Here is a 57,671-nt window from a genome sequence, read left to right on the forward strand (position 1 = left end):
GTTTCTGCTTCRCAGCTTACCTAAGGTAAGTCTGGAGGTCGGGTGGCTTTCGCTTGCCCATAATCCTATGAAGCAAGCATAGACCAGAATAGAAAAATAGCAGTACAGGAATAGCTCTCCTGTACTGCTACCAATACTCCCGTTCAAAGTGAGCTATTCCTCAGCGAGCTTGATGCTTATGGGACAGCCCCCATTCAGCTTCTTCCTATTTTTTAGCTGCCGCCCAAGCGTCCAGCTGTTTTTGTTTCTCTGCGATAATTTTGTCTATTCCCGCTGCTTTCAACTGTTTATTGAATTCAGGCAGCTTCGAAACAGGATCGACCGTTCCGGTCTCCAGTGCAATTTTGTACTGGTTTTGCACATTCGTTACTGCCGCAATTTCTGTTTTGACGGCATCTGCATTAAAAGTAAAGCCAAGCGCTTTTGATTTCACGGCGTTTCTATTAAACTCAGCCAGCTGATTCCAAAGCTCTGGATCATCGCCATTCCAAATGTGTGAAAGCGATTGGTTGCCAAACATCCAGCCCATTTGCAGGTTGTAGCCTGAGTTTGTTGCATCCACGCCTTGCGGGTAATCAATGACATTGTCGGAAACCTTCACGTAATGCTTGTTCTCAATCCCGTAATCCAGCAAGTTGATGAAGTCTTTATCGGTATACATCATATTCAGCAGCATCATCGCTCTCTCAGGGTCCTTCGAGTTTCTTGCGATACTCCACATAATGGAAGTAATATTATACGTCGCTGTTGCTGCAGGGCGGAAATGTACCGATACCATCTCTTTGCCTGTAGATCTTGATTCCTGCGTCTCAATACCCGGCTTCATATGGGAAATGAACGAGAAAGCCTTGCCGGATTTAACTAGGTTGTATTGCGTCTCAGTGCTTGTAGCTGCATCCTTGGCAATATAACCTGCTTGATTCCATCTTCTCACTGTATTCAGCATTTCGGCATATTCCGGCGTCTCATACATATTCACGACCTTCAGGTCGTTGTCATAGCCTGGAAGCACGCCAAAGCCTTCGCCCAAGTTATCAAAGTAGCTGAGAACATAAATATCGAGAATAGATGTTCCATACTTAACTGTCGGAATCATATCCGGTTCATTATCTTTAATTGTTTTGAATACAGCGTCCAAATCATCCAAAGATTTAATCGCGGCAGTATCAATGTTATATTTTTCAACCAAATCTTTGCGCATCGTGATGCCATAATCTGCTGCCAAATCTCTGATACTTGGTACTGCATATATTTTTCCATCGATTCTCGTCGCATTCAAGAACGCAGTATCAAGGGAGTCTAGCGCTTCCGTAACCCCTTGTCCATTCTCAGCCAAGTATCCATCAAGCTCAAGAAGCTGCCCTTTAGCTACATCTTGGCTGTAGGTTCCAAGTCCGCTTACGATCAAATCCACCTGTTCATTACCCGACATCATTAGTGTCTTCTGCTGAGCCCATGCGCCAAAGCCGATAGGTACCAGCTTTACTGTCGCATTGATTTTTGCTTTCGTCATTTTGTTGATTTCATCCTGAACCAGCTTTAAATCCTTAGGCTCGCCCCCGACTGGAAATACCATAACTAGCTCAACAGGCTTAAGCTCCCCGCTGCCGTTGCCGCTTTTTCCTTCTGCTGTTTTCCCGTCGTTGCCTGCATTAGTGCCCTTGTTGTCTCCATTGCCGCATGCACTGATCACCATTGCGAAAGCTAGTACGATTAAGAGAAGCGTTTTTGCCACAAACTTGTTTTTTCTCATTGCTGTGACCTCCCTATTTTTATTTGTGATCCGATTCTATCTATAAATGCATGATCCATGCCGTTATAGCGTCTATGAAAGCTTTATCCTTTAACAGCACCAATCGTCAGACCTTTAACAAAATACTTTTGGAAAAACGGATAGGCGATCAACAGTGGAATGACCCCAATTGCGGCCATTGCCATCCGCATTGGCGCAAGCGGAATATTCGCTCCAATATCTGCATTACGGCTGCCTGCCTGCGTAGAAGATTGTAAAAACTGTACGTCCAGCAATATTCGATTGAGAAGGTTTTGAAGGCTATAATAATGACTATCTGTAAGATAGATTAAGCCATTAAACCAGTCATTCCAATATAAAATGGTGTAAAATAATCCTACTGTAGCAAGCACCGGCGTCGAGAGYGGCAATACGATCCGGTAAAATATTTTCCATTCCCTTGCCCCATCGATATAGGCGGATTCAATAATCGCTGTCGGAATTGAGCTTGCAAAAAAGGTTCTCATCAATATGATAAAAAATCCGTTCATCAAAAGGCCCGGTATGATTAAGGCCAGCATCGTATTTTTTAAATCGAAATAGTTGGTGTAAAGCAAGTACGTCGGTACAAGACCTCCGTTAAACAACATCGTAAAAAATACATAAAATGCGAGCGTATTGCGAAACGGCATTTCTAAACGCGAAAGCGGATAAGCGACCATCGCAGTAAGCGTAAGTCCAAGCGTCGTACCAATTATAGTCGTTAAAACCGTAATGCTGTATGCCCTTATAATGTCAGAAGAGCTGTTCCACAAATAGTGGTATGCAGAGAAGCTTATTTTATCAGGGAAAAATGCATAACCGCTGCGAACAAGCTCCATATCATCGGTAAGGGAGGCGGAGAACAGCAGCCAGAACGGCATGATGCAGAAAAAAGTGAACACTAGCATAACGATGTTAATGATCCATTGATAGAGCTTCCCCGATGCTTGCATAATACATCTCCCTCTCTAGAACAACGCGTTGTCTTTGTTGTATTTTCGTACGACAGCATTCGATAAAATGACCAAAATGAAACCGACCAATGCTTGGTACAGACCTGCGGCCGAGGACATCCCGATGTCGCCGAGGTTAATCAATGCTCGATAAACATAGGTATCAATCGTATTCGTAACTGGCATCAGCGCGCCTGTGTTAAGCGGAACTTGGAAGAATAAGCCGAAATCGGAGTAGAATATTCGTCCAATGGCAAGCAAAGTCATAATCGTAATAACCGACGATACGAGCGGTAGCGTAATCTTCGTAATTTGCTGCCACCGGTTAGCTCCATCGATCGTTGCTGCCTCGTAATACTCGTTATCAATGCCGATGATCGCTGCCAAATAAATGATGCACAAATTGCCTACGCCTTTCCACACGCTTACGAGCGTCAAAATCCATGGCCAATACTTGGTCTCACTGTACCAAGAGATAGGATCAAGCCCCATCGTCGGAAGCAAGGTTTTGTTCATGAATCCGTTCTCAACATCGAGGAAGCCGAGCACCAGATAGCCGACAATAACCATCGAGATTAGAAAGGGAAGCAGGATTAGCGTCTGATACAGCCTTGATAAGAAACGTTTGCGAATTTCATTAAGCATTATCGCAAGCGCTAATGCAATCCCCGTATTCAGCAGGATAAAGGTAATATTATAAAGCAGCGTATTTCTTGTAATGATGTAAGCGTCCGTTGTTTTGAACAAATACTCAAAGTTTTTAAAGCCAATCCAGTCACTGCCCATAATTCCTTTGGCAAAATTGATGTCCTTAAATGCGATCACGATTCCGAACATCGGCAAATAGTTGTTAATCAGCAGGTACAATAGGCCGGGCAGCGCCATCAGCACGAGGGCACGGTATTTCTTAACCTTTCTCATCTCCGATGCGAATGCTGCTTTCTTCTTCGTCTTCAATGAGACCTGCTTCATATTGGAGGGTGACGTCTCAGGATTTGCTTGCACGGGTCTCAACCACCTTTGGCTTCGTTTAATATGTTGCTTAACTAATAGTAGCGCAAACAAAATAGAGCCACTACTAATAATCCGACATCCGACTTTCGAGTTTCCGACATCATAAACGGGAAAAGAAAAATGCCGTCAGAGGGTCTCTAATCCTCTAACGGCATCGTTTATTTGGACGGACAGCCTTTGCGATAATACTGGGGTGTCATCGATACTTCTTTCTTAAACAACGTAGAAAAATACGAAAAATTCGAGAAGCCAACCGCGAGTGCGACGTTGCTGATCGTAGTATCGGTTCTTGCGAGCAGCTCCTTTGCAAGATTGATTCTTTCTTTCAAAATATAATCGGATATCGAGAGCCCCGTCTCTTTCTTAAACAGTTTAACGATATAATCAGGGCTTAACCCAATATAATCGGCGATATATTGTCTGGACAGCTCCTCATCGATGTGAAGCGCAATGTAGCGCTTGATCTTCTCGACCACCGTCTCCGTCGAATCCAGCTTTTCCATATGGACGAGCGCCTTCTCAAGCACATCCCGCACCCAATTCTGAAGGTTCGTCACGCTTCGTGTCGCTGACAAAATACGCTCTGGCGTCAAATGATCCGAAAAGATTTCATCCGCGCGCAGCCCCTGCTCATGCAGCGTATGCAGAACCATTTGCAGAAAGCTTTGATAAAATTGCTGCAGCCTTTTGGCGCCTAAGCACTCAATTCGTTTCCATGAATCCAAAAACTGCTGCGATTCATCGAGTACCTTTTTCTTATTTCCTTGCTTAATGAGCTCCGACCATACATTCATGGGCGGCATTGGAATCTGCGATTCCTTCTTTATTGGATCATCGATGAACATCACACAGTCTGCCATATTAACTTGATTCTTTTTAAAAGCGATCAAGCCTTCCACCATATCGCGCACTTCATGGACTTGTGCCGATTTGCCTATATAGCAGGACACGTGACAATATAAATAATGATTGCTCATCTCAATAAAAGACTGACAGCGCCTTTTGATTTCTTTGCTAAAAAGCTTGCCATCTTCTGTTTGCATAACATCCTGTGCAAACACAATGAGCATGTAATCAGCGTTCATCCGGACGATTTGTGCACTAGCAGCACGCTGAATAACGACCTCCTCAAGGGCGTTGTGGAGCGCATACTCCATAATTTGCAGATCACGGGCGGTTAATGATTTCTCCCAATGCTCGATACTGATAAGAACCGGCAGAAATGTCATAGACCTCGTGTACGGAAGCTTCTGCTTGCCGATAACCTCCAACATTTTATCCTGATTAGACGGAATGGCTTGCTTCAGTACATCCTGCCAGAAACGCTCAGCCACCATCGTTGCCGATTCCCGCTCCTTCCTGATTTTCTCGATTAGCTTCGTCATCACAAGCTTCAATTCATCATGCGGAACGGGCTTCAACAAATACTCGAAGCTGCCAAGCTGAAGAGCTTTTTTCGCATATTGAAAATCAGCGTGACAGGTAAGGAAAACACATTCGGTTTGGGGATACTGTTCACGTACCCATTCAAAGAGCTCCAGTCCGCTGCCCTGCGGCATTTCTATATCACAAATCATCATATCAAATGGCTGAAGACTAAATTCCTCCTTCGCTTGCCGAAGATTATGTGCGAGAGTGACACTTATAATGCCGAGCTCTCTCCAGTTCACACTCGATTTAATGCCGTTTGCGATAAAGATCTCATCATCAACGATTAATAAACGGTACATATTCACGACCTCATTTCTTTCGTTAAAGGCATCGTTATTTCAACTGCTGCACCATCTTCGTTATAAAAAGCCATGCTCGCCTTGTCCCCGTATAACAGCCGCAATCTGCGTCTTACATTCCAAATGCCAATATGCTCGCCATCTTCATTCATTAAATTAATTTCCTGCTGCAGCTTCTGCAAGACCTCCTCGGAGAAACCGCGGCCTGTATCATGAATTTGAATTCGCAATCTCTCTTCTGGCATCAATTCGCATCTTCCAATCGTGATCGCAATATGAGTCGGCTCATCCGTGTTAATTGCGTGTTTTATCGTATTCTCGGCAAAGCTTTGGATAATTAACGGAGGAATGTAACATTCCCTCAGCTCGCCATCAACAGTGATGTCGTACGTAAAGCTTCCGGGAAAGCGGAAGGTCTGGATTTTCAAATAGTTTTCACTATGATTAAGCTCATCCTGCAGAAGCACGTAATCCGTCTGGCTGCGGAACATAAACCGGAAATAGCGGATCAAGGAGAGGGACAGCTCCTGTATTAATTCGTACTTCTTCTCTTGCGCCAAGTAATAGACGATGTTCAAGCTATTCAAAAAAAAGTGAGGGTTAATTTGCAGCTGCAGCTGTTTCAGCTCTGCTTTCTGATTAATCAATTGCTCCTCATATACGTCAATTTTCAATTGTTGAATATCGCAGACCATGCTGTTGAACGTTTCATTCATCATCTCAAATTCATTGGAGGTCGGTTTATTCGGTATTCTTGCCTCCATATAACCTTCTTTGATTTTGCGCATGGCGACAATAATTCGATTGATCGGCAGCAGGACCACTTTACGCAGAAAATACAAAGCAATCACTAGAATGAGAATCGAGCCTGTCGCAATAAGCACAATGATTCTTTGCAGATAAGGAAGCTTCTCCAAAATATTTTGCTCGGGTACGACAGCTACTAATCCAAATTCACCTTTGCCTGACTTTTCGCCCATGACGAGGTAATTGTTGTCTGCGCCGGAAAGCTGATACGTCTTAGAGATATAGGATAAATCGATTTTATTTTTTTCGAAAAAGTCCTCGTCCTGTAGCGGTCTATTGCTCTCATCAACAAGCAGCGACCTGCCTTCCGATCCGAGGTCTAGAAAGTCCAGCGGGTCCATAACTCCGTCCACATTTACCCCTGCCCCAATGTACAGGTTGCCAGCCTTAATCATATGCAGCAAATAGTTTTGTTCTTTCAAATTCAGCACAGACCATTTATCGTACTGATAGCTTTTCATCGCTTGTTCATCGTTCAGAAGCGCAACAATTCCTTCCTTGATGAAATCATTGTTGGTATAAGCAGAGCCCGTCAGTTTAGGCGCGAACAACAAATCCTGATTCAAGGGTGAATAAATAAAAAAATAGTCCAATGCTTTATAATAAGTCGCATTGTCTCTTAACTCTGTAAATAGCCAAATTCGCTGCAAATTGTATAAATCTACATCTGCTTCTGGGAGACTATCGAGAATATTCAATCCGGATTCTTCCGCAGTAAATTTGAGCATGTAGCTATCTATATCCTCAAGCGTCGTGTCAATCAAACCCATGTATAGATTAAGCATATTGCTGTTGGACTGCGCCACTTGATTACGAACGACATCAATGGAATACAAATTGTTATAAATAAGAAAGGAAACCATCGGAATCATAATAAGCATAAGCCCTGTTACCAGCTTAAATCGAAGCGAATTAAAGAGAGAACGATTAAGTAATTTCAAGATTTGCTAAGCCCCCATTTGCCTCTTAAATAAAAAATAGAGCTATATACAACTATTAGCCGGGGATTAATCCCCGGCCGCACGTTATCAAACTATTTTTTCTTGCCGTAGCGTTTCGTCCTATCATCCACGATAATCCCGCTCCAGTTTAAGCCATATGCAAAATCATAAGCGTTCCCCTCGGAATCAACATGTACTTCCATATCGTGTGCAACATCTTCCAGCTGCTCCTCAACGGTCTTCATATTCGCAGGCATCTGCATCGGCAGCAGCCCTGAAGGCTCTGCTTCACCGGTAATAATATCTAGAATCGCTTGATCCTGTACCCCAAATGCAGCAATGATTGCATCGGCCTCTGCTTCAAATTCTGCAACGATAGAAGGTTTCGATAATTGCAGCGACACAATGACAGGTTTGCCTTTCATAACCTCTTTCGTTCTCAGTACAGCCTCCAAGTCCGAAGCATTTGTGGTCGTTACCGTTTTCCCCTTATAGGAGCGGTTTAACACATCTCTATCATCACCGGCTATACTAATTTCCCTAGTATGCTCTGCGGTATACGAGGTGTATTGCAAGCTTATCGGAACATAACCGTTTCCACCTGCTTCAGCATCTGCCTTGCTGTATCCGCTGCCGGAATCTGCCCCCGTAATGAACACCATTGCAAAATCAGCTATCTCCGGGTCATCCGTTACCTCGAAATATTTCTGTATAACATCCATATTGACGGGATATCCATCAAATGCAGCAGTCGGGAATCCGATCCAATTGGTACCTGCTGGTCTGTAGCGTTTAGGAATATAGACCGTCTTCAGTTTCTGTATCGGGAGAACGGTTCCTTTGTTTTTAAGCAAAACGAGTGATTTGAGCTGCGCTTCGTAGCCTGCTGTCATAAATTCAGCATTGCCGACAATGCGAGTGGTTTGTTCTGGATCGCAATACGGGTTCTCGAATAAGCCGACGCGGAACATGTTCTTCAAGAGCCTTACCGCTGACTGCTCAAACCTTGCTCGCATATAAGCTTCACCGTGCTCTGCCACACCGATATGGTAAGCTTCAATGACAGGACCCGCATCATTATTTCCACCGAATTGATCTACTCCGGCCATAAGTGCTTTGTAATGACGCTCCGAAACGGTATAACCTTCCTCAACCCCCCATGCACGTCCTCCTGGAAACAATCGTGTAATATCAGTGCCTTCATCGTCCGTAATTCCCCAGTCCGTGCACACGACACCATCGTAGCCATATTTATCACGAAGCAGGTTACCGATGATGTGAGCGTTGTAAGCATTGCCGACATTCTCGCCATTCACCTGATCTTGATTATAGGAAATCGTATAATAAGGCATGATGGCCGATGCTTTCTCCGTCCCTCCTGAGAGCTTGAATGCGCCGTCCAAGAACGGGATCAGATGCTCCTCGAAGTTGTTGCCTGGATATACAGCAAATTTGCCGTATCCAAAATGAGCATCTCTGCCGCCTTCGCCCGAACCGCCGCCCGGCCAATGCTTGACCATCGCATTTACGCTTCCTGATCCCCAGCCGTCTGATGGAGACTCTTCTTCAAACGAGGTCTGAAATCCGTCGACATAGGCTTTTGCCAAATCGGCTGACAGTCTTGAATCCTCTCCGAACGTGCCGTCGAAGCGTGACCATCTTGGTTCGGTCGCGATATCGATTTGGGGAGAAAGAGCGGTTGCAATGCCAAGCGCCCTGTATTCCTTAGCAGCGATCTTCCCAAACTGATGAACAAGCTCAGGATCAAAAGCTGCTGCAAGCCCCAGCGTTTCGGGCCACATGGAAATTGCGCCTCCCGCCCCTGCATTATATTCCTTGCTCGCATCGGACCCATGGCGCGGATCGCTGCTGTTATTCGCCGGGATGCCCAAACCTGTACTTTCGGCCAAGGCTTGTACTTTATTGTTCCAATGAGCAGCAATCTCCGGACTTTCAACAAAAGTAAGGAGCACATGCCGCAGATGGTCTTGGGTTAAAAACTTTATTTGTTCATCGGACAAATCATGCGGCTTCGCACCGCTCTCCGAATAGGGCTTGCCATTATAAGAGGCGGTGAAAAAGCCATGTGAAGCTGGAACAGCCTGATGTGCGCTGTACAACATCAAACCGGCAATTTGCTCGATGGACATTTTTGTGGCTAAATCCTTTGCTCGCTCTTCTGCCGGCAAGCGCCAGTCCTCGTATTTATCCAGCTTCCCATCCTTATTGAGGTCTTTAAATGCAAAACCATCTTCCACTATAATATTTACGCCTGAATTAGCTGAATATCCGAGTGTTGGGCCACCTTCATTTTTTACATATGTAATCGTTTCCAATTTTGTTTCAGTCCAATTATCACTCATGTCATTACTGCCTCCTAGGACGATTATCATATTCAGACATTAACGTATTCCCTCTCACTAGCGGAAAAACCTTCCCACTGATGGAAAGGCTCCCTTTTATATTGTTATTCCGTTAAATGAATTGAAACTTTATTCAAATTCTACAACTTTGCCCGTTTCAGCCGACTTATAGATCGCCTCTAAAATTTGCGTGACCACATAAGCTTGCTCTGGTTTTACGAGAGGCTCGGTATCATTAATAATACTATCGAGCCATTGTCTTGCCTCTTTCACGCCATCATCCTCAGCCCCTGGACCGAAGTAAGCAATGCCCCCGCTAAAGGAAGGTTTCGTCTCTACAAGCTGTCCGTGTTTGGCGCTATTAAAGATGACATCGCTTTTCCCAAACGTTGAGCTAGCTTTCATTTCTGCTCCGCCTTCTGTCCCGCAAAGCGTAGTCATCGCCTCTTTAGCATCGGTTGTATTTAATATCCATGACGCCTCCAAGAAAATCGTAGCGCCGTTTTCCATTTTAATAAATCCAAAAGCCGAGTCTTCTACATCATATCTTTCCGGGTCCCATGCCCCCATCATATTGCCTTCGAACTTATCCGCCATTTTATGATAGACAGAACCACTCACCGACTTCGGCTTATAGTTATCCATGAACCATAATGCCAAGTCCAGCGCATGCGTGCCTAAATCGATTAACGGTCCGCCGCCCTGCTGCTCTTTATCCAAAAAGACACCCCATGTCGGCACTCCGCGTCTGCGCACGGCATGAGCTTTAGTCATATAAATGTCTCCTAAATCACCTTCGCGGCATGCCTTATGCAAAATTTGAGAGTCATTTCTAAATCTATTCTGATAGCCAATCGTCAGTTTCTTGCCTGTCCGCTTAGCCGCATCTACCATTTTTTTGGCTTCAATTGAGTTGATCGCCATTGGCTTCTCACACATGACATGTTTGCCCGCTTCTAGTGCATCAACTGTTATATAAGAATGCTGCAGGTTCGGTGTTAATACATGAACAACATCAATTGATTCGTCTTCGAGCAGCTTTTTGTAATCGACATAAACTTTAGCGCCCTCGCTTCCAAAATCCTGAGCTGCCTTTTGCGCTTTCTCTTCAATAACATCACAGAAGGCAACCATTTCACCCATATGTGAAAGCTTGGCTAACGATGGCATATGCTTCTGGTTTGCGATACCGCCGCAGCCGATGATACCGATTTTAAGTTTTCCTTTGTTCATTGAACATTCTCCTCCTTATGGGCTATACATATTGTTGAAGCACGGTTAGATCCTTGCGAATGCTGCCAAACTTGTCTTCCGACTCGCCCTCGTTCTCCACAAGCGCATAACGGACATGCCCCATTGCGCGGATTTGCTCGTACACAGCTGCAAAATCAAACCTGCCTGTGCCAAGGTCAACGAAGTCCCCAGGGCCAATATGCTTCTGATAGATTTGAAATGGTTCAAGCCCCTCTTCGCTGCCTTGCTGCATAGCTTCCATAATATTGAGCTGGCCGGATAGATTATTGCTTATATCCTTCTGGTGGACAATATCACAACGATCGCCAAGCTTCTCTAACACATGAATCGGATCTATGCCTGCACGTACGACCCATGCCATATCGATTTCAAATTTCACATAGGATGGATCTGTATTTTCCAAAATCAAGTCGAACAGCGTTTGATCACCGACCGCTTTAAACTCATGCGCGTGATTATGCAGATAGAACTGGAACCCGCCATCCTTCATTTTTTTGCCGACACTGTTCATTTGCTCCGCCGCTTTCAGCGTATCCTCACGATCTTTGATCCACACGGATGGGAGCACGATTCGTTGGCAACCGATACCCGCGTAATACTTCATAAGCGAATCCCAGTCATGCGAAATCAATTCTTGCCCTGGCATCGTGCCTTCATGAACCGCTACTGCATTTAGACCAAGCTCACGAAACTTATCTCGAACCGCTTCCATAGGAATTTCATCGATATATCGTGTAAAGGACTTCATATTGAATCCGATAAGCTCAATATTTACATACCCTGCAGCAGCAACCTTCTCCAGCGTTCCAAAGTAATCCTCACCAAGCTCCCTGTATACGGAAAAAATATTAATGCCTGCTTCAATAGTCATTCGGCGAAATACCCCCATCTCGATTGGTTGATTGTGTTCTTATTTATTATGATAGAATACCGGAGACTTTCTTTCTTTCACGTATCCGTCATTCTATTATTGAATTTCCGCACTGTGGCTGTCGGAATGAAAGATTTGCCGCCAACTTTTTGGATAAAAAAAAGGGACTGTCTCAAAAGTAGAATTACCTCCACTTAAAACAGACCCTGTTTTTTTTGATAGAGCTTAGGCAAAACGATGTCCTTCCCTCATCCTACTTATAGCTAGCGAACCTAATAGCCCTTATTTAGAACATTCATCGTGGCTTATAATTGTAACGAACTCTAGAATCGTTATTTCGAGAAAAGTTGCTCATAACCACTTATAAAGCATGCTATAACGTTAATAAGGTTCGTTAAAATTAAAGAAAGGACGTTTTCTGCGTAATAAGCATAATACAGTTCGTTAGTGAAATAATCTTGAGATGTTATCCGCTGGATGAGCCCGTTTATAGCCAACCGCATGTCATTCTTTAATAATAAAAAAAAGAAAGCCTCAATGAAACAGGCTTTCTCCACTCACTGATATATGCTGTTTACTGAACTTCCTCTACAAACCGGTTCGTCAGCGAACCCAGCTTCTCGATTTCGATCGTAACCGTATCGCCAGCCTTCAGCCATACCCGCTTCTCTTCCGGGTAGCCGAGTACAACACCCTCAGGCGTTCCAGTAAGAATAATATCGCCTGGCGACAATGTCATATGCTGTGAGACATAGCTTACGATTTCATCACAGCTAAAAACCATATCCGAAGTATTGGACTGCTGACGTACTTCACCGTTAACCGTGCAGCCAATGGACAGATTGTTAGGGTCTGCAATTTCATCTGCAGTGACCAAATAAGGACCGAGCGGGCTGAACTTGTCCAGTGATTTGCCAAGCAGCCACTGCTGCGTGCGCATTTGCAGATCCCTTGCGGACAAGTCGTTGACGCAGCAATAACCGAAAACATGCTCCAGCGCCTGCTCCTTCTCGACATACTTTGTTTTCTTGCCGATGACGATAACTAGTTCAGCTTCGTAATCAACCTGACTTGTCACCTTTGTTGGAAGCGGAATATCTTCTCCATGAGCAGCTACGGTGTTATCGAATTTGTTGAACAAAATCGGATACGCAGGAATTGGAGCGTTGGTCTCATGCGCGTGTTTGCGGTAGTTCAGTCCGATGCAAATAATTTTGCCCGGCTCGGTTACACATGGGCCGAATGTAATATCCTCTTCGCGAAATAGGGCAGCAGAATATTGTTCTGAAGCTGCGGAGACTTCCTCCACAAACTGGCTTAACGAACCAAGTGCATCCGAGCCACCTTCGATCACTTCCATAACTGCTGTCGGTACATTCGGCTTATTGTTGATTTTGAGTGCCTCAACGATATCCAAGACGCCACTCGCTAATTTAACTCCTAAATGAGAGCCATTTTCTTTTTGAATGACAAGCAATTTCATAGTTATCTTCCTCTCTTTTGTGGATGATTCATACTGCCGCGTCAGGCATTTTTGCCGAACACGACGCCTCCATCAATATAAAGCGGTGAGCCCATCATAAAGCTCGACTCATCGGATGCAAGAAACAGTGCCGCCTTCGCTACATCTTCCGGACGGCCTAATTCATTGCTGAGCTGCCGTGATTTTAGCGATGCGATGGCAGCCTCTGGGTCCTCGTAAGAGGTGCGTAAATAGTTTTCAACAAACGGCGTCATAATCGTACCCGGCAAAAGTGCATTCACACGAATATTGTACTTAGCATAATCGACCTGCATCGATTTGGTAAGTGCCAGTACCGCTCCTTTGGTTGCTGCATAAGACGCGCGGTTTGCAAGACCCATCTCTGCAATACAGGAAGACATGTTAATAATCGTGCCGCTCGCTCGTTCCATCATATGAGGCAAGACATACTTGGAAGGCAAGTAAACCCCGCGAATATTGACCCGGATCACGCGATCCCAGTCATCCGGCTCCACCTCATGAAGCGCCCCTACACCGCTAATGCCGGCATTATTAAACAGGACGTCAATTCGGCCGTGCGCGGCAAGCGTTTCGCTTACCATGGATTGAACGGAATCTGGATCAGTAACATCCGCATAAACAAACGAAGCCCGCCCCCCTAGGGAGTTGATCTCTTCTACCGTTTCATTTCCTTTATCTGCGTTCAGATCGTTAACCACAACAAACGCGCCTTCCTTGGCGAATAGCAGCGCCGAGCTTCTGCCAATGCCTGAACCTGAACCGGTAATGAGGACAATCTTATCCGCTAATCTCATATACTAAGCTCCCTTCTATATTCGAATTCATGCCCCAAAACTAACCACGTGACTCACAAAATGTTCCTATAAGCTAGGTCCGATACGGTTAATGCTGAATTCTTGATGACCCAGCGTTTCTGCCTTCGTCCATTTTCCATCCGCTACATCTATGATTTCTTGCCATATTTTCTCTCCTGCCGACTCCAAACTCAGCATGCCGCCCAGCATATCGCTGACGTCGACGTCCATATTATCTTCCATCCGCTCAAACATCCGTTTATTCCCTGTAATTTTGATAACTGGCACGACTGCTGCCCCCGTTGGCGTTCCTCTGCCCGTCGTAAAACAAACGATATGAACGCCCCCCGCTGCCATGCCCGATACACATTCGATATCATTGCCCGGCGAGTCCATGAAGTAGAGTCCGCCCTCCGGTATTTGTTCTGCGTATTCGATAACTCCTTTAATGGGTGCTTTCCCGCATTTGCTAATGCAGCCTAGTGATTTCTCTTCAATCGTAGAAAGACCGCCTTCAATATTGCCAGGACTCGGATTGCCGCCCCGCATGTCAGCGCCCATCCGCTCTACCTCTTTCTCGAAACGGCCGACAATATGATACAGCATATCCGCCGTTTCTGGCGTGGCACAGCGCTGTGCCAGCACATGCTCGGCGCCGATAATTTCGGTCGTCTCGCCGATAACGATTGTTCCGCCTGCTGCGATTAAAGAGTCCGCGGCTTCACCAAGTGCCGGATTCGACGACAAGCCGGAAGTGGCATCGGAGCCGCCGCATTTCACGGCTACCTTGAGCTTTGACAGCGGAACAGGCACTTTCGGCTGACGCTCAAGCTCCACCATCATTTGTTTGGCTAGTTCCGTTCCATGCTGGATCGCTTTCACTGAGCCGCCAACCGACTGGATATCAAATACTTCCACAAGTTTGCCGGTTTTACGAATATCCTCTGCAAGCGCGTAGGGATCCACTACCTCACACCCTAGACTGATGATGATCACTCCGCCTACATTTGGATTTTTCCCAGTTCCCGACAGCACCTCGAAAGTACGTTCCTTGTCCGCTCCGATCTGGCTGCATCCATGCTGATGAGGAATGGCCACAGTACCCGGTACTAGCTGCATGATTCGGTTGCAAACCTGATTGGAACAGATGACCGTTGGAATGATGAGCAGATGATTGCGGATGCCAATATCTCCGTTCGCTCTTTCGTACCCCATAAATGTGCTCATGCTTCCACCTTCCCGGCTATATCGCCTCTGCCGCGTATTCCTTCAATATTGTGGACATGAACATGCTGCCCCACCAAAATGGCCATGCTCGCTCGCCCGATGGTTTCGCCGTATTTCCGCACTTCCTGTCCTTCACTAAGCGCCTTAATCGCCAGCTTATGTCCGAATGGGATAACATCAAGTGCTTTAATTTCATGAATTTCCTCACCATCTCTGTAGCGAATGGTTTCTTCAGCTTCAACATCACGCAGCGCCATCACAACATGATCTCGGTCATCCATAATTAAAGCATCGACGCCATCTGTCATTTGTTGTTTCATTCAGCCACTCCTCCATCTTTTGTTCGTTTATGACTAATCGGTTTACTATCCAATTTTTAATCGTTATCCTCCATAATAATCGAGCATTTAAGATATGAAAATTGCGAGAAAACGCTTAAACATACCCTATTTTGACTATTATTCGGATAGCCATTACACTAGTACCGAACAGCATATTTTTATATCTTCCTCATCAAGGAGGTACCGCCAAAATGAAGCCGATTCGCAAGCAATTTGATGCTGCTGCTTCTTTTCCATTCGAATTCAGCTATCGTGCGGTAAAGGATTCGCATAATGAGCTGCCCAACCACCTGCATGATTGGCATGAAATCGTCTATGTCCATTCGGGAAAAGGCGTGTTTTTTATTGATGGCTCCTTCTATGCCATAGAACCCGGTGATTTATTTCTGCTCCCTGGCAACACCGTCCATCGTGCATTGCCGGATGAAGAAGCTCCGTTGACGGTGAGCGCCATTTATTTTCACGGACGTATCGTTCAATGGGACTCCTTAGGCGATACCTTTTCTTTTGTTCAATGCTTTGAGGAGGCTAACAAGCGGAAAAGCCAGAAGCTCAGTCTGGATACATCCGACCAGCACTTAATAGAAACGATGCTGGTTCATATTAACGATGAGTTGACGATGGATAAACCAGGGCGCCGCCATGCTGCCGTCCTTCATCTGCTCCAGCTGCTGCTTCTGCTGAATCGCCAAATACCCGCTCCAACAGCCGAACGGAAACATACGGGTGCGCCGGAGTGGATGAGGCTAACGCTTCGTACAATAGACGAACATCCTTTTGGTGACGTCAGCTTATCCACGCTAACCGCCAAAGCGGCAGTGAATCCATCACATTTCACGCGTGTCTTTAAGCTTCTTACTGGTATGACGCTAACTGAATATGTCACGGCAAAACGGATCAGTCACGCCAAGGAGCTCCTTCTATCCTCGGATGCGCCAATCCATGCGATAGCGAGCGAATGCGGGTTTGAGAGCCTGCCACATTTCCATCGCACATTCAAAAAACTAACTGGAACGACGCCAGCCGGCTACAAACGCAGCAGCCTATCGTCAGACTTTAAATAGGCGCAGCAGGGACTTCATGTTAAGCAGGTTAGCGGATGTATTGATAAATCATCGTACTGTTATCTAAATACAGCTTCAGCTCCTATTTGGTACGATGGGTTCAATTGTTGATAACGAATAGGAGGAAATAAAACATGACAAGTCCATCTAATTTCGGTAGTTTAACGAAAGAACAAATTGATTTTTATAATGAGCAGGGCTATCTTGTGCTTCCAAATCTGCTGTCGGAACAGGATTTAGCGCCCGCCAAAGAAGCGATGAATAAGAAAGTATCCATGATTGCAGATGAGTTAATGCATGCAGGACTTATTAGCGATAAACTGGAGCATCGGCCCTTCAAATATAGGCTCGCGGAGTTGTTTGCGGATTTAACCTCAGAGGAATTTCTGAACTACGGTAGAAGCTGGCGTGATAGACTGCCTGGCTACTTCGATTTAATGAGCAATCCAAAAATTTTGGACGCTGTGGAATCCTTAATCGGGGGAGAGCTTTTTTCCAATCCGGTCTACAACACAAGACCCAAAATTCCGAAAGTTGCTGCTGGAGCAGTGCCTTGGCATCAAGATAAATCATATTGGCCCGATGCCAATTCTAATCCTGTCATAACCGTTTGGATTCCTCTCGTCGATGCGAACGAAGTTAATGGCTGCTTGCATATCAAGCCTAAGACTCATCGCACGAAGCTATTGGAATGGCATAGCGAAAGCCATACAGGTACAGGCTACACGGCGTTGCATGAAAGCCAGCTGGGAAAAACAAAAACTGTCGTCTTGCCCGTTCCAGCTGGAAGCGCGATTCTTTTTAATGACCGTTGTCTGCATATGTCCACCCCCAATGAATCAGACGAGGTGCGCTGGAGCGTAGATTTGCGATATCAACCAACGGATCAAGATCCCATGCCATCCCATGGCGCAGGTTTTCTAGCAAGAAGCTATCTTCACCCTGAAAGAGTAGCCACTCTGGAAGATTGGCTTGCAGAAAAGCCCGAACACAACACATAAAATATATGGGAACTTAGCATTTGTTCAGCCAGAAGAGCGAGATATGCTCTTCTGGCTGTTTATTCTAGAAGCTGCCGAACTTCAGGAATGGCGAAAGCTTAGCCTTATTTTAAAACTGAGTAACTTGACCTGCACTAATTTTAATAGGCTTATCGTCCACGCTTATCCAGACGTCGAGCGCAGAAGGGTTATGAACAATGCTTCTGTCTACTGAGAATCTAAGTCTCTCGAGCGCCTGCATATAGGCTATAATCTCTGCATTCGTAGCATGCCAGATGGTATCGTTATCCTTTAGCAGCTCCCCCGCTTGATCAATAATCTCCCAGTTATCGTCATTGTCAAACTCATAGCTATGGCCCCAAACATAAAGCAAAGACATTCTACTAAACCATTCCTTAAAGTCTTTGAAAATTTCAACTTGTTCTAGCAATTGTTTATGATGACATGTTGGATGCCAACGAAGCGGATCAGCTGGCATATCGAATCTGCCATGGCTGTTCACCGTTCTAGCATATTCAATTCCAAGCGCTGGAAGCATCGCAACGACTTTGTCATTATAAGTTCCAAAAGGATAACTCATTCCACGTACCGGATATTGTACAAGACTCTCCAGCGTCCGCCGATCTTCCAAAATTTCATGTGCTACTTGATCTGGTGGAGAGATTTCTAGAAAAGGGTGACTAACCGTGTGCGCAGATACTTCATGGCCTTGAAAGAGCGTTCTAACCTCTTCCGCTGTAATATATCCCTCGCGCCCAAGAAAACCAGAGTTAAGATGAAAGGTACCTTTGAAGCCATACTGATTTAATTTCGATACGAGCTGCCGGTCTTGAGTGCGCCCATCATCATAGCTGAAGGTCATAGCCTTCGTTCGTCCTTCTGGAAATAACGTGTACTGAACTTTCATCACATTTCGTCCTCTCTTATTCTTTTTGCTCAGCTGGACTATACACACTGCTAAAAGAAAAACCCATCAGTTCGATGGGTCAAGCTTTGTGGATAATTACAGCATACTAGGCTTCAACTGCAAAGTAAGCGCTATATCCTCATTATTCCAGCTTGCACTAATAGTTGCAAGCTCTTTTGTACGTTCGATTTGCGGCTTGAAGCTATCAACTCCTTGTCCTATGCAAAGAGAGAAAAGAAATGCAGCCTCGTTCATTTTTTGAAAATCAATAACCTTCTTTTCACCGGTATGAAGTACAAGGTCGATGCCCAGCAAGTCACCCTTCCTAGTTACTTCCCAGCTCCAGTCTCTGGCTGCCTCACCTGCACTCTGATCATCAAAGGCTGCAAACCAGCTGCGCAGCGATACCAGCGTCTCCCCTATTCGAAGGCTAACACTGCCTTTCTCCACTACGGTGCTGACCTGATCCAAAGCGCCGCCAATTTCCAGACGGAATCGCAAATCTGACGCTTCGATTGAGCCATGAATCATATCCAAATTCGGGTGGGTATCACCGCCATTGACGACAAAATTCACTCCAAACAACAGATGGTTCTCCCGCTGCTCCCCATGAAAAATAGCAGAACAATAATCATAACCATCGTGCAGCGCACGCAGATGCAAGTAAGTCGCCTCGCCACCATTATCAACATAGGCGAGCAAAGTCCTTGTCTGGTTCCACATAATCTCTTTGTTGAAGCTGCCAAGTGTATAGGTCGGCGTCATATAAGTAGTTGCCCACTTCTCTTTACCGTTTCCATTGATCCCGAAGCATTCCCTTATCGTCCGCTGACCGAGCGCAAGGAAACCTTCTACATATTGCTCTGGACATACAGCGCCGCATTTATACCAATCTTCATAATAAGGAAGTTCATCCTCCATATAAAAAGCCAGCTTTCCTTTGGTTGCTAATTGTAGAAAAGCTTTGCTTTGAGGTGTAAGCAGCGTTTTGTAACAACGGCTGTGCGGACCGGACCACTGCCTTGTACCGGCATGAAAATGATCCGCTACACTTTTCCATGCGATGTTCAGCAAGTCGTTTCCAAGCTGCTTTGCATAATCATTGCTCGTTTCCGTTACAATAGCAGACAGCTCCAAAATAGCAACATAAGTGTACGTCGGACTATTATATTCTTGGAACGCCTGCCGAGGCATTGTATAGCTATGCAGCTTTTCCAGTCGTTCCAAACCGTATTTTGCATAATCCTGCCGCTCGAACCATTCACCAGCGATGAGCGTAACGAATGCGCCCATAATTGCAATGTTAGTGTAATGCGGTCCAACATTCCGAATGATAATCGCGTCACAGGCATTACAAATAGCTTGTTTCACCGACTGCCGCAGCGTCTCTGGCAGCCTTGCATCGTGCCTTGAAATGATCAGCACAAGCAGCTTGCCGCAAAAGTCAGCCCAGTTCCAATCAGGAGGGGACATTTGATCAAGCGGCTCCTCATAAAACCAAGACCAGATACCGAATGTATTGCGGCTCCGATCTGTATCCTGCAAGGAAACGATTTGCTCAATAATATCGAAAGCACGCTGCTCATAATGTTCTTTCCCYGTATCCAGCAGACCCAGCGCATAGCTGAGCGAGCTCCGTGTTGAATGGATAAAATCAGCCTGTTTAATGGTCGTATGATAGCCGGGACTACTGAAGGGTGACCTAAGTAAACGGTTTTCTGAATTGTACTGGGAGTCTAGGGAATCAATCAGCTCAATCAACTTGTTTCTGTTATCGAATGAATTATTGGAATTGTCCACTATGTTCATTTCATCCCTCACCTGTAATCAAGTTATCTTCGTTTGCTTGCTCAGAAGTCAGCAAGAGCATAAATTCTGTCAACAGCTGTAAAGTTAAGCCTTGCCCATAAAGTGTCGGATAGATCGGAATCTGATTATAAGCGTCATCGGATGGCATAATAGGTGTTCCGCCCGAGACACCTGCAACTTCACCATTAGAATTAATTAGCGACAACACTTCAGATAGCGTTCGCTCAGCCGGCTCCAGAAATGAGGCGTCAAGCATACCTGTGTTGACTCCTCTAAGAAAACCGCATGCAATTCCAGCACTTGCCGAGGTTTCTTTATACGTATCCGTGCGATCCAGCACCGTATGCCACAGCCCGTCTGCAGCCTGGCAAGAGCGTAGTGCAGCGGCAAGAGTGGAATATCGTTTGTTAAGCTCTGTTGGTATGGCTGCTAGCCCGCTGATTTCACTCACAATCTCGGGTATGCTCATAACGATCCATGCATTGGCGCGAGCCCAACGAACCGCTGATAAATGGTTGCCTGCCTCACAGTTCCAGCCGTGAAATAACAATCCCGAATTCGAATCCTGCAGCAGCTGCAAATGAAGCATGGTCTGCTCTAGTGCCTCTGTAGCCAACTGCTTATCACCCGTCGTTCTCGCCAGCCTAGCTAGAAATAAGACAGCCATAAATACCGTATCTGCCCAAACCTGTTCACGGAACTCGGCAGCCTCCGTAACGGTGTGCTCGAAAGCCCGCTCGCGTGTACGCGGCGCTTCATTCAGCATCCACTGTGCAATTTCCTGTGACTTGGCGAGCAGCCAAGCCTCTCCGGAGCGGCGATATAAGGAAGGAAATACGGCAAAAGGCGCCATTGCATTAATTACTTTCTGAGCATCGGCCTTATGCTTATTCTGCTCTACCCATTTTTCCACGTACTGGATCGCTTCTTCTTGCCCTGACTTCTCACCATAATCCAAAATTGAGATGATACCGACACCAGGAACCCAGTCCCACTGATTCATATCCATGCCCCAATTCCCCTGATGATCATCGGTCATATAACTGTAGATTTTGCTCATCGCCTCTGCAATCTGCCCTGTCATATCAGTTCTCCTCAGTGAATTGATCAATGTCGATGATGCCAATCCATAAGTGCTGCTCCTCATCTGCAAAAGTAAACGACACCTTTTTACTATCGGGACTGAACATGGGGTGGGGATGTCCGGGATGATCTCTCCATAGAGGCAGCTCGCACAGCAGCTTGGAGGTTCGCTTCTCCAAATTGATGAGGACGATTTTGCTTACCTTCATTCCCTCTTCAAACGTATCCGCAACGGCAAAACGCCCATCTGGACTCGGCGCTACATGCCAGTACCTGTAGTCGCCATTGATAAGTTCATGATCTTTGCCCGTTTTTTCAACCCGATATACTCCTGTTGGTTTTAGCCGGCTTTGCGGATACTTGACGAAATACAGATACTCCCCATCTGCTGCCCACATCTCGTGCCCCACATATTCCACATGCTCACCTGTATCCAGCCGCTGCTGGCGAAAAATATTACGTATCTCACGCGTCGTTGTATCCGCAACGTAGATACGATCTGCAATATGGTCTGTCCTGCCCTCATGGGCAAAAAAAACAAGCTGATCATAACGAGGATTAATCATCGAATGATTCGCAATAGGGTAGGGCTCTTTAAACCCCGGTGCAGCAACAACAGAGACCTCACCTGTGAGGACCTCAACAATCCCGACTACCCATTCCTCGCCGCGTTTCCAGTAAGTTCCTATTTTCTTTCCGTCATTTGTGATGGAGAGTGGACCATACACCTCAGTCCCAACCTCCATTCTGCATACGTTGCGAGACAGCATCGTATGCAGATTAAACTCATAAATCGCAGATCCGACATAATAATAGAAATAATCATTTGACGATACAACACCGCATCCCCAGCTGAGGTTTTCTATCAGTGTTTCAACCGCACCCGTCTCTATATCAAAAAGAACATAACGCCCTTTAAAGCTCTCATCTATGTCTGTACAGACCATAATATTGCGGCTGTCTGCCATCCAGGTTTGAGCTGTAAAATAGTTTTGGCCGGTATCCGTACCAGGGTTTCCAACAGCCTGAATAGCGATATTCGTTAAAGGATCCTTCAACTTGCGAATGATCATGCTGCACCCTTCCTCTCCTCTATAGTTCAAACCTCTCCATCTTCTTCTCTCCGCGCCCGATCTCTGAATTCCGTAGGCGTTAGCCCTGTTATTTTCTTGAATAATCTCACAAAGCTATTCACATTTGTATAGCCTACGCCCTCCGCAATATCGCGTATTTTCTCTTCCGTATCCTTCAGCAGCTGCTTGGCCTTGTTCATGCGCGTCTCCATCAAAAAATCGATAAAATTGCACTCCTGCTGTTCTTTAAACAGCTTGCTGAGATGAGATACGCTCAAATGAAATTCGCTCGCGAGCAAATTAAGCGACAGGTCGCTGCGCATATAATGTTTTTGAATATAGAGCATCACATTGTCAATGACATCATTTCGTTCCCTGTTGCTTCGCTTTTCCTTAATTCGTTCGATGAAGCTCGAGAGTGATTGGATCGTAAAGGCCTCAAGATGGTGCAGCTGCTCATACTGGTTCAACATTTCAACCATGTACTGCTCCGGCAAAATCCCCTCAGGGTCAACGCCAATTTCTACAGTGGCTGTCGCGGCCTTCATCAGGCATTGTACAATCAGCTGCATAATCATTTCCGGCGGCACGACATGCTCGGTGAACGATTCGAACCATCTGTGTACTTGCAGCTTCATCTTCTCTGTATCCGACACCTTAACCGAAGCGACAATCCCATCTGTCATGGCAAATAATCGGTAAAATTGCGGGGATTGCTCACTGAACACATCCTCTTTCGTAATAATCGAATTGCTCCCCATTACGAGCTTATAGCTCAGCGCCTCAAGCGATTGCTTATAGGAGCGATGAATTTCGTTGACCGTTTCAACAATATCTCCGATGCCAATCGTAATCGTGCGGTTAAAATACTCCTGAACGAAATCCTTCATTAAATCAGCTACTGCGACCGCCCGCATCATATGGCGCTGCGGATCATCTTGATCACCGAAGCTCATAATGACAGCGCATTTGCCAATGCTCACTTCCACTGCAATGCCGCGGCTCTCTGCATTCATCAGCTCCTCTGCTACATTGCAGAGCGCATAGGCATAAAGCTGCAAATCCCGCGGCGAAGCAATTTCATGCTTGTTGTCAAATTCAATGCTCATGACGACATAATGCTCTAGATACAAACTAATGCCAAGCATATCCATATAAGGCTGCAGCACTGCAATATTTTTGCGTTTCTCAGAAAGCAATTCAGTGAGCAGCTGCCATTTGATAAGCGGCTTGCTTTCAATTACCTGCTTATGCAGCTCTTCCCGATCTTGCAAAATATGTTGTACCGTCGATTCGAAATATTGAAATTCATCCGTGTATTTCCGTGTTGTTCCTTCCTTCGGATGAATTGTCAAATGCCGAGTCATCGCCTGAATAAAACGATTAACTGGCTTGAAAATCCAGCGGCCTACCATCGCTGCCGATGCCGTTGCCACCACAAACAATACAATGGCAAGAATAAGCAGGCCATTGCGAATGGCATAAAGCGGCTTTAGAAACTGCGCTTCCGGCACTACCCGAACAATATTCCATCCCGTATAGTCTGACTTCACATAAAAAACGGAGGATGCTGTCCGTTCAACCTGCTCAGAAAAATGGCCGCTCGTTTCCGAGGCATTCAATATCTGGTTAATATACGGAAATTCACTAATGTCCTTGCCCAGCTTGCTCTGGTCTGCATGCAGCACCACGACGCCTTCACTATCCATAATAAAGGTCTGTCCTTTATCCATCGCAGCCGTATTGCGAATCAAGCCGTACAGCAGATCCTCCTTAATATTTACGGCGATCGCACCTTCCCGCGTACCTGACGAATGAATAAGCGGATAAGAGCGTACCAGCGTTACAACATTGCGGTATACCGGATATTGCGAGTGATTAAGCTGTACCTTGCGAGTCGACATCCAATTGAAATATCCATCATACTGCTGAAATTCTGGAATCCATGAGAAATCCAGCTTATAATCCTGTTCAGTCAATACATTTCCTGAAACGAGCCGCTGCGTGCCATAGGAATAAAGATCGATGGAAAAGAGATAATCAATACTATTAATCGCATTCGTAATTAGAGTGGATACGCGGAAAGCATTGTTCTTGCTCTCCAAATCGGTCAGCTCATCATTGAAGAACCGTCCCACCTCAGACGTCTTCAGCAGCTGAATTGCCGATTTATCAATATGCTTAAGCGACAGCTCCAGCTTCTGATCCAGCTGTCCTAGCAGTTCCATGTTCGTACTGGTCAACTGCCGCTCCAGCTGTCGGTTGAATACGGAGTACGTCAAAAATGCAGAAGAAAAAACGAGGAAGAACAGCAGCATCGATAGTACTGCAACCGCTTTTACAAGCCGCCGATTTTGTACGAGCTTCATATCTGTTCCTCCTTCATTTTTGTCTTGTCGCGCAAATGCTTCGAATCTAAAAGAATCTAGAAGCTGGCTTTATTGTCTTCATACCACTTCTGGGCAATCTCTTCTGCTTTTTCACCACCAAGGCGTTTCCATTCCTTGCGAATCTGATCCAGTGCCCATTGACCTGTATATTTGTCTCCTTGGGTTACGGCATTAGCACGTGTTTCCCTAATGAAGGTATCCAGTGTTGAACGGATTTCATTAATTTCATCAAAGCTTGGCTGATATGGAATATCGCGGCGGAACTCATTTTTCAACGCAATATCGAGCGATTCCATATCAAGCTTAGCAATGCGCTGTGACAAATCATCGCTGGCCGCTTGAACAAGCAAATTCTCGGCTTTAAAACCGCTCTCGTCACGCAATACAGCGTATTCTCCTGCATAAATAACTTCTTTTGTAAATTTATCCGGATCAAGACGTTTCGCAACGTCACCTACCATTTCATGATGGACGCCTTCCTCTCCATTCACGAGTGTGAACCAGCCCTTCTCCAAAATCCAATCCAAATACTCCATAGCGGCCTTCGGATTTTTCATATCCTTATTGAAAGTGACATAAAATAGCGGCGAAGCCTCCTGATACGTACCATATTTGCCATGCGGAGTAGCAACCGCTTCCAATGGCTCAGGCTTGGCGTCCGGCACATTAATGAGTAGATCCTTCGTTATAATATCGGTATTACCGAGTCCCCATTGCCCCATATAGATTCCAGCTTTACCTGTTGTCCACAACTGGGTTGCACGCTGATTGTTGCTATCCGTTAAATATTCACGATCAACAAGTCCCAAATCATACAGCTGCTTCTCCAGTTCAATCGCTTCACCAAAACGGTCAAGGGTTGCACCATATACCATTTTCCCATCTTCCACATACCATTGATTGTTCATGGCCGCATATAGAGCAGAGTAAATATCGAATGTCGTATGACCGACTATTGGCGTGCTGTCTGGGTAGCGTTCTTTCATTGCTTTGGCTACAGCAACAAGCTCTTCCACTGTCGTCGGCCTCTCAAGCTTCAATTCGTCGAGCCAATCCTGTCTTATCCACATGCCATGGTTTACAATGCCGGTAATCGCACGTTTCGTCACTGCCGCATAAACTTCTCCATTGAAAGTAATATAGGGCAGCAAATCCGGATTTTCTTCCAAATATTTTTTGTAGGTCGTGCTGTATTTCTCAATATAATCACCGATCGGTTGAATAACTCCTTGGGTGACCAGCTTGCCAATATATGTCCGGTCATATTCCCACAGCAGGTCCGGCGCTTGTTTCGATGCAATCAATACGTTTAGCGCATCCTGTGCTTGGTTGCGCGGTACAGGTACGATCGTTACATCAATACCCGATTGCTCGCGAATCCATTTTACCCAGCGATTTTCTTCATAGGTACCCTCATCGCTTGACACTGCTCCTCTATCAAACGTGGAAATGCTGACCTTCTTAGGCATCCCATCATAGGGATCTTTCTCGCCTGTAGAGGACTCGTTGGCAGGTTTGTCAGTGGCCTTGTTCGTTGTATTCGTAGAACTGCTGTTTTCCCCACTGTTGGAACATGCCGTTGCCAAGAGTGCCATAATCATAATCAGCATAAGCAACATTTTTCCTTTTTGTATTCTCTTCTGTTTCATACTTGACCTCCTACAAAATAATTTTTTTATATCAAAATGTGCATTCTTGGCACCCTTGATATTCAGCTCAAGCCGTACATTATCCTTTAATTGAACCAAGCAGCACGCCTTTAATAAAATGCTTTTGCAAAAATGGGTACACACACAGAATCGGCACGATAGCAAACACGACTGCTGCAGCCCGAATGCCTTCCGGCGTAATCGAGATTTGCGACACACCTTCACCGCTTCCACGCAGCAGTTCTGGACTTACCAAATCGATCATCTGGTACAGCTTCACCATCAATGACACTTTATCCGTACTTCGAATGTAGATTAAGACATTCATATAGGAATTCCACCAGCCCACGGCATAAAACAATGTTAATGCAGCGATGACCGGTTTGGAGAGAGGCAATATAATTCGCCATAAAATAGTGAAATCACCGGCACCGTCAATCGCAGCGGATTCTTCCATCTCGTCAGGCAGCCCTTCCAGAAACGATTTCATAACGAACATATTGTAAGCGCTTATAAGTGCTGGCAGCCAAAGTGCCCAATACGTATTGGTAAGTCCAATGCTATTGATAAGCAGAAAATTAGGAATTAATCCACCGCTGAACAGCATCGTAAATAAAATAGCCATCAGCATGACATTTCTGCCTTTTAGTCTCGCTTTAGAGAGCGGATAGGCAGCAATGATCGTAAAAATCATATTCAACGCTGTTCCGATGACCGTAATGATGATGGTGTTCTTCATCGCTACGATTAATTGGCCGTCTTTCAGCAGCTTTAGATAGGCTTCCATATTGAAATCAACTGGCCACATGAAAATTTCCGCGGCATTGATTGCCCTGCTGCTGCTAAACGATACAGCAATAACGTTAATAAACGGAAATAACGCCATGTAAGCAAGCAGCGCCAGCAAGATGTAGTTAAGCCAGCGAAATATGACCGAAAAAACGCTATGTTTTCCAAGCTTCAGGTTGCATCACTCCTTTCATCCCTTACCACAATCCTCGTTCTCCCAGCGCCTTAATGATTCGGTTCACCGACACAATAAGAATGAGCGCAATCAGTGATTGGAATAAGCCTAATGCAGTTGTGTAACTATACTGCAGGTTGACAATCCCCCTTGTGTACACGAAGGTGCTGATAACCTCGGCCACACTCGTTACTGCCGGATTCCTCAGTGCATATATCTGCTCGAAACCAACGTCCATCATTTTTCCTACTTGCAAAATAAGAAGAATCGCAATTGTACTGCGAATGCCTGGCAGTGTCACATGCCAGATCTGTCTTATTTTATTGGCGCCGTCAATTTTGGCCGCTTCATACAACGTCGGATCGATCGAGGCCATCGCAGCTAAGTAAAGAATCGTCCCAAATCCGGCTTCTTTCCAAATACCAGACACAATGAACGTCACCGGCCACCATAGCTTATCTGCCATAAAATAGATCGGCTCTATTCCAAACGCCTGCAATAAATAATTCACTATGCCTGTAGATGGCGATAACAGTGCAATAATGATGCTTCCGAGGACAATCCACGAAATAAAATGAGGAATGTACAGCAAGTTTTGCAATGTTCGTTTATACCACTCCACCCGAACTTCATTAAGCATGATCGCGAGCAGAATCGGAGCAGGAAACGCAAAGAGCAAGCTGTACAGGTTAAGCAGCAGCGTATTTTTTAATACGATATAAAACTCGCGACTGGCAAACAACTTCTCAAACTGCTGGAATCCTACCCAAGAGCTTCCCCAAATCCCATCGGATAATCGATAATTTTTGAAAGCAATGATTTCCCCAGCCATCGGTGCATATTTAAATAGCAATAAATAGATGGCTACTGGCACTAGCAGCATATAAAGAAATCGATTGCGTTTTAATTCCTTCCGCATGGATCTTATCCATCTCGAGCCTGCTCCTGCTTTCGGCATTTTAGGCATGGGAGCTAGATCCGCTGACTGCGAATGTTGCTTCAAAGTAATCCCCCTTTCTTTTGGCATGTTATCATTCTGTTCAGCAACGCCTTGCCAACTTAACGTAACATGTACAGCCGAATGCGGAAATCTCCACTTTTTGTGCTGCTATTCCTTCACTCTGAAAGCGCACCTTCCATTTTTGTGATGCTATCCCTTTTTCATTATCTATCGGCTGAAAACCCTTTATTTACTTGACATCTTGGGTTTTCAGCATGCAAATCCGAAGTTAGAGCGCCAAGTTAGATAGGCACAGTCCAGATACAAGAGGAGGGCAATTCGTGCGATAAAATGGTCGAGGAGCCTGTAACCATTTTGATTCTGTCGTCAACACTTATTAGGAAACGCTTACAATTGGTTGTTATTAAAACACCAAAACTAACTTGTCTGAGCACCCGTAAGAACCTATTTGTTCTTACAGAGCCTGCCTGACCGCCTTAACGCATCCGAATGATCGTTATAAGCACATATGGGTTCTTACTGCTCCAAAACTAACTTGTCTGAGCTCCCGTAAAAACCTATAGGTTCTTACAAAGCCCGCCTGACCGACAATCTGCATCCGAATGGTCACTTTAAGCGCATATGTGTTCTTACAACTCCAAAACTAACTTGTCTGAGCTCCTGTAAGTACCTATAGGTTCTTACAAAGCCGGCCTACAGTCTGCATCCGAATGGTCACTGTAAGCGCATATGTGTTCTTACTGCTCCAAAACTAGCTTGTCTGAGCTACTGTAAGAATCTAGTGGTTCTTTCAGAGCCCGCCTGACCGCCTTAACGCATCCGAATGATAGCTGTAAGCACATATGGGTTCTTACAGCTCCAAAACTAACTTGTCTGAGCTCCTGTAAGAACCTATTTGTTCTTACACAGCCAGCCTGATCGACTGCCCACAACCGAAAGATTGCTGTAAGCACATATGGGTTCTTACTGCTCCAAAACTAGCTTGTCTGAGCTCCTGTAAGAACCTATTTGTTCTTACAAAGTTAAACCATACAGACTGCGGTTCGTCCCTATGGATATCAACCTTGATGTGCTTAGTGGCTGGTTAATCCAAGTTGTCATATTAACTAAGTCTCCCTAATAATAAAAAAAGATCACCCGTATTGGTGATCTTTTTGTTTCAACTATAAACGTTGCCCACATTTTATGATTTGAATAATTCGCACTTATTTATTAATCCTTTCTAATTGCATCAAGCTGAGACTGGCTCATGTGCAAGTCTCTAGCAACAGACAAAGCTGCATAATCTCCGACTTCTTCTCCAAGACCGGCAGGAACGATCTCGCAAATCGCTAAGGAATTCGGTAGAGCCTCCATCTGGAGCGCTTCCAGCATATAGGGTTCGATAAGCTGTCTTTGTCTTCCATAGATGCTCCCGATGATAACTTTTTGCGGATTAATAATATCAATGAGGATAGCTACTCCGCGTCCCAGATGACGTCCGACGTCTTGGAAAATACGGAGTGCCCATGGATCGCCTTTTAAAGCCGCTTCTGCTACATCTCTAGCAGAGATCTCATCGATGGAATCAGATGGATGATAGAAGGATGGGAATTCTCCACCGCTATCCATTCGTCCTGTCACTAAGGATTGAGCAGCACGGGCTATGCCTCCCCCACTGCAGAAGCCCTCAAAAGATCCTGCTTTGTTATATCCGATCGGTCCTTCATTCTCCAGTCGAATATGTCCCACTTCGCCCGCATTGTCATTCGTTCCTGAATATAAACGCCCATCCAGAATAAGTCCTGCTCCCATTCCAGTCCCGAAGGTAAGGAAGATCATATTGCGGGTTCCTCGGCCTGCACCCCATTGCCATTCGGCGAGGGCACATGCGTTGGCATCATTTTGCAATCCGACCGGTACATTAAAGTAATGCTCAATCGGACTAATGACGTCGACTTTATTCCAATGTGACAAATTAGGGGGAGATAGAATAAGCCCATATTGGCTATTTAGAGGTCCACCACAGCTGATACCTATCGCTTTTAATTGTTGTCTATCACCCGGATATTTTAAGAACAAAAGGGTTAATTCATCAATCATTTGTTGGATGGTCTCTTCTGGCGTAGGCGCAGTCAAAACGTATGCTTTATCGATAATTTGTATTTGATTTTCCGATAATCGTCCGATTGTGACCGCGCATTTGGTTCCGCCAATATCAATTCCAGCATAAGTGATCATCCTCCAAAAAACACCTCCTCAAGCATGATGCACAAGGTATGATAGATAGGAAGATGCCGCTCTTGAACATCCGGTGTTTCGTAATAGGGGACTGTGATCGTAACATCACATAGCACCTTCATCTTACCTCCCGATTTCCCTGTTAACCCAACGGTTTTCATTCCCTTTGCTTTAGCGATTTGAAGGGCACGAATGATGTTGCGAGAGTTCCCTGAAGTGCTAAGGCTTAGAAAGACATCCCCTTCATTGCCATAGCCGTAAACCTGCTGTGCGAAAACCATATCGGAATCTACGTCATTAGCGTAAGCTGTCATAAAAGCACTCTGACTTACTAACGAAATGGCGGGTAAAGCACCTTGCAATCCATTACAAATCTCGTCAGCCTCTTCTGGAAATAACTGCGTAAACTGATGCCGGAAGGTTTCGGGAACCGAACGTGTTAGCATGAAACTTTTCATCAATTCCCCCACAATATGCTCGCTATCGGCTGCGCTTCCACCGTTTCCGGCAACCAGCACTTTTCCATTATGACGATAACAGGTTTCCAAGAGGCTAAAGGATTGCTGGATTTCAGGAAGACATTCCTTCAAATCCGGATACTTGGCATAGAGAGCTTGTAGATGACGATTCATGCATGATTTCCTTTCAAGAAGCAATTTCGATTACATTGTCCTTCACTTCATTAAGACTTATTAATTTGATTAATCATAATAAGAATGAACTGTGCTGCCTCTGCTCTCGTAGCATTAGCTCGCGGATGGAACATATTATCCCCTTTTCCCTGTACGAGGGCCGCTTCATTCATTGCTGCCACAGAAGGCATTGCCCATACAGGTATGTCCTTGGCATCGGCAAACTCGACATTCATGCTTGTATCTTTATTCAGTCCAAGTGCTCTTGCGACTAGTACGGCCATCTCTGCACGTGTGATAAGCGCATTAGGAGCAAATGAATCAAGACTGATACCAGAAACAATGCCAGCCTTCACAGCTGCTTGCACGTTTGCTGCATACCATGCATCCTCCTTCACATCCTTAAACAGCTGCACTTCCTCAGATGCTTCGAGGTTTAAAGCACGAACTAAGAGAGATACAAATTCCGCTCGAGTTGTATCGCCTGCAGGCTTGAACATGGAATCATTTACGCCGTTCACAATATGCTTTGCCGACAATACTTGGATCGTTCTTGTAGCCCAATGAGTAGTGAGCAAATCGCTAAACGTCTTGTTATATTCCAAAACTGCATATTTGCTCAAATGCCGAAGTTTGACAGTCAATGTTTTGGCACTGCTGTTCACTTTACCACCCACATATTCCCAAACCTTAGTCAACTCGTTATAGTAATAAATACCGAGAAGCTCTTCATCAACCCCATCGGCATCATAAGGTAAAGTAATCTCTACACCGTCTTTTCCCCCTTTAACTTCGACCACGCTGCCGTCTGTCTTTTTTAACTTCATACTAATTTCATACACTTGACCTGCAATTGTTATTTGTGCAGTTGCACTTTGAGAGGCTGACCGCTTGTCACCCGCTTCGCTCACTGGCTTAATCTGCGCTTCAATTGCTGCCCCTGCCTCATTGCCGATCTGTCCTCTCCAAGCATTGAGCAGTTCTCGATCTACATTTACGATTACCGAACCCGCCACTACGGATAAAGGATGATCTCCAATTTGCGCTAATGGAATCGATACGACGGATTGGTCATTGCTTAGCTTTACTATCGCTTTACCATTTTCCACTGACACTATGCTCCTAGCCATATTTCCATTGCTTCCGCCAGAACCATTATTACCTCCATTGCTGCTGTCTGTAGAAAAGTCTAATTGATCTAAATATTTGATTTGCCCTTTGGGTTCATTCCCATTAAAGCTCTGAATCCAATTAGGGTCCGTTATAATCCAAAGCTTACCATCCCTAATTCCCCAAGGCTTGCCATCCGCTGAGCTATAAAGCACTTGTGTCGTACTAGTCGCATTCGAATTAAGTACCTGTACCTTTGTTCCATTCTCTAATACCGTAAATTCGTTCGTAAAATAGGAATCAATCTCTGGTAACGCCCCCAGGTTTTTGCGATAGCCCATATACACGGTATTTCGTTTGCCAGCCTTTAGGCTTCCCTGAGCCAATAAAGCTTCACCGTAGATGGTCGTAGCTGGATCGTCCTCCAAGCTGACGACTAGGACTTTCGTGGCTATATTAGGATCAAAAGTAGGCACAACCCATTTATTATCGAAGGTTTGAAGCGTTGCTCCGCCTCGATAATCATTACCTGGGAGTACAACATTACGTCTATTCAACATCCACCAAGTCTCGCCGGCAGGATATACGTAATAGACCTCAGGTCGATAGGTTTCAATATGTGCTAGAGAATCAGGAGCCAGAATCGCATCCTTGTATTCTTTCAGCCAATCGAACTGAATCGGTTTAGCGGTATAATAACCATAAGCTTCCTGGCATGATGTGAAATAATCACAATTAAATAAGAAATCATATATCCCTTTGCTCCCCGCCTCCAGGAGCCTATCAAAATGATTAAACATCGTTTCTTTGTCTGGATATCCCTTTTCGCCGGATTGATATTTTCGGTCCATATTTTCATCCAGCTGCGTTTCCGTCGTCAAAAACCATAAGGTTTGTGCAGATTGTTCGATTTGAGAATAGGTATAACCCGATCTTTCTCTAATTAGATATTCATTATCGCCGTAGATCTCGCCTCCAACGCCAGCAAACCCTCCAGTCTGCTTATCATTAATAAAGTATTTCCTTGTAGTTCCAGAAAGCTTAAATACAACGGGTACATCAACGACATTTGTAATCGCATCTGAAAATCTCATGAGATAGTCGTTATAGGAACCCTCTCTGAAATCGACAAAATCATCCCATAAAACGCCGCGATAAGCATCCGCTGCATACGTAGAACCTGGATTTCCCTTGTCTACCAAATACAATTGGTTGTTCCAAGCAGCCGATCCTTCTCCCCGTACAATGGGCACTAAACGCGCCGCTGTTTCATAAGATTCAACAGGACTGCTCATTTTCCAAGCCTCATTTAAGGCATCCAATGTGTTATATTTCTGTTTTAACCAATCTACAAATTGTGAACTATAGATGGGGGAGTCAAACAGATAACCTTCATCTCCGTTGTATATTCCTGATTCGTTCGTAACAGGATCAACAAACAGTCTGAAATTGGGACCCCAGGTGACCTTGCTAAGCGTGTCTACCATACTATTAATAATCAAATCTCCTGCATCCCAAATATTCCTTAAAGTATGGCCAGAGTACTTAACCTTAGGTGTAAAATAAACGGTATAGGCCGTTTGGTTCGCACTCGGAAGAACAACATTTGCATGCAGCTCGAGCGTAGCTGAATCCACTTTGCGAATATTCTCTTCACCGGATTGAATAACCTCGCCTGTCGTCGGATTCATGACCACATACAGCGCCGACATCGCATCCACATAACCTGAAATTTGAAACGTGGGTACCGTTAAGGTGACTTCTCCGCTATCCACGATATTCTCTTTCTTCAGCACGCCCGCTCCTTCATAGGCTCTCGGCATATAAGCGGAAAGGGTCAACCCTTGGGCTCCTTGTACCTGCAGGCCATAAGTAAAGCCTTCCTGGTCTAAGTAATCCAGCATTTTTTGCCATGCCCATGCCGGAACCTCCATGACAGCCGTATTGATATACATATCCATTGCCCCATGTGCCTTCATATATTGCAGTACTTCAACATCCTTATCCCAATTTGCTTTATTGATTGCAGGATCTGTTTTGGAGTAAAAGAGCAAATAATCCGAAGTAAACATACCACCGATCGGTACGAATGGTTTACCATCCCAAATCATCGTATGCGACTGGTTAGCATACCAGAAATGAGATTGTCCCAGCTTTTCATCGGTAAAAGTACCGTGTGTTAATGGCTTGTAGTCCGTATTGGACGCAGCGACTGTCACTTCAACTTGCCCCGCTGTTTCCTGCTCTGCTTGTAATTTGTGGAGACCCCATGCCACAGTATAGCTGTCAGCAGGCACTCCTTCAGGCAGTGTAAAACTAAACGATGCCTGAGCTTCCACATTAGCTTGGAGCTCGGAAGTATTCACAGCTGCAATCTCGGCAACATACCAAAGCACATCGCCCTTATAAAGGCTTAAATATCCCGTCGTATCAAAATCTACGGCTTGATTCAAAGCATACGTTACATTTCCTGCATAGGATCTAGGGCTGGCTTGGTTCGGCTGAACCTGCAGATTAGCTATCGTTGCCTTTAGCATCGGCACCGCAGCATTCGTTTCTTCTTGTTCAATATTCAAATGGCCTACTTTAACCGATTTCTCGCCATTAACTGCATTATCGTAAGAAATATCTACAATGCCGGTACGGATTTCGTTTTTTCCTTTTGGAGCATTAAACGGAACCGTTAATTGAATCGTTTCCGTATGCTCCTCACCAGCCGTCCAAGATGTTTTATTAAACTCTTTAACCGCCCTTGATACAACTTCCCCCTCATATACTAATTCAACGAAGAAGCTAAGGCTTGCATTGACTGGGGCAATGGCTTTATTCGTAAYCGTAACGCCTACTTGCTCTTCTCGATTCACCAACGATTTATCTAACGCGCCTGTTACGTATTCATATTTAACGGCTGCCTTATCAAAAGGTTTGCTTAATCCATTCGGCTGCCACCCCCAAAGGGCAGGCACAACGGCGATTGCATCGATGCCATGATTATACAAACCGTCGCTTGCTCCTTGTCTTGGCGTATTCGTTAAAAACGTGAAGTCATGCTGTCCTTGGCTCAGATCCGCGCTGCTTAATTTGTGCCAATAGAAAGGCATGCCCTCAGCAACAAAGATGGAGCCGTCTGTCACAACAGGCGGGGTTGTATAGGAGCCCTCGTCCAGCTTCCAGTTCCAAGGAGACATCCAAATGCTCAGCCCCGTAGCTAACGCCCAGATATCATAGCTTCCTGTTTCTGGTATATCCACTTGATACTGCGCAGTTGCCGAGGTACCTGGTGTATTGGTTTGCAGCAAGAGATAAGTGCTTCCGCTTGCCTGTGACTCAGCCGCTCCATGATAACCCCCTTGTGCAGAATGAGCGTTTTCTCCTTCCATCCATAAATAATTTTCTTCGTCTGACGGTTCAGGTACAATGGGAGCCGTTGGTTTACTCAGACCATCCGGCTGCCATTCCCAATCAACAGGTACGACGGCGATCGCATCGATGCCTTGATTATATAGACTATCGTTCGCCCCCTGCCGAGGAGCGTTTGTTAAAAATGCTAGGTTGTGCTGCCCCTGAGTCAGCTCGGTGCTATCTAGTTGATGCCAATAAAAGGGCATCCCCTCCGAAGCGAAGACAGCTCCCTCCGTGACAACGGGAGGTGAATGATATATGCCTTCGTCCAGCTTCCAGCTATAAGCGGACATCCAAAGACTCATACCTGTCGCCAGCACCCATATATCGTAGCTTCCGGTTTCTGGTATATCGACTTGATACTCCGCAGTCGCTGATGTATCGGGCGTATTCGTATGCAAGGCGAGGTATTTCCCTCCGCTTGCCTGCGATTCATCATTCCGATAATAACCCCCTGGAGAAACAGATAAATAATCTTCCCCTTCTGTCCACAAGTAAGCATCCGCCCCTGAAGAAGTATCCCTTAAAGTACTTTCGTTTGAAGCTGCGCCATTCGATATGACCGGTAAGCTTGAAAATAATAAGAGAAAGACAATCGTCCATGTCATCCCCTTTTTAAAAGCCTTAAACCTCTTGCTCCTCATGATTAAAACCCCTCTCCTTTTATTAAAGCGCTTTCATTAACCATGATATGATTTCAGCCCCATACGGTAAATGGAGGATTCGAAAGTTGCAGGGGGAATATTTCACATTCGGACCGCTTGGCAAAACCACTCCATTGCTCTATCGTTTATATCCAGCTCATGAGCTCCATCAACTACTTCTCTCGACAATCGATGCATGATATTCAGCTGCCCATAAGGCACGGCTAGTTTATCAAGCTCTTTAAGCGCATGTGCATAGTGGAACAGTTCATCCTTTTTACCCACCTCAATATGCAGAAATCGCGGACAAATTAATCCTGCTATTTCTGCGTCTAGAAACTTATTGCCAGCATTAAACCAAGTAAAATCAGACCAATCATACCTAAAGCGATCGTTGAAAAAGCAGGATGAATACGCCGCCTTAATACGAGTATCCGCTGCTGCTGTAAAGAGGGTATAAAACCCGCCATAGGATAAACCAATCATACCGACTTGGTCAGCGGCGATATCATTCCGTGATAATAAATAATCCAAGCTCCGCTGAATTTTATAGATTTCCACCGCAGCAATAGAGCTGCCCACCTGCTTTAATTGTCTATCGATAGACGCCCTGTCATACGGAGGACCGTATTCCCCTTCCTTCCAGAGCAGAAGCTGTGGCGCAAATACAGCGATGTTCCTTTGAAGTACTCTTCGCGTCATATCATGATAGTTCGTGGGACCATAGAAACTGGAACATAATTCCGGCGTGCCTTCTCCTCCATRCTGTGAAATCACGAGAGGAAAAGGCCCCTCCGTCAGTGGCAGGAATAACAGGCCGTACGTCGTCAGACCATATTCCCCTTCAACCATAACCCTGTAAATTTTGCTTAAACGATCTTGGGCAACCCATTCAACCCGAGCAATAGGTATTGATGAATCTAGCGCTGGATCACTCAGCGGCCATCCTAACATCGCTTTGAATTTCTCACGATAGGGTTCTAGTCCCGCTTCGTACGTATCTATCGATGAGGTATCCGGGCGGAAGAACTCCGCCCGATTCTGATTCCCAGTTGCACGCATTCGCTTGATGAGATGATCGAATTCGATCTTTTGTTTCTCACGATACCAGTTTCCGATATCTGGATCTTCTCCATATAAGTCGTTCTTAGAACCGCTCATTCCATCACAGCTCCTATTCTTCTGACTCCATCATGCTTACTTCTGACAGTATTTTGTCTGTCACGTTTAATTTGAACGTTTTAATTTCAAACTTTCCTAGTGTGATTACCTGCTTCATATTCAATGAAGGAATGTGAAGCTCTGTCGTTCTGCTTTGGCCCGTCGGTTCAAACAAACGAATGATATAATCCTCGGATCGTTCCGCTTTCTTGAATGTCGTTACTAGAATGCTCGAATCACTCAGGATCAGAGATGACTCTGGTCGTTGTCCGGTTCCAGGAGGGAAGAAGGAGAGCGCAAATGGCTTTTCGTTAACCGTAAGCGCATCGCGATCCACAGTCGTCAGAAGCTCTGAAGCTTTTCCCGCGTTAAACCAGAAACGGTACACTCTTTCTCCTTGGTCGATTCGATTGGAATAACGATCCTGCGGCATGATCGTTCGATCATGAATCGGATGCCCTGTGTAGCCTGGAGAGCGAAGCAACGAAAGACGCATCTCCCCATTGGCATAATCAGAACCGTACGTTCCATCATTCATTTCGATCATCACAAAATCATTTTCTTGATCATGGACAGCTGTCCATTTTTGGGCGACAACCTCTTTACCATCTGAAGGCAGATCATCCATACCATACGCCACTTGACCCTGATATTTTGCTTGCTCATAAGGGGTCGGAACGGAAAGCTTCAGCATTTTGCTTTTCTCGTTCCAATGCACGCGGAGCTGCACTTCAATAAGAGTACCGCTCTTAGGCAATTTATAGGTTTGCACGACAAAAGAATCATGATAGTGAAAGATAGCTTCTATGACTGTCCTCACTTCTCCGTCTTCAATAACACGCACAGACTCCAGCATCTGCTCCGTCACCCCAGAGAACTGTGTCCCTTCACTCGCGGACATTAATGCAAACACGCCTGCCACTTGGCGAAAGCTTTGTACGTTCATTCCCCAAGCATCATCATCGTCTTCGATAACTAAGGGCATGAATGCTCCAGGTTTTACCGCATCAATTCCATGCACCCGATAACGATCTATTAATCCGGTTTTACAGTTAACAATCACCTCCATTTCTTCGTTTTGAAACGTTATGCGATGATTGTGAGTTTTAAGTTCCAGCTCGGGTTTTCTCGGTAAAACTTCCAATTGAACATTAAAACGATTCATTTGGCCTGGAGCGAGAACGGCCTGAAATACGGTACGTTTACGCCAATCCAAATTAAGGTTGCTCTGCTCCTTTTCCGCCTGTGATGGAAGACGAACTCCCTCTTGATAGACAACAGGAAGTGAGAACTCATCGTTCCAGTTCTGATCGGATAATTGAAACTCGCATTCCACGATGGTTGAGATAGGGTACGGGTGCGGATTATAAACCAAAATAGGAATCTCGCCTTCATCCGCTTTGCGTTGTCCCTTGGCAAGCGCAAAGAAGGTTTTGGCTTTCAATCGAGAAATGATTTCGAGTCCATGATCAACTAAACGCAAGGAAGCCTCCTCTACGGGTTGAATAGAAGAACCCGGAAGCACATCATGGAATTCCGTGACCATGAGATCACATAAAGCTTCATGAATGTCATCATAGGGATAGCTCGTTAGACTCAGAAGAGCAGCGTGCGAAGCCATCTTTTCCAACATATAAATTTCATTTTCCAACAGCCGGTGCTTTTGTTTAATCCGGATTTGTGAAGTGTAGCATCCAACCGCCCATGGATTAATATCCGATTTATGATGAAGAAGCTCTATACCACTCTCTTTTAATTCTTGGAAATAAGCTTCCGGGGTGGAATGCAGGATTTGAGTATCCTGGCTGGATGAAATCAACTCCTGCAGTTGAACGAGATCCAATCTGGATGGCCCTCCGCCATGATTGCCAATTCCCCAGAGTAAGGAAGCAACAGGGTTATGCTGTTTTTTCTCCAGCCACTCCTTCACTTTATGATCGGCCTGACCTTTGGGGGAATTGTACATCTCAAGCGCACGATGCCCAATAATCTCTGAACCATCATAGCCAGTCCAAATGAAATCCTCTCCAGGCAGCTCACAGTTAACCGGATCAGGACGACAAAATAGGTAGGAATCGAAGCCCGATTTTTTCATAATTTGTACAAGTCCCCGCGTATGTCCAAACGGATCGAAATTAATTGCGGTCGTGGGGTAGGAATCGAATTTTTCTTTGAAATAGAGTCGACCGAGGAGCATCTGGCGAACAAAAGATTCACCTGATGGCATATTACAATCTGGCTGCAAGTACCACCCGCCCATGATATGCCATTTCCCCTCCCGAACAAGCTTCTGAATACGCACGAATAACTCGGGCTCGTACTCCTCTACCCATTTGTACAGCGTAACCTCGTTATGGTTGAAAATAAATCCATCAAAGATCTCACACAGTTCAGCGGCAACTCGGAAGGTAGAAATAGCCTCTGCGGCTCCCTCCTCCCACTCCCAAAGCCATACCGGGTCCAGATGGGCATTGCAGATGAGATGAAAATTTTGCATGTTAAAGCCCCCTATCCCAGTTCAAAACCACACCCAGACAGGGTTTATTTTTATCCGAAATTAGTTTCCATGCCTCTGTAGCTTGCTCCGCTGGAAACTGATGCGTAATGAGTGTTTCTGTCTGCAGCCAGCCCTCTTCTATCCCACGAATCGTCTCATTCATTCTTTGATTATCCCAGCCCGAGGGATTGTGAAGAGTAACTTCCTTCTCCCGTAGAGATTGGATATCAATTCTGCCATCCGTCCCTAGGAACCCCGCTGAAACCAGATGTCCGTTATGACGCAGGTAGGGAAGACATTCGTAGACCGCCGTGAGCGAGCCTACCGTATCAACAATAATGGAGAGATCGGGATTAAGCGAAGAAAGCTGCTCGCTTGCGTCGTTCTTGGAAGTGTTCATTGTGAATGCTTCATCCGGAAGCAGCGCTAACCGATCCTCATGTCGACCCAGCACGGTAACCTTTGCCCCCCTGTGGATTAAGGTTTGAGCTGCCCATTGGCCGACAAGACCGTCGCCAATAACGACGGCCTGATCCCCTTCCTTCACCGGTGGCCGAGAGCCGCAATTATAGCCAACTTGTGTAAGCACAAGCCCAGCAAACGCCACAGGGCTCATCCCGTCTGGAATTTTCCATACTTGGTTAACGTCCGTTACCGCTGGGCTGACATGGCCTCCTTCACTAAATGCCATTCCCTTTACTTTGCTTACCGTGGCAAATACGCGCTCACCTGCTTGAAACCCCTCTACCTGATCACCCAACGCTCTAATTTTACCGACCTTTTGATAGCCGTTGATCTGTGGAAATGGCAAAGCATCACCCTCAAGGTATGGGACTTCTCCCGCGATTCGTTCGCCCTTTAGGAAGGAAGATTCCGTTCCAATACTAATCCAAGAATGCTCCACGTCGATGACGATATCACGACTCCCTAGCTCAGGAACGGTTACCTCTTGATATTCAACCTTGCCTTTATCAACGAATACAACACCATAGCCTTTCATTGCCAGATCCCCTCCGCCTTGTATATTGGACTTAAATCTCGAAATCGGTTTGTGGATAAAAATATACCTTAATCGCTTCCTGCTTATTTAATAAATCAACGGCTTCCTGATACCGATCAAACGTATAATGATGAGTTTGCAAACATTCCATGTTTAATTTCTTATTTCCCACCAGGTCGATTAGCAGCTCATGATCCCTTGGACCAACATTGCGGTATTTATAAGATTCCAGCTTCATTCCCTTGTACCACAGATGCTCCGGATACTTCACTTCTCCGCGAAGAACACCAAATATAACGATATGTTCATCTACGTACTCAATCAGATTTTGCACAGAAGCGGCCGCCCCGACACAATCGTAGCCTAAATCGAATTGTTGACCCTGCAGCTCATCGACAAGGCAAGTCTCGCCAAGTCCAAGCTCTCGAACCTGTCGTACTCGCGTTTCATTAATATCTACTCCGATAACACGTGAAGCCCCCCATAGGCGCGCCACCTGAATGGCCAGCATTCCCGCAGGTCCTAGACCGGACACGACGATAGATTTGCCCCGCAGATCGCCAAATTGCATGATTCCAATTACTACACATTTCAATAGTTCAAGCGATACTGCTTGTTTATCAGAGATATGATCTGGCAGTTTGATGAGCTCCTCTTCACGGAAGCATAAATACTGCGCATAAGCCCCGTTACCATCCAAATGCTCAAGGGCAGCCACACGGTCCCCCACATTCAGCGTACGCACGCTTTTTCCCACCGATTTGACTACGCCAGCCAGCTCATGTCCCGGAAACCCCGGGGGTAATGGGTAATTGGGAGATTCATTATAATTAAACATATTGCGGCCAGCCAGCATATTCATATCCCAGCGAGGACAAGTTGACACCAGTCTTATCTCTACCAATACCTGATCATCAAAAGGTACCGGAATTTCATGTTCTAAGATGGTATACGTATTCGCTCCTGTAATTTGCAAAGCTTTCATAAGACAGCATCACCCTTCTATTAGATGTTCAAATGCCTGATAATAAAGCCAATGCCCATAATCATTCGGATGATTAATATTGTTGAGCAGAAGGCTCTCTGGCGTTTTTCCTGCTCGTAATTCTTGTTTCCAAATCTCATTCACATCTGCAACGCCGATATCATATTCCTTCCCCAAGCGACGAAGAACTTCAGCGTATCCATCCATTAGCCCACTCGTATATTTCCACAAGGGATTTGGCTCGCAAGGCGTAACAAGCACAATATCTGTTTCACAGCTACGCATCGTAGATTCTATAATCGTTCGAATACTACTCTCGTAAATAGCATAAGGTACTGCCACTTCTCCCTCGAATAGATTCTGATCATTCATCCCGTACCCTATCGTTAGAAGATCGGGTTGATTAGACACAATATCCTGCTCTATGCGGGCTGCGCCTCCCGTGCTTGTCTCTCCTCCGATTGCTTTATTAACAACGCGAAGGTTTCCACTCGAGCTTATAGCAGATAGCCGATGCGCAAAACGTTGATAAAAAGTATAGCTATCCTCACTTGCCTCTCCGCCTTCGCTAATGCTGTCACCAAAAACCACATAAACAGCTTCTTGTCCGGCATTAAGCTTTTTCATCGTGTTTTTTAATAAACGACTAGCCCCCAAGCTCATTCCGGCATTTAATTGATGTTGATGTTGCTCCCTCTCATATTCGTAGTCTATAAATACAGTGAAACTGCGATTACTGTATTCCTCAAACAAATGATGATCGAAGTTCAGGTTTTGAAAGAATACATGGTCAGCCCAATCCCGTATACTGCTTGCGACCGTTCTTGCAATCAGCCCAGTTTCATAATCAACAATAAAATCCTTTCCTTCTTTATAACTAACCGACTTCACATGCTCGGAATTCGTATGTGTTCTTAAGCTCAAGCTTCCTTTGACGATCGGGTGGAATCGCAGCTGCTGCTGTTCTTGCCCCACAAAAACGAGTGACTCCGCTGTTTGTTTCACGTTATGCACTGACATTTAGCAAACCTCACCCTCCCATTTAACTTTTCACTGCCCCTGCCGTTAAGCCTTCAACGATGTACTTTTGCAAGAATAGATACAATAGAATGACCGGCATGGATACCATAACCAAGTCAGCAAAAACCAGATTCCAATCCGAGGAATGCTGACCAAAGAAAAAGTATACGGTCAAGCTTAAGGTGAAGCGGCTCGCCGTATTTAAGAAATAAAACGGGGTAGTGAAGTCATTCCATACCGACATAAATGCAATAATTAGGACGCTGGCGCTTACCGGCTTCAGCAATGGGAAAATAATCTTCCAAAACAATCCGTAAGGGCTAACTCCGTCAATCATTGCGGCTTCATCCAATTCTCTTGGAATGCTATGAAAAAAACCGATGTATACGTAGGTTAGAAAAGCATAATTCCCAGCAATATAAAGCAAAATCACGCCTAAATAAGTACGAACCAGATGCAAATCAAACATCAGCATATACGTCGTAATAATGGAGGAAGGCAATATTAAGCCGGCAATAATAACCGTTTGCAGCAGCCTGCTCACCCGGTTATCTCTCCGTTGAATGAAATAAGCGGACAGTGAACAGAAAATAACGATAAAGAATACACTAATGACGGTTAAAATCGTTGTATTCCATAATGCCTGAGGAATCTTGGCATTTACGAACACATCTGAATAGTTATGCCATAGGTTCCATTTTGTCGGGAAGGATAATCCTAAATCTGAAGCCTCCGCCTGTGTTTTGAAGGAGTTCACAACGACCAAGTAGATAGGAATGGCGATGATACAGCTAATGAACACAGATAGAGCTTCCCATAATGTTTTACGCAATACTCGCATTCCACTCACCCTCTGTTGTCTTTATTTAGATATTTGTTCGTTATGGATACAAGGACGAGAATGATCACAAACAATAACAAGCTAGCGGCAGTCGCTTCCCCATTTCTTCCTTGCGAGAAACTTTTGTAGATCATTGTGTTCATTACGCTAGAAGCATTCCCTGGACCGCCTCCAGTAAGCGCATAAACGATATCGAATACTTTTAATCCGCCAATGAGCGAAATAATAATGTTGGTATTCACAACGGGGAGAATCATCGGGAATATAATATGCCTCTTCTGCTCCCAATTTGTTGCTCCGTCAATCTTGGCGGCTTCAATCATCTCTTTCGGAATGGTCTGAAGTGCTGCCAGAAACAAGATGACCGTTAATCCCGTCCACTTCCATATTTCAACAAAGGAGATGGAATACATCACGATATGGCTATTTGTAAGCCATTGTTGGGTTAGAAAACCAAGATGAAGGTTCTCCAATAACACATTGATAAACCCCCGGCTCGGGTGAAATAGGGCTGTAAATGCCAGTGATACTGCAATCGGGCTTAGTATGACGGGAAAGAAAAGGGCAGAGCGCAAGAAATTTGTACTTCTTAGCTTTTGGTTTACAAAGTTAGCTAATATAAACCCAAGTCCGACTTTACCGACTGTTGTGACCACTGTGAAAATAAAAGTATTCTTAAATGCAATAGAATTGCTCGAATCATCAAATAGGGATATGAAATTTTCAAATCCAACGAGCCGTGTGTAATGAAAGGTGGCGTCTAGATTCGTGAAGGCATAGAAAAAATTTGAAATCGCTGGCCACACGAAAAAGATTAAAAATATACAAAGTCCTGGAGCTAGCATTGAGTACCTGTAGTAATGACGCTTCAGCATTTATTTGCCCTCCAAAAAAGAGAGAGAGTTTCTCTATTTCAGAAACACTCTCCAAATTTGCTTTTCATATCGACTATTTCTAGAAAGCTTTACTTGAAGTTCGGATCATCCTTAGCTTTAGCGTTCTTCACTAATTCTTTCTGTTCCGCTTCTTGCACCTGCTCTGGGGTTTTCGCGCCTGCTACTAAATCCTGCAGGAATGCTGGATAATCCCCGTATCCATAGGCAGGGATGCCTTCGCTAGGATTAACGCCGGTTGGAGCAGCTTTTCCTTCCTCTCCAAACTTCTGTGCATCAAGCTCAGCAGGTGTCAGAAGTGTATTCGTAACTCCCTTGATGGCTGGTATACCGCCTTCTGCGCCGAAATAAATATTTTGAGTCTCAACGGATTCAAAGTAGTTGACGAATTTTTGAGCCGCCTCTTGATTGCTTCCTTTCACGACATACATAGCATTAGGCGCATATACCCCAGCAACGTCCTTGCCCCCACCATTAAAGGGAATAAGGAATGCTCCAATATCATTCGTTTGTTCAGGGTATTTGGCCGCAATATCGGTCATGACCCATGTAGCCATTGGATACATAGCTGCATCCCCATTTGCCAATGCCTTCTGTGCATTATCATAAGTATCCGATAAATAATCTTTGTTTACATACTTCTTATCAACAACTTCCTTAAGGAAAGTCATCCCCTGTCTTTGAGCATCAAAATTAGAAAACGTAGCTTTATTGGAAAATACTTTGTTTGTTAATTCCTGAAGGCCAGCCTGCGCCGCACCGGACTGATGGGTTGGAATTTGCAATGTCCAAGCATCTTTGGCGGACAAGTATACTGGGACTTTGCCTGCCTTGCTGATTACTTCAGAAGCAGCCCAGAACTCATCCATCGTCGTTGGAATTTGTAAGCTCAAGCTTTCAAAAACCTTTTTGTTAAACAGCATAACCGCCATATTAGATCCGCCGTAAGGAGCCGCATAAAATGTTCCAGCCGAGTCGAATGCACCTGTCCAAACCTTCTTATCGAAGTTAGCCATCCAAGGCTGATCCTCCTGTGAAACGAACTGCTCTTCCGGTTTCCCTAAGCCGTAGCCCTCATTAACGCCTCCATAGAAGAACAACAGATCTGGCTTATCATTCGTGGCAAACCGGGTTTTGATTAAATTATCCCCATCTGCGCCCTCAGGAAGCTTCTCAATCTCTAAAGTGATTCCGACCTTCTCTGCAGAGTCCTTCAGAACCGCTTCCATACCGCCCTTTAACCAACTCGTATGCATAAGTGCCTTTAGAGTAATCTTTTCTGGCGGTGCTGATGGTGAAACATTTTCCGAGGTTGGAGCTGCACTGGCTTCTGACGGCGTATCCGTTGAATTACTGTTGCTATTCGTTCCTGCACAAGCTGCTAAAACAAGCATGGTAAGAACCGTTACTATCCATAACAGCGTTCTCTTTGTGGTGAGACCCCTCATGTTCATTCCTCCAAATTTGTGATGTAAATGCTTACAAAACCAATGTTATGTTTTTTGCTTCTTATCGTAAATGGCGAATTTGAAAGTACTAGGGGAAATATTTCACACTGGGCAAGGCTGCATTTTTAATGTGTTATACTGAACGGGGAGGTCGTCTATGCTGTCTTTCAAAAATTTACAAACGAAATTATATGTGACTTATTCGCTTGTCCTCATCGTCATTGCACTCATTATCAGCACTCCGATGTATGTATATTTGAAAAATAATATTGAAACCAATTTAAAAGAAAATGTGGACAAGCTTGTAAGCGGTTACTCCAATGCTCTGGATGTTTATTCCACCATTAATAACAACGTAACCACCCAGCTATATATTAATCGTGACAATTCCAGCTATACTGCCGTCCAATATTTAAGCTCTATCGCCTATCTCAAAAATACGAGTCCCACCGAAACGTTACAGTCCGAAAAGGCCATTCAAAACTCCCTTTACTTGAATGCTGCCGTCTATCAAACGATTCATAGGATTAATTTGTTTACGTCAAAAGGTGACTTCTACTCAACTAACGAAGCTGACGTAGATATTATGCAAACCATCCTTGCGAATGATGGATTTAAGAATGTTCAAGCTGCGAAGGGCTCTTCCTTATTGAATTTTTCGGAGAAGGACAGATGGCTATCCCGTGATTCCGAAGCCGTCTTTTCATTTCTGCGTCAGATCAGCTGGGACTCGCATCCCGTTGGTTTTCTTGAAATCCAATTCAAAGCTTCGGATTTATTGCATGTAGAGGAATTAGATTCGAAGCAGGATAAAGAAATTATGATTGTACAAGCGGACCAGGTTCTTTATTCGTCTACACCTCCCTCATCCAACAAACTAGCCTCGATCCTTAAACAGGTTGGCAATGGGAATACAGGGAACGGCTTCATAACGAATGAAAAGGGGACTAATGATTTCTATATGTATCAGACCTCTGAGAAAACAGGCATAACGATTGTAGCCATTATTCCAAAGTCGCAACTTTTTGCGCCATTGCTCTTATTTCGTAATGTCACGATCATAAGCGTTCTACTCCTTATTGCGATCTCGGTTTTTGTTTACTTTATTCTCGCCAAAATTTTAACGCATCCTCTTAAAAAGCTAAAAAAAGCGATTGATTCTATTAATTTAGGTGAGACCAATCAAGCCTTTATTGAAAATAAATTTCATATGGGTGAAATCGAAATTATTAACCGTTCCTTTCTAGCCTTGAACCAGCGTTTACAAGATAGTCTTGAGGAGACTGTTCAATTCCGAACCTTGCAAATGCAAGCTAAATTCGATGTGCTACAAGCTCATATCAATCCTCATTTTTTATTTAATATGTTAGGTGTCATTACTGTTTTATCAGATAGAGGCCAGCAAAAGGCTGTATCGGACACAAGTAGAAAACTTTCTCAATTCTTACGATATTCGATTTCTTCCGGCTCGTCGATCACAACCGTAAGTGAGGAGCTAGAATTTGCACAGCATTATTTGGATCTATTAAAATCTCGCTATCAACACCGGCTACATTATGATATAGAAGTTCCTGAATGGCTTTTAAATATTCAAATTCCCAAATTAATGATACAGCCTATTATAGAAAACGCCATTCAGCATGGTTTATCGGATAGCGATAAGCAATTGAAAATTCAAATTATCGGTAAAATAATCGGAAATAAGTGGGAGATACGAATCAGTGATAATGGTGTCGGGTTTGAACCTGCTTCTTTGGAAACGTTGAAGCACAACATTCAAGGCTATCTTGAACGCATTCAAAATAATCAAACATTAAACGAGCCTATTTCAATTGGAGGAATGGGCCTAGTGAATACGATTGCTAGACTTCAGCTCATGTTCAAGGAGCAATATCAATTCTCCTTCGGCAATAACGAGGATTGCGGAGCCTATGTATGTTTCCATGGCTACATCAAACTTTAACATAAGTTCCCTAACGTATCATGTAATGGAGGCGGCTGCCATGAGGATTATGATTGTTGATGATGAACCCTTCTACATGGATCATCTTAAAGAAGTAATTGAAAACAGCGACTTTAGCAAAAGAGAGCAGACCCAGATTGTCGCCCAATGTATTAGCGCTAGCCAGGCACTGGAAGCCATACCGACCGTTCAACCCCATTTAATCTTTACCGACATCAAGATGCAGCTCATGAACGGGATCGAGTTTGCAGCCATCATTCGGCAAAATTGGCCTCATATCATCGTCGTAATCGTGAGCGGTTACTCTTCCTTTGAATATGCCCGGGATGCCATTCGGGCCAATGTGGAGGACTACCACGTCAAGCCGGTTGATCCTTCAATCATCGAACAATTATTAGATAAGACGAATACACGCATTAGCTTGGATACCTATCTTCAGCAGCAATCTTTATTAAATGAATTGCTCGAAAACAAGAGTATAGAGGGAAGTATCCAAACCACTTTACAGCAGTGCTTTCCATTCTCTAGCTATTATGTGTTTTGCTTTAATAAGCCTACATTTTCACAAGATAAAGCTCGTTGTCCCACTCTGACGGAGCAAGAAATCCAAAACAAACTATCTTCGAATCCTTTATTGCTAAAGAACGAGAAGGCTTGGATCGTTTCAAGAAATGATTTCAAAAGGGGATTTATTATCCTCGGATTATATCAATGCGGCGACCAGCGGATTAAACAACTTGCTGAGGAAATTGTTCTGATGATCGGCGGTTCAGGCAGTCACCCTTCCATCGCCGTTAGTCGAAGCTTTAACGATATTAGACAGTTTCACCAGGTTGCAAATCATCTTCACGATGAGCTGTACCATCAACTGGTCATTGGACAATCCAAGACGATCTTTTTATCTGAGCAACAACCCGCTTTAGAAAAACTCAATCTGCTCCTAAGCAGCACCGATGAGAAGAAAATTGTTATTGCGGTGGATAAAAAGGATTGGAAGCTGTTAAAAAAAATGATCTTCCATTGGTTTGAGCAGTGGGAGGAGCACTCCTGTCCGAACCTCTATTTACAAAGAAATGGCAAGCAAATGGTTCAATGGTTAGAAAAGCATTTCCGCTCATTAGAACCCCTCATAAGTATCACAACGGAGAAAGAAATGGAGGAAATCATTGAATCCGCCTACTCCTATTCAAATGCTGCTGAGGATATCTGGAACTTGCTATCGCATATTTTCCGATTTGAAGACCATGACCCCGCCAGTAACAAAGGAGTCCGATTACTTGAACAAATCTCCGACTATTTATCCGCGAATTTGAGCGAAACAATTTCAATGACTCATATTATGGATCGATTTCAAATTTCGAGCACCCATTTAGGAAATCTATTTCGCAAGCATCATGGAGAAACCTTTGTCGAATATTTAACTACTCTCCGCATTAATAAAGCGAAGGAGCTCATGCGAATTCATCCAGAGATGCCTCTAAAAGAAATTTCTGAAATTACAGGTTATACAGATCGGCACTATTTCACCAAAGTATTTAAGCTCGTTACAGGTAAATCCCCGACAGATTATAAAGATCAGCTTCTTCAGGAATAGAAGTTCGAGGCTTATTGATTTTTGTCCCAAATGGATTTTATAAATAAATAATAAGAGAGACTCCAAGGCATCTGCTGCCTTGGAGCCTCTCTTCAATAACTCTTTATACCTGAATATTCCTAAGGGGGGTTTGCTGCCGACATTTAGCTATGAACAACAAGTGAGGTGAGCGTAAGTTCCACCTCCGTATCGCCCACTGCCACTAAATGTATTTCTCCATAACCGCTTGTCGGCCTAAACGCAAATGATTTTACCGCCGAGCCTAGTTCCGGTTGTATAAGCTCAACGCTTCCAACAGCCTCAACTCCTTGCAAAAACACCGTATATTCGCCTGGAGTTGAGAATCGGAGTCGCAGGCTCATTTGATCCGATTGAACATCAAGCAGCTCGATATCAGCCAAAGCGCTTATTCGAATATCATGCGTTCCAATCCGCACCATCTTCGTTACCGGATTTGTACGTTCTCCTACAAGCAGGCTAAGCAGCTCAGCACCTTGGTAATTCGGGTACAGGTAATCAGAGGTTTCCCATTTCAGCAAACTTGTTGCATCATACAAATGAGTAGGATACCGGCTATCGGCGGCCGTCGTTTGCCTTGATCCGCTTACGGATAAGCCCTCACTGATTTTGGAGTAGTCAATGCCTCCCGCATCCAAATAATCCTCCCATAAACCAGATGACTTCATAGATTCATATAGCTCCATCAGTGCAATCCCGTAATCATGCCCGGACCACTGGACTGGTCTCCCGAACCAGGTAGAAGGAAGCGGCACACCGTTGCTCCGATAGATGGATTGCCCAAAGGAAGCGATAGCTGAATATTCCATAAATGTATGGCTGCCAAAAAATCCTCCCTGGCCGTCAGCTTTCTCTATGCCATAACTTCCGTCACTCCATAGATAAATGAAAGGCAATCCTCTACCCGCCCACAGCTTCGCATTTTCCAAATATTTGTCTTCGCTCGTCAGTGTGTATGCTTCCACATTGGCTCTTACTGCAAGTGCCGCCGTTCCCAGCTCAGGAATCATATTTCTCAGCTCCCATGACTGCGAGCCTCTAGGCATCGTAAAGCTGTCATTCATATAATTCAAGCCGGCAAGGCCATAAGTTGTCGCATTTTCATTGCCAGTCAGCCGAGCATGTCTAAGCATTTTGAACAAAAATTCGGCATTTGATCCCGCCGTTACGTCCGATAATTGGCCGATAAAAGGACTCGTTGGAAATCCTTTGCGTTTAATGAAGGTTTCGTAATCCCAATAGATGCCCTCCGTTACATCAGCGGGATTTACGAGCTTCGCCGTTGAGATCAAGGAATCTACATTGACGCCTTGCATAGCCTCCATCGTTTTTGCGGTTATTCCTTCCAGATAGAAAGGAAGAATGTAGCCATAAGCAGAATAATTGCTGCCTAACCCAGCCATTGCTGTTTGAACCCGCTGCTTCGCGATGTTTTGGTAGGAGGCGGCGGCGTATTTATTCAATAGGGCATATGGTGTAATAAATGCAGATGTAATCATTGGCGTCGCCGCAGGCCCGATACGATTCATCCATTTATGATCAGAGGGCGACCATAGATTCTCAAAGCTGGTCAGAATAGCTTCGCTTTCCTGCTGCATCGTTCCATGTGCGTAGGGGAGCGGCTCTGCAAGCCCGTGCTCCTGCGTCCACTCTTCAATGGTCGCGGACATTTCCGTCCCTTCCTTAACAAACAACTCGGATTGGAGCTTTAGTAATTGGTTAGCGCCTAACTGATAAGACTGCCGAACCGGATTTTCATTATTGGCGCTAGCTGTTGTTTTATCGTAAAAGGTTGGGATGCCAGTTGCAAACGTCGCATTTTCATTGACCCCTTTAAAGATCGAAGGAATAAATAAGCTTAGTTTGGTAGAAATCGTGTCTTCGCCTCGTTCAAGGCGATTGGGTATGCCAAAAAATGCGGACGGTTGATCATTTATACCGTCCCATTTTTGCCTGGCATCCCACATTAATCCAAACATCAGCTCACCTTTTCGAACGGCCATTAACGGCACCGTAATTTTTCGCGGATGAGGAACATAACGATAAGCGTCTACATTATCGATGACAGCATCGGTATTCGAGGACTGATTGTTATTCGTCATATCGTCCAGCCACTCCAGACCAGGAAACAGCGCTTCGTTAATATAATCGCCCTGCACATCCGTCATTGAACGAATGACCCGGTAGTTCGGATCGAGCGCTGGAACATCGGCTTCGCCAAGCAGCAGCGTTGGTCCGATAATCGCTGCAATATTCCTTGCCTGATTCGATTGCAGCATGTGCTCCAATTCCAGATTCCCTGAGGCAGTTTCTTCAACATGGATCGCTCCTGACCATAATGCTCCATCGGAAGCCTCAAAGGATATTGAGAAGCTGGAGCCCGTAGCCCCGCTTGCATAAAGCTCCTTTACCGTAAGCTCGTCATGTATTATTTCCTGAACGCTACCAAGTGAAGGCATAACGGCGATTCTGCTCCATGCGCCGTCGCGTTTTGCCTCCAGCCAGCCGTAGCCGTAGCCCTCCAGTCCGGTATGGCTCGGAGCCGGGAATACCAATCGCCTCTCTCCATTTCCGATAATGACGTCATCCGGCTGTCCGCTGCCGGGCAGCGTTGCCGGCAAGCTGAATATGCGGGATAAGCCTCTCGTCGTTGCGATGCCATTTCCTTTTACCGAAAAAGCGATTGCGCCAGCCCCTGTATCCAGCACATTGACATTATAGACAATTTGTGCGGACTCTCCTGCCGATAGCGCAGTGAGATCAAAACCTGATACTGGCGTTATTTCAAGAAAATCCGGAGCGCTTAGCTGCAAGTCAAGTCCCGCTACGCTGGCGCCAATATTTTCGATTTCAGCTTTTATGACAAACTGATCGCCCGGCGATACGATTTCGTGGGCCGAAGTTTGAAACGTAGTCAACCGAATTTCAGGAGAAAGATCTTGCTTGCGCAGCAGCTTGATTTCCTTGACTACAATCTCAATGCCGTCCTTCATGCTCGGATAGGTGGCCATCGGATCGATTCGAAGCTTAGTGATGTTCCCCGTCCAGCCTGCATGCTCGCCCATATCTATCAAATAATTCTGGAATTCCGGAATCTCTGCAGCGGTGTTGCGAAACGATATTTTTCTAGATTCGCTCAACCTGTCTGTATCTACTCCCGCATCCGTCCCGAAATAAATAGCGGCATTGGCGGTATGGTTCACCTTCATCGTTAAGCTGACATAACGGTATTCAGAAGGAATATTCGGATAACCCGCGCTGTGCGGCTCCAAATAGAAGGTTGGATTCGATGTAGAAGCTCCGATTGGCTGATCTGTCGTAAATAAATGAACACCCTCCGAATTCCGATAAACGTGATTCACATCAATATGATTCGCCCAAACGCCTGTATCCGAATTCACATCCCAGCCGAGCAGATTCGACCAAGGGGCCGCCGGCTTGCCATACAGCTCATCTTGCTCCTCCGCAAACAGCTGCACGCCGCTTGTGGTGAAATCCCAATCGGTAACCTGATTTGCCAGCAGCGGAACTTTCGTATACTTTGCAGAAGCTGCAGCTCCGGCTATTTTCCCCCTTACTGCCTTTACTTTCATATACGTTGATGCCGTTACGGTCAGCCCCGCTGTTGAAGCAGGAACAGCTATTCCATTTAACGCCGTATCCGTCGCCGGATCATAAAGCGGCTCCGTTCCATCCGTTGTGTAGATCAGCGAATCTGCGAACGCCGATTGTATAGCAATGGTCTGAGAATTATGAAATATAGCTGAATTCGTTAGAGAAACCGGATTTACTCCTGCTGTATACGTTACTTGCTTCTGGTCTTTGATCACACCATCTAACAGTGCGATAGCTTTCAACGTGGTAGTCGCATTAATTTCGATCGAATCATTAAATATAATATCGCCTTCGATCAAAGTACCGTGGGTAAAGCTTGGCTCCGAACCGTCCAGTGTATATCGGATTTGATCGGCTCCAATGACGGAAATATCAACCTGCTTGGTTTGTCCGAAAAAAGTATCGCCGCTGGATACCGTCAATTTGGTGTCTAACGGATCCCCGACAAAGACGGTCCCGCTCTTAAACATCGTAATATTCGTATCCACATTCGTTCTGCTGCTCGTATAGACGGGGGTAAGCTCGACTCTGTAATCCTTTCCTGCTTGTAAACCGTCAACAAAAACATATTGATTTCTCGGTCCCGTATATTCGACGGACTGCGGGCTTCCATTGTCGGTTATATTTTGATAATTGACCTTAAATTTGGAAACGCTTTCATTAAAAGCGGGAATAAAGAGATAAAAGCCGTTTGTATCGCCTGCCAGTTCTAAGCTGTCACGCTCTGCTTCCGGCCTTAAGTGGTTAAATAGAAAATTATCCATGGTGAATCCGACATTGGCATTAGCAAATACGCCAACGAATCCTGGCAGAGCCTCGGAGGATCGAGTGACATCGACAATGGGCGTTGCTGAACCATTTAAATAAGTAAGAACACGGTCGCCATCAACAACCTGCTTCACGCGAAACGTTTCCCATGGCAATACATCGCGGTTTAACGCCGGTACGCCATAATCCTTAATCGCCCGGAACTTCCCGCTACCCGTATTGGCAATAGAGGTGCTCCCTTCAAAAAAGTTCATTTTTGCATCATAGCTGATATGCGTCTTCAGCTGCGAGTCCCAGCCATCGCTCCAGGCTTGCTTCTGAAACTGGATACCGGCCTGTTTATTCAGCTCCCTATGCGTAACCGTCATATCAAAGGAAATCTCAAAATCGTCGTATTTATGAGTGGGGTTGCCGTTGAAACCATAATCAAATACACCTACGGTTGAAGCTTCTACTGGCCCAACAGCAAGCTGCCCGCCACTCAAGGCTACATGTGCTGTATCTCCTGAGAACTTGAAGGCAGAGCTGCTTCCGTCATGATAAATTCCGTTTTGCAGTGTACCGGCTTGAAAATCCAGTAAAAAGGTGGAACCCTCTCGAATGACAGCGTCATTCGAGCTTGCTTCCGCAGTTAAAGGCTTGCTTGCCAAGCCGGCTGGCAATAGCAGAATAACCGTCATAAGGACGGCAAAATACTTCTTAATCCTAATCATATCAATCACTCCTGTCTCTGATTTTTTTCTCGATATTGCCCTGGCGTTATGCCTTCTTGCTTGCGGAAATATCGAATAAAATTTTGCGAATTATTGTATCGCAGCCGTTCGGCAATCTCCAAAATTTTCAAATCGGTATCAACCAGCAGCTTCTTGGCTAACTGCAAACGGAAATTCGATAAATAATCGCTAAAATTGAGACCTACCTCCTTGCGAAATACACCACGGATATAATCCGGATGATAACCGATCCGGGATGCGCATAATTCTAATGTAAGGTCCGTTTCAGCTTCTTCGTGGATCATAGCGAGCATTTGATCGGAAATTTTGGCATATTGATTTTTCCGTTTCTTCTCTAGTACATTCATCATCGGATAAATAAGAATTTGGCTAAACCATTGCTCCATTTCCTTAATCGTCTTGAGCTGATACAACTGGTCGATTAATGACTTTTCTCCATCATAGAGAGAGTCTATCGGCTCACCCAGGCTTTGCGCCATTCGAACTAAATCCAACAGGAAGGATGTCAAAGGAACAAAATATTCTCTATGCCCTACCTTCTCATTGAAAATATCTTGAAGATACTTATGAAGCAGCTGGTCAGCCTGAGCATAATCAGCAAGCTTGATTGCATCCAGCAGCTCTTGTTTAATCCCATCCGGAATATGCGAGAGGATCGTTCCCTCCGGCTCGACATCCATAATATGAATAATGCAGCTAGGACCCATGCGTATCGTATATTTAAGCGCCTCGGTTGCGTCCTGATAGGCCCAAGGAGCAGATTCAACCGTTGGATAAAACCGGCTAATTCCTACGCTAGCTTTCAAGCCCAGAAACTGATCAATCTTTTCTCTAGTCTCATCGGCATACGCATTGATTTTAAGCTTGAATAATTCCTCAGACGTCTCATTACTGCCGATCAGTGTAACCTGTGTGCGCTGCATAACGACAGGCTTCAGCCTTTCGCTTTCATTCAAAACCTCGCCGGCAATATTGTTTATAGCAAATAGCAACAGCTCTTCATCTCTATTCTCATACCGGGTTCCCTCAAGCGTATCAATCTGGATCGCCATGACGCCAATATAATGCCAATTACGGTTTGACGTTATCGCATCCATTCGCTCCGTCATTTCTTGGGCCCTCACTTCTCCCTGATAAAGCTTGATCATGAACAGCTCATCAACATAGCGCTGCTGACCTTCGACAATGCCGGAGAGACGATTTTTCGCATACAGCATTTCATAGACCTGGCTGTCAATATATTGAAACTCATCACTGCTGCGCTTGACTGTTGATCCTTCTTCCTTCTCAGCAAGAAAGCGGTAAAGACGACTGATCGGGCTGTACATTTTTCTAGACCCCAGCAAGGCAACAAACAATGTACCTACAAAAATCAGCAAACATGCCGTGTAGGTATACCATTTAATGACCTTGGAATCCTTCGTAATGAGATTCACCGATGAAATGGATACATAGGTCCAGTTATTATAGGAGGATTTGCGGAAATTGACGCCCATATCGGTATTTATCTTCGCATGGTTATCGCCAACCGCCTCTGCCGTGGCAAACATAAACTGCAGCTCTTTCTTATCGCGAAAATCCTGCCCGATTTGTTCTTCATTGCTGTGTGCGATGACAATCCCGTCATGATCGAGAATCATCACCTCGCCAAGCTCATTGTTATTGGTCAACAATTTCGTAATCTCTTTATTCATAAATTTGATGATGATTAATCCCGAGGGGCTTTGTGCATGTAGCGGCAGCTTTTTGACCAAATGAACCTGCTTTCCCCCGTCAGCAGTCGTCCAAAAGCTTGACTTGTCAACCTTGGCGTAGCTATGAATCATTTCCTTTTGATTAAGTGCTTCCAGCCGCAGAACCTCCGTGCTGTTGTCGATCACCCATCCGTTGTTGAAGCTGACGAGCCATATGTCATTTATACCGAGCTCGAAGCTTTGCAGCTTATGTAAGCCTTGAAGCAAATCATTCACAGTTTCGAATTGATTAGCAGTCAACGGCATATTTAAAGCTGAGCTCACAAGAGATGAATTCATAAATTGAACAGCAGATAAGTCCGCCATCTTCAAAAGCTGCTCAACACTTTGCTGTGTTTGTTCCAAATTCAGACGATTGGCCTTGGTTACTTTATCTTGAATAATCTCGGAGGACTTATAATAAGAAAGAACGCCAAGAACGATGACAGGAAGAGTTCCCAGCAGCATGTTAAATAGAAATAATCTCGTTAAAAATTTCGGCAGCCGGTTTCCTAAAATAAGTAAAACCTCCATATTTTCAAATAACTTAAGGAATTCACCCTTCATAAAGCGGTGAACCCCTGTCTCGTTATTGTAGATTAACTATTCAGGAATGGCTACGAATCTACCATTATTTCTGTACAGCGCTGTATTGCTCTGTCAATTCCTGAATAGCTTGGTCTCCCCCGCTTTTACGCCATGATTCTATCGCTTTTTGCCAAGCGCTCTCATCGATTTCGCCCATAATGAATTTCACCCTGGCATCGGTAAGAATTTTGGTCATTTCGGGTCCCTTCTCAGCCAAGGTCGTCGATTGAAAGGCTTCTACTGGATTCGGCACTACAATTTCAACATTGTCTTTAAACATTTGTTTGTATTTTTTTACGATTGGCGCATCCTCGCCTGCTGTCACTAAAGC

Annotated in this window: 38 protein-coding genes and 1 pseudogene (1 of these 39 running past the window's edge); 5 read left to right on the forward strand and 34 right to left on the reverse strand. The window is 45.0% G+C overall.

The annotated features are described in order from the left end of the window. Positions 1–82: pseudogene (locus AC1DPK_RS15285) on the forward strand (transposase); the annotation flags it as partial. Positions 83–205: 123 nt separating this feature from the next. Here AC1DPK_RS15285 and AC1DPK_RS15290 read toward each other — a convergent pair. From AC1DPK_RS15290 to AC1DPK_RS15345, 12 genes are all read right to left on the reverse strand, one after another. After that, a complete protein-coding gene (locus tag AC1DPK_RS15290; protein WP_477510860.1) occupies positions 206–1,753 on the reverse strand; it encodes an ABC transporter substrate-binding protein in 1,548 nt (515 codons plus the stop codon). An 83-nt stretch (positions 1,754–1,836) separates the two neighbouring features. Beyond that, entirely contained in the window at positions 1,837–2,727 is an 891-nt protein-coding gene (locus AC1DPK_RS15295) for a carbohydrate ABC transporter permease (RefSeq protein WP_076267076.1), read from the reverse strand. Positions 2,728–2,742: 15 nt separating this feature from the next. After that, positions 2,743–3,648, reverse strand: a complete 906-nt coding sequence (locus tag AC1DPK_RS15300; RefSeq protein ID WP_441884992.1) for an ABC transporter permease — start codon at positions 3,646–3,648, stop codon at positions 2,743–2,745. 251 nt (positions 3,649–3,899) lie between these two features. Further along, positions 3,900–5,471, reverse strand: coding sequence for a response regulator (locus AC1DPK_RS15305; protein WP_339204804.1), 1,572 nt, complete (start codon positions 5,469–5,471; stop codon positions 3,900–3,902). Positions 5,472–5,473: 2 nt separating this feature from the next. Then, positions 5,474–7,219, reverse strand: a complete 1,746-nt coding sequence (locus tag AC1DPK_RS15310) for a sensor histidine kinase (RefSeq protein ID WP_441884949.1) — start codon at positions 7,217–7,219, stop codon at positions 5,474–5,476. A gap of 92 nt (positions 7,220–7,311) precedes the next feature. Then, positions 7,312–9,582 carry a glycoside hydrolase family 3 protein gene (locus AC1DPK_RS15315; RefSeq protein WP_477510861.1) on the reverse strand — a complete coding sequence of 757 codons (2,271 nt, stop codon included), beginning with the start codon at positions 9,580–9,582 and terminating at the stop codon, positions 7,312–7,314. A gap of 129 nt (positions 9,583–9,711) precedes the next feature. Continuing rightward, a complete protein-coding gene (locus AC1DPK_RS15320) occupies positions 9,712–10,815 on the reverse strand; it encodes a Gfo/Idh/MocA family protein (RefSeq protein WP_441884953.1) in 1,104 nt (367 codons plus the stop codon). Positions 10,816–10,837: 22 nt separating this feature from the next. Beyond that, positions 10,838–11,707 (reverse strand): sugar phosphate isomerase/epimerase family protein, encoded by an 870-nt coding sequence (locus AC1DPK_RS15325; protein WP_441961060.1) that lies wholly within the window; start codon positions 11,705–11,707, stop codon positions 10,838–10,840. 574 nt (positions 11,708–12,281) lie between these two features. Next, positions 12,282–13,190, reverse strand: coding sequence for a fumarylacetoacetate hydrolase family protein (locus tag AC1DPK_RS15330; protein ID WP_441884957.1), 909 nt, complete (start codon positions 13,188–13,190; stop codon positions 12,282–12,284). Positions 13,191–13,231: 41 nt separating this feature from the next. Further along, positions 13,232–14,005 (reverse strand): SDR family NAD(P)-dependent oxidoreductase, encoded by a 774-nt coding sequence (locus AC1DPK_RS15335; RefSeq protein WP_339204810.1) that lies wholly within the window; start codon positions 14,003–14,005, stop codon positions 13,232–13,234. A gap of 66 nt (positions 14,006–14,071) precedes the next feature. Beyond that, positions 14,072–15,232 carry a UxaA family hydrolase gene (locus AC1DPK_RS15340; RefSeq protein WP_441884961.1) on the reverse strand — a complete coding sequence of 387 codons (1,161 nt, stop codon included), beginning with the start codon at positions 15,230–15,232 and terminating at the stop codon, positions 14,072–14,074. Continuing rightward, positions 15,229–15,552: a UxaA family hydrolase gene (locus AC1DPK_RS15345; RefSeq protein WP_441884963.1), complete on the reverse strand. Its 324-nt coding sequence runs from the start codon at positions 15,550–15,552 to the stop codon at positions 15,229–15,231. Before AC1DPK_RS15345 ends, AC1DPK_RS15340 begins: the two co-directional genes overlap by 4 nt. Before the next feature lie 212 nt (positions 15,553–15,764). Here AC1DPK_RS15345 and AC1DPK_RS15350 point away from each other — a divergent pair, with 212 nt between their 5' ends. Further along, entirely contained in the window at positions 15,765–16,637 is an 873-nt protein-coding gene (locus tag AC1DPK_RS15350) for an AraC family transcriptional regulator (RefSeq protein ID WP_477510862.1), read from the forward strand. Positions 16,638–16,771: 134 nt separating this feature from the next. Beyond that, a complete protein-coding gene (locus tag AC1DPK_RS15355; RefSeq protein WP_477510863.1) occupies positions 16,772–17,638 on the forward strand; it encodes a phytanoyl-CoA dioxygenase family protein in 867 nt (288 codons plus the stop codon). A 109-nt stretch (positions 17,639–17,747) separates the two neighbouring features. On the opposite strand, the gene AC1DPK_RS15360 is transcribed toward AC1DPK_RS15355, so the two are convergent. The 19 genes from AC1DPK_RS15360 to AC1DPK_RS15450 all read right to left on the reverse strand — a co-directional run bounded on the left by AC1DPK_RS15360 (position 17,748) and on the right by AC1DPK_RS15450 (position 46,327). After that, on the reverse strand, positions 17,748–18,545 hold the full coding sequence (locus AC1DPK_RS15360) for a polysaccharide deacetylase family protein (protein WP_441884994.1): 798 nt from the start codon (positions 18,543–18,545) through the stop codon (positions 17,748–17,750). A 96-nt stretch (positions 18,546–18,641) separates the two neighbouring features. Further along, entirely contained in the window at positions 18,642–20,354 is a 1,713-nt protein-coding gene (locus AC1DPK_RS15365; RefSeq protein ID WP_441884968.1) for a hypothetical protein, read from the reverse strand. A gap of 1 nt (position 20,355) precedes the next feature. Then, a complete protein-coding gene (locus AC1DPK_RS15370; protein WP_441884970.1) occupies positions 20,356–21,438 on the reverse strand; it encodes a glycoside hydrolase family 88/105 protein in 1,083 nt (360 codons plus the stop codon). A 1-nt stretch (position 21,439) separates the two neighbouring features. Continuing rightward, entirely contained in the window at positions 21,440–22,510 is a 1,071-nt protein-coding gene (locus AC1DPK_RS15375; protein WP_477510864.1) for a TolB family protein, read from the reverse strand. 26 nt (positions 22,511–22,536) lie between these two features. Further along, entirely contained in the window at positions 22,537–24,879 is a 2,343-nt protein-coding gene (locus AC1DPK_RS15380; RefSeq protein WP_441884974.1) for a helix-turn-helix domain-containing protein, read from the reverse strand. A 56-nt stretch (positions 24,880–24,935) separates the two neighbouring features. Beyond that, on the reverse strand, positions 24,936–26,549 hold the full coding sequence (locus tag AC1DPK_RS15385; protein WP_477510865.1) for an extracellular solute-binding protein: 1,614 nt from the start codon (positions 26,547–26,549) through the stop codon (positions 24,936–24,938). A 79-nt stretch (positions 26,550–26,628) separates the two neighbouring features. Then, positions 26,629–27,435, reverse strand: a complete 807-nt coding sequence (locus tag AC1DPK_RS15390) for a carbohydrate ABC transporter permease (protein WP_441884978.1) — start codon at positions 27,433–27,435, stop codon at positions 26,629–26,631. 100 nt (positions 27,436–27,535) lie between these two features. Continuing rightward, complete coding sequence (locus tag AC1DPK_RS15395) at positions 27,536–28,516, reverse strand: ABC transporter permease (protein WP_477510866.1); 981 nt, start codon at positions 28,514–28,516, stop codon at positions 27,536–27,538. Between the two features lie 1,170 nt (positions 28,517–29,686). After that, positions 29,687–30,694: an ROK family protein gene (locus AC1DPK_RS15400; RefSeq protein WP_441884982.1), complete on the reverse strand. Its 1,008-nt coding sequence runs from the start codon at positions 30,692–30,694 to the stop codon at positions 29,687–29,689. After that, a complete protein-coding gene (locus tag AC1DPK_RS15405) occupies positions 30,691–31,326 on the reverse strand; it encodes a D-sedoheptulose-7-phosphate isomerase (protein WP_441884984.1) in 636 nt (211 codons plus the stop codon). Before AC1DPK_RS15405 ends, AC1DPK_RS15400 begins: the two co-directional genes overlap by 4 nt. A gap of 50 nt (positions 31,327–31,376) precedes the next feature. Then, positions 31,377–36,482: an S-layer homology domain-containing protein gene (locus tag AC1DPK_RS15410; RefSeq protein ID WP_477510867.1), complete on the reverse strand. Its 5,106-nt coding sequence runs from the start codon at positions 36,480–36,482 to the stop codon at positions 31,377–31,379. A 102-nt stretch (positions 36,483–36,584) separates the two neighbouring features. Then, positions 36,585–37,643, reverse strand: coding sequence for a dienelactone hydrolase family protein (locus tag AC1DPK_RS15415; protein ID WP_477510868.1), 1,059 nt, complete (start codon positions 37,641–37,643; stop codon positions 36,585–36,587). Positions 37,644–37,656: 13 nt separating this feature from the next. Then, entirely contained in the window at positions 37,657–40,140 is a 2,484-nt protein-coding gene (locus AC1DPK_RS15420) for a glycoside hydrolase family 38 N-terminal domain-containing protein (RefSeq protein WP_477510869.1), read from the reverse strand. Position 40,141: 1 nt separating this feature from the next. Beyond that, positions 40,142–41,140 carry a zinc-binding dehydrogenase gene (locus tag AC1DPK_RS15425; protein ID WP_477510870.1) on the reverse strand — a complete coding sequence of 333 codons (999 nt, stop codon included), beginning with the start codon at positions 41,138–41,140 and terminating at the stop codon, positions 40,142–40,144. 31 nt (positions 41,141–41,171) lie between these two features. After that, complete coding sequence (locus tag AC1DPK_RS15430; RefSeq protein ID WP_477510871.1) at positions 41,172–42,125, reverse strand: zinc-dependent alcohol dehydrogenase; 954 nt, start codon at positions 42,123–42,125, stop codon at positions 41,172–41,174. Between the two features lie 9 nt (positions 42,126–42,134). After that, positions 42,135–43,145: an SGNH/GDSL hydrolase family protein gene (locus AC1DPK_RS15435; RefSeq protein ID WP_477510872.1), complete on the reverse strand. Its 1,011-nt coding sequence runs from the start codon at positions 43,143–43,145 to the stop codon at positions 42,135–42,137. 22 nt (positions 43,146–43,167) lie between these two features. Next, the gene (locus tag AC1DPK_RS15440) at positions 43,168–43,986 is read right to left on the reverse strand and encodes a carbohydrate ABC transporter permease (RefSeq protein ID WP_441882569.1); all 819 of its coding nucleotides are present in this window, start codon (positions 43,984–43,986) and stop codon (positions 43,168–43,170) included. Between the two features lie 5 nt (positions 43,987–43,991). Then, positions 43,992–44,861, reverse strand: coding sequence for a carbohydrate ABC transporter permease (locus tag AC1DPK_RS15445; protein WP_477510873.1), 870 nt, complete (start codon positions 44,859–44,861; stop codon positions 43,992–43,994). A gap of 89 nt (positions 44,862–44,950) precedes the next feature. Then, positions 44,951–46,327 (reverse strand): ABC transporter substrate-binding protein, encoded by a 1,377-nt coding sequence (locus tag AC1DPK_RS15450; protein ID WP_477510874.1) that lies wholly within the window; start codon positions 46,325–46,327, stop codon positions 44,951–44,953. A 157-nt stretch (positions 46,328–46,484) separates the two neighbouring features. Here AC1DPK_RS15450 and AC1DPK_RS15455 point away from each other — a divergent pair, with 157 nt between their 5' ends. Both AC1DPK_RS15455 and AC1DPK_RS15460 read left to right on the forward strand, forming a co-directional pair. Further along, entirely contained in the window at positions 46,485–48,290 is a 1,806-nt protein-coding gene (locus AC1DPK_RS15455) for a sensor histidine kinase (RefSeq protein ID WP_477510875.1), read from the forward strand. 40 nt (positions 48,291–48,330) lie between these two features. Further along, a complete protein-coding gene (locus AC1DPK_RS15460) occupies positions 48,331–49,884 on the forward strand; it encodes a response regulator (protein WP_477510876.1) in 1,554 nt (517 codons plus the stop codon). A gap of 143 nt (positions 49,885–50,027) precedes the next feature. Here AC1DPK_RS15460 and AC1DPK_RS15465 read toward each other — a convergent pair whose 3' ends face one another. The 3 genes from AC1DPK_RS15465 to AC1DPK_RS15475 form a co-directional block, all read right to left on the reverse strand. Continuing rightward, positions 50,028–54,998: an FN3 associated domain-containing protein gene (locus AC1DPK_RS15465; RefSeq protein ID WP_477510877.1), complete on the reverse strand. Its 4,971-nt coding sequence runs from the start codon at positions 54,996–54,998 to the stop codon at positions 50,028–50,030. Positions 54,999–55,003: 5 nt separating this feature from the next. Further along, on the reverse strand, positions 55,004–57,319 hold the full coding sequence (locus tag AC1DPK_RS15470; RefSeq protein WP_477510878.1) for a helix-turn-helix domain-containing protein: 2,316 nt from the start codon (positions 57,317–57,319) through the stop codon (positions 55,004–55,006). A gap of 64 nt (positions 57,320–57,383) precedes the next feature. Continuing rightward, positions 57,384–57,671, reverse strand: partial view of an extracellular solute-binding protein gene (locus tag AC1DPK_RS15475; RefSeq protein WP_477510879.1) — the 3' portion only. The gene runs 1,269 nt beyond the window's last position; only the last 288 of its 1,557 coding nucleotides appear in the window; the start codon falls outside the window, past its right edge; it ends in the stop codon at positions 57,384–57,386.

The organism is Paenibacillus sp. 01T424, from assembly GCF_056398745.1.

Bases quoted from the DNA above. Each gene is read 5' to 3' on its own strand.
- AC1DPK_RS15440 (WP_441882569.1), bottom strand. From the start codon at position 43,986: ATGCGAGTATTGCGTAAAACATTATGGGAAGCTCTATCTGTGTTCATT.
- AC1DPK_RS15335 (WP_339204810.1), bottom strand. From the start codon at position 14,005: ATGAGATTAGCGGATAAGATTGTCCTCATTACCGGTTCAGGTTCAGGC.
- AC1DPK_RS15290 (WP_477510860.1), bottom strand. From the start codon at position 1,753: ATGAGAAAAAACAAGTTTGTGGCAAAAACGCTTCTCTTAATCGTACTA.
- AC1DPK_RS15400 (WP_441884982.1), bottom strand. From the start codon at position 30,694: ATGATCACTTATGCTGGAATTGATATTGGCGGAACCAAATGCGCGGTC.
- AC1DPK_RS15315 (WP_477510861.1), bottom strand. From the start codon at position 9,582: ATGAGTGATAATTGGACTGAAACAAAATTGGAAACGATTACATATGTA.
- AC1DPK_RS15385 (WP_477510865.1), bottom strand. From the start codon at position 26,549: ATGAAACAGAAGAGAATACAAAAAGGAAAAATGTTGCTTATGCTGATT.
- AC1DPK_RS15465 (WP_477510877.1), bottom strand. From the start codon at position 54,998: ATGATTAGGATTAAGAAGTATTTTGCCGTCCTTATGACGGTTATTCTG.
- AC1DPK_RS15370 (WP_441884970.1), bottom strand. From the start codon at position 21,438: ATGACAGGGCAGATTGCAGAGGCGATGAGCAAAATCTACAGTTATATG.
- AC1DPK_RS15430 (WP_477510871.1), bottom strand. From the start codon at position 42,125: ATGAAAGCTTTGCAAATTACAGGAGCGAATACGTATACCATCTTAGAA.
- AC1DPK_RS15420 (WP_477510869.1), bottom strand. From the start codon at position 40,140: ATGCAAAATTTTCATCTCATCTGCAATGCCCATCTGGACCCGGTATGG.
- AC1DPK_RS15435 (WP_477510872.1), bottom strand. From the start codon at position 43,145: ATGTCAGTGCATAACGTGAAACAAACAGCGGAGTCACTCGTTTTTGTG.
- AC1DPK_RS15325 (WP_441961060.1), bottom strand. From the start codon at position 11,707: ATGACTATTGAAGCAGGCATTAATATTTTTTCCGTATACAGGGAGCTT.
- AC1DPK_RS15350 (WP_477510862.1), top strand. From the start codon at position 15,765: ATGAAGCCGATTCGCAAGCAATTTGATGCTGCTGCTTCTTTTCCATTC.
- AC1DPK_RS15305 (WP_339204804.1), bottom strand. From the start codon at position 5,471: ATGTACCGTTTATTAATCGTTGATGATGAGATCTTTATCGCAAACGGC.
- AC1DPK_RS15380 (WP_441884974.1), bottom strand. From the start codon at position 24,879: ATGAAGCTCGTACAAAATCGGCGGCTTGTAAAAGCGGTTGCAGTACTA.
- AC1DPK_RS15375 (WP_477510864.1), bottom strand. From the start codon at position 22,510: ATGATCATTCGCAAGTTGAAGGATCCTTTAACGAATATCGCTATTCAG.
- AC1DPK_RS15450 (WP_477510874.1), bottom strand. From the start codon at position 46,327: ATGAGGGGTCTCACCACAAAGAGAACGCTGTTATGGATAGTAACGGTT.
- AC1DPK_RS15300 (WP_441884992.1), bottom strand. From the start codon at position 3,648: ATGAGAAAGGTTAAGAAATACCGTGCCCTCGTGCTGATGGCGCTGCCC.
- AC1DPK_RS15360 (WP_441884994.1), bottom strand. From the start codon at position 18,545: ATGAAAGTTCAGTACACGTTATTTCCAGAAGGACGAACGAAGGCTATG.
- AC1DPK_RS15445 (WP_477510873.1), bottom strand. From the start codon at position 44,861: ATGCTGAAGCGTCATTACTACAGGTACTCAATGCTAGCTCCAGGACTT.
- AC1DPK_RS15405 (WP_441884984.1), bottom strand. From the start codon at position 31,326: ATGAATCGTCATCTACAAGCTCTCTATGCCAAGTATCCGGATTTGAAG.
- AC1DPK_RS15470 (WP_477510878.1), bottom strand. From the start codon at position 57,319: ATGAAGGGTGAATTCCTTAAGTTATTTGAAAATATGGAGGTTTTACTT.
- AC1DPK_RS15330 (WP_441884957.1), bottom strand. From the start codon at position 13,190: ATGAAATTGCTTGTCATTCAAAAAGAAAATGGCTCTCATTTAGGAGTT.
- AC1DPK_RS15425 (WP_477510870.1), bottom strand. From the start codon at position 41,140: ATGAAAGGCTATGGTGTTGTATTCGTTGATAAAGGCAAGGTTGAATAT.
- AC1DPK_RS15455 (WP_477510875.1), top strand. From the start codon at position 46,485: ATGCTGTCTTTCAAAAATTTACAAACGAAATTATATGTGACTTATTCG.
- AC1DPK_RS15390 (WP_441884978.1), bottom strand. From the start codon at position 27,435: ATGGCGTTATTTCCGTTTATTAACGTTATTGCTGTATCGTTTAGCAGC.
- AC1DPK_RS15355 (WP_477510863.1), top strand. From the start codon at position 16,772: ATGACAAGTCCATCTAATTTCGGTAGTTTAACGAAAGAACAAATTGAT.
- AC1DPK_RS15320 (WP_441884953.1), bottom strand. From the start codon at position 10,815: ATGAACAAAGGAAAACTTAAAATCGGTATCATCGGCTGCGGCGGTATC.
- AC1DPK_RS15460 (WP_477510876.1), top strand. From the start codon at position 48,331: ATGAGGATTATGATTGTTGATGATGAACCCTTCTACATGGATCATCTT.
- AC1DPK_RS15340 (WP_441884961.1), bottom strand. From the start codon at position 15,232: ATGAGCACATTTATGGGGTACGAAAGAGCGAACGGAGATATTGGCATC.
- AC1DPK_RS15345 (WP_441884963.1), bottom strand. From the start codon at position 15,552: ATGAAACAACAAATGACAGATGGCGTCGATGCTTTAATTATGGATGAC.